Source organism: Staphylococcus sp. AC872 (assembly GCF_979255425.1).
The window spans coordinates 1-57,671 of sequence record NZ_CEEDKW010000007.1; the positions used below are offsets into that span (position 1 = coordinate 1).

General features: G+C 32.2%; 64 protein-coding genes, 2 tRNA genes, 1 pseudogene and 1 riboswitch (1 of these 68 running past the window's edge). Of the genes and pseudogenes, 6 read left to right on the forward strand and 61 right to left on the reverse strand.

All coding sequences use genetic code 11. The features are described from left to right. Positions 1-155 precede the first annotated feature (155 nt). The 18 genes from ACZ267_RS10370 to ACZ267_RS10455 form a co-directional block, all read right to left on the reverse strand. Positions 156-229 (reverse strand) — tRNA-Gly (locus ACZ267_RS10370). 23 nt (positions 230-252) lie between these two features. After that, positions 253-338 (reverse strand) — tRNA-Leu (locus ACZ267_RS10375). 275 nt (positions 339-613) lie between these two features. After that, positions 614-1,072 carry a SprT family protein gene (locus tag ACZ267_RS10380; protein WP_002466780.1) on the reverse strand — a complete coding sequence of 153 codons (459 nt, stop codon included), beginning with the start codon at positions 1,070-1,072 and terminating at the stop codon, positions 614-616. Beyond that, the gene (locus ACZ267_RS10385) at positions 1,065-3,215 is read right to left on the reverse strand and encodes a Tex family protein (protein ID WP_015364835.1); all 2,151 of its coding nucleotides are present in this window, start codon (positions 3,213-3,215) and stop codon (positions 1,065-1,067) included. Before ACZ267_RS10385 ends, ACZ267_RS10380 begins: the two co-directional genes overlap by 8 nt. Before the next feature lie 206 nt (positions 3,216-3,421). Then, on the reverse strand, positions 3,422-4,192 hold the full coding sequence (gene sigB, locus ACZ267_RS10390) for an RNA polymerase sigma factor SigB (protein ID WP_079449122.1): 771 nt from the start codon (positions 4,190-4,192) through the stop codon (positions 3,422-3,424). Beyond that, entirely contained in the window at positions 4,167-4,646 is a 480-nt protein-coding gene (rsbW, locus tag ACZ267_RS10395; protein ID WP_002466768.1) for an anti-sigma B factor RsbW, read from the reverse strand. Before rsbW ends, sigB begins: the two co-directional genes overlap by 26 nt. A gap of 1 nt (position 4,647) precedes the next feature. Further along, on the reverse strand, positions 4,648-4,974 hold the full coding sequence (locus ACZ267_RS10400; protein ID WP_002466754.1) for an anti-sigma factor antagonist: 327 nt from the start codon (positions 4,972-4,974) through the stop codon (positions 4,648-4,650). Between the two features lie 93 nt (positions 4,975-5,067). Then, the gene (locus tag ACZ267_RS10405; RefSeq protein ID WP_047210913.1) at positions 5,068-6,069 is read right to left on the reverse strand and encodes a SpoIIE family protein phosphatase; all 1,002 of its coding nucleotides are present in this window, start codon (positions 6,067-6,069) and stop codon (positions 5,068-5,070) included. 322 nt (positions 6,070-6,391) lie between these two features. Beyond that, entirely contained in the window at positions 6,392-6,754 is a 363-nt protein-coding gene (locus tag ACZ267_RS10410; RefSeq protein WP_002451625.1) for a type II toxin-antitoxin system PemK/MazF family toxin, read from the reverse strand. After that, a complete protein-coding gene (gene mazE / locus ACZ267_RS10415) occupies positions 6,751-6,921 on the reverse strand; it encodes a type II toxin-antitoxin system antitoxin MazE (protein ID WP_002451626.1) in 171 nt (56 codons plus the stop codon). The genes ACZ267_RS10410 and mazE overlap by 4 nt, the downstream gene beginning before the upstream one ends. 91 nt (positions 6,922-7,012) lie before the next feature. Next, positions 7,013-8,161, reverse strand: coding sequence for an alanine racemase (gene alr, locus ACZ267_RS10420; RefSeq protein WP_015364834.1), 1,149 nt, complete (start codon positions 8,159-8,161; stop codon positions 7,013-7,015). Positions 8,162-8,212: 51 nt separating this feature from the next. Then, positions 8,213-8,587, reverse strand: a complete 375-nt coding sequence (gene acpS / locus ACZ267_RS10425; RefSeq protein ID WP_002466788.1) for a holo-ACP synthase — start codon at positions 8,585-8,587, stop codon at positions 8,213-8,215. A 26-nt stretch (positions 8,588-8,613) separates the two neighbouring features. Beyond that, positions 8,614-9,117 carry a PH domain-containing protein gene (locus ACZ267_RS10430; RefSeq protein WP_079449123.1) on the reverse strand — a complete coding sequence of 168 codons (504 nt, stop codon included), beginning with the start codon at positions 9,115-9,117 and terminating at the stop codon, positions 8,614-8,616. Beyond that, positions 9,104-10,630 carry a PH domain-containing protein gene (locus ACZ267_RS10435; RefSeq protein WP_171991405.1) on the reverse strand — a complete coding sequence of 509 codons (1,527 nt, stop codon included), beginning with the start codon at positions 10,628-10,630 and terminating at the stop codon, positions 9,104-9,106. Before ACZ267_RS10435 ends, ACZ267_RS10430 begins: the two co-directional genes overlap by 14 nt. Further along, positions 10,623-11,096: a PH domain-containing protein gene (locus ACZ267_RS10440; protein ID WP_002466763.1), complete on the reverse strand. Its 474-nt coding sequence runs from the start codon at positions 11,094-11,096 to the stop codon at positions 10,623-10,625. Before ACZ267_RS10440 ends, ACZ267_RS10435 begins: the two co-directional genes overlap by 8 nt. Positions 11,097-11,295: 199 nt before the next feature. Continuing rightward, on the reverse strand, positions 11,296-12,825 hold the full coding sequence (locus ACZ267_RS10445) for a degradosome RNA helicase CshA (RefSeq protein ID WP_015364831.1): 1,530 nt from the start codon (positions 12,823-12,825) through the stop codon (positions 11,296-11,298). Between the two features lie 297 nt (positions 12,826-13,122). Beyond that, positions 13,123-14,484, reverse strand: a complete 1,362-nt coding sequence (locus ACZ267_RS10450; protein WP_002466757.1) for a UDP-N-acetylmuramoyl-tripeptide--D-alanyl-D-alanine ligase — start codon at positions 14,482-14,484, stop codon at positions 13,123-13,125. 15 nt (positions 14,485-14,499) lie between these two features. Continuing rightward, positions 14,500-15,570 (reverse strand): D-alanine--D-alanine ligase, encoded by a 1,071-nt coding sequence (locus tag ACZ267_RS10455; RefSeq protein WP_002466764.1) that lies wholly within the window; start codon positions 15,568-15,570, stop codon positions 14,500-14,502. Between the two features lie 357 nt (positions 15,571-15,927). On the opposite strand from ACZ267_RS10455, the gene ACZ267_RS10460 reads away from it, so the two are divergent. Then, positions 15,928-17,118 (forward strand): FtsW/RodA/SpoVE family cell cycle protein, encoded by a 1,191-nt coding sequence (locus ACZ267_RS10460; RefSeq protein WP_002466775.1) that lies wholly within the window; start codon positions 15,928-15,930, stop codon positions 17,116-17,118. A 139-nt stretch (positions 17,119-17,257) separates the two neighbouring features. Here the strand turns inward: ACZ267_RS10460 and ACZ267_RS10465 are convergent, their stop codons facing one another. From ACZ267_RS10465 to csoR, 3 genes are all read right to left on the reverse strand, one after another. Next, complete coding sequence (locus ACZ267_RS10465; protein ID WP_002466770.1) at positions 17,258-17,395, reverse strand: Lmo0850 family protein; 138 nt, start codon at positions 17,393-17,395, stop codon at positions 17,258-17,260. A 138-nt stretch (positions 17,396-17,533) separates the two neighbouring features. After that, a complete protein-coding gene (gene csoZ, locus ACZ267_RS10470; RefSeq protein ID WP_002466743.1) occupies positions 17,534-17,740 on the reverse strand; it encodes a putative copper chaperone CsoZ in 207 nt (68 codons plus the stop codon). A 10-nt stretch (positions 17,741-17,750) separates the two neighbouring features. After that, positions 17,751-18,044, reverse strand: coding sequence for a copper-sensing transcriptional repressor CsoR (gene csoR, locus ACZ267_RS10475; protein ID WP_002466760.1), 294 nt, complete (start codon positions 18,042-18,044; stop codon positions 17,751-17,753). A gap of 188 nt (positions 18,045-18,232) precedes the next feature. Here csoR and cls point away from each other — a divergent pair, with 188 nt between their 5' ends. Both cls and ACZ267_RS10485 read left to right on the forward strand, forming a co-directional pair. Beyond that, positions 18,233-19,717: a cardiolipin synthase gene (gene cls / locus ACZ267_RS10480; protein ID WP_002466786.1), complete on the forward strand. Its 1,485-nt coding sequence runs from the start codon at positions 18,233-18,235 to the stop codon at positions 19,715-19,717. 127 nt (positions 19,718-19,844) lie between these two features. After that, positions 19,845-20,489, forward strand: a complete 645-nt coding sequence (locus ACZ267_RS10485; RefSeq protein WP_079449125.1) for an HD domain-containing protein — start codon at positions 19,845-19,847, stop codon at positions 20,487-20,489. A 37-nt stretch (positions 20,490-20,526) separates the two neighbouring features. On the opposite strand, the gene yidC is transcribed toward ACZ267_RS10485, so the two are convergent. The 7 genes from yidC to ACZ267_RS10520 all read right to left on the reverse strand — a co-directional run bounded on the left by yidC (position 20,527) and on the right by ACZ267_RS10520 (position 26,278). Next, on the reverse strand, positions 20,527-21,396 hold the full coding sequence (gene yidC, locus ACZ267_RS10490; protein ID WP_002466746.1) for a membrane protein insertase YidC: 870 nt from the start codon (positions 21,394-21,396) through the stop codon (positions 20,527-20,529). An 88-nt stretch (positions 21,397-21,484) separates the two neighbouring features. After that, on the reverse strand, positions 21,485-22,126 hold the full coding sequence (gene thiE, locus ACZ267_RS10495; RefSeq protein ID WP_015364827.1) for a thiamine phosphate synthase: 642 nt from the start codon (positions 22,124-22,126) through the stop codon (positions 21,485-21,487). Further along, a complete protein-coding gene (gene thiM, locus ACZ267_RS10500; RefSeq protein ID WP_002466779.1) occupies positions 22,127-22,918 on the reverse strand; it encodes a hydroxyethylthiazole kinase in 792 nt (263 codons plus the stop codon). It lies immediately after the preceding gene. Further along, positions 22,911-23,732: a bifunctional hydroxymethylpyrimidine kinase/phosphomethylpyrimidine kinase gene (thiD, locus tag ACZ267_RS10505; protein ID WP_079449126.1), complete on the reverse strand. Its 822-nt coding sequence runs from the start codon at positions 23,730-23,732 to the stop codon at positions 22,911-22,913. The genes thiM and thiD overlap by 8 nt, the downstream gene beginning before the upstream one ends. After that, positions 23,725-24,414, reverse strand: coding sequence for a thiaminase II (gene tenA / locus ACZ267_RS10510; protein ID WP_002466756.1), 690 nt, complete (start codon positions 24,412-24,414; stop codon positions 23,725-23,727). The genes thiD and tenA overlap by 8 nt, the downstream gene beginning before the upstream one ends. Positions 24,415-24,491: 77 nt before the next feature. Beyond that, positions 24,492-24,593, reverse strand: a riboswitch (TPP riboswitch). A gap of 161 nt (positions 24,594-24,754) precedes the next feature. Next, the gene (locus ACZ267_RS10515; RefSeq protein WP_079449127.1) at positions 24,755-25,486 is read right to left on the reverse strand and encodes a transglycosylase family protein; all 732 of its coding nucleotides are present in this window, start codon (positions 25,484-25,486) and stop codon (positions 24,755-24,757) included. A 408-nt stretch (positions 25,487-25,894) separates the two neighbouring features. After that, positions 25,895-26,278, reverse strand: coding sequence for a single-stranded DNA-binding protein (locus tag ACZ267_RS10520; RefSeq protein WP_002466750.1), 384 nt, complete (start codon positions 26,276-26,278; stop codon positions 25,895-25,897). Positions 26,279-26,465: 187 nt separating this feature from the next. Here ACZ267_RS10520 and ACZ267_RS10525 point away from each other — a divergent pair, with 187 nt between their 5' ends. After that, positions 26,466-26,906 carry a YwpF-like family protein gene (locus tag ACZ267_RS10525; RefSeq protein ID WP_002466783.1) on the forward strand — a complete coding sequence of 147 codons (441 nt, stop codon included), beginning with the start codon at positions 26,466-26,468 and terminating at the stop codon, positions 26,904-26,906. A gap of 8 nt (positions 26,907-26,914) precedes the next feature. On the opposite strand, the pseudogene ACZ267_RS10530 reads toward ACZ267_RS10525, so the two are convergent. The 28 genes and pseudogenes from ACZ267_RS10530 to fdaB all read right to left on the reverse strand — a co-directional run. Beyond that, a pseudogene (locus ACZ267_RS10530) lies at positions 26,915-27,233 on the reverse strand (transposase); the annotation flags it as partial. Between the two features lie 282 nt (positions 27,234-27,515). Beyond that, positions 27,516-27,956: a 3-hydroxyacyl-ACP dehydratase FabZ gene (gene fabZ, locus ACZ267_RS10535; protein ID WP_002451649.1), complete on the reverse strand. Its 441-nt coding sequence runs from the start codon at positions 27,954-27,956 to the stop codon at positions 27,516-27,518. A gap of 43 nt (positions 27,957-27,999) precedes the next feature. After that, positions 28,000-29,265 carry a UDP-N-acetylglucosamine 1-carboxyvinyltransferase gene (gene murA / locus ACZ267_RS10540; RefSeq protein ID WP_002466773.1) on the reverse strand — a complete coding sequence of 422 codons (1,266 nt, stop codon included), beginning with the start codon at positions 29,263-29,265 and terminating at the stop codon, positions 28,000-28,002. A gap of 111 nt (positions 29,266-29,376) precedes the next feature. Then, the gene (locus tag ACZ267_RS10545) at positions 29,377-29,610 is read right to left on the reverse strand and encodes a DUF1146 family protein (protein WP_015364825.1); all 234 of its coding nucleotides are present in this window, start codon (positions 29,608-29,610) and stop codon (positions 29,377-29,379) included. A gap of 151 nt (positions 29,611-29,761) precedes the next feature. Further along, on the reverse strand, positions 29,762-30,166 hold the full coding sequence (locus ACZ267_RS10550) for a F0F1 ATP synthase subunit epsilon (protein WP_002451652.1): 405 nt from the start codon (positions 30,164-30,166) through the stop codon (positions 29,762-29,764). Positions 30,167-30,185: 19 nt separating this feature from the next. After that, entirely contained in the window at positions 30,186-31,598 is a 1,413-nt protein-coding gene (gene atpD, locus ACZ267_RS10555) for a F0F1 ATP synthase subunit beta (RefSeq protein WP_002451653.1), read from the reverse strand. A 21-nt stretch (positions 31,599-31,619) separates the two neighbouring features. After that, a complete protein-coding gene (gene atpG / locus ACZ267_RS10560; RefSeq protein ID WP_002466776.1) occupies positions 31,620-32,486 on the reverse strand; it encodes an ATP synthase F1 subunit gamma in 867 nt (288 codons plus the stop codon). Positions 32,487-32,516: 30 nt separating this feature from the next. Continuing rightward, positions 32,517-34,025 (reverse strand): F0F1 ATP synthase subunit alpha, encoded by a 1,509-nt coding sequence (gene atpA / locus ACZ267_RS10565; RefSeq protein ID WP_079449128.1) that lies wholly within the window; start codon positions 34,023-34,025, stop codon positions 32,517-32,519. A 22-nt stretch (positions 34,026-34,047) separates the two neighbouring features. Beyond that, positions 34,048-34,587, reverse strand: coding sequence for a F0F1 ATP synthase subunit delta (locus ACZ267_RS10570; protein WP_002466758.1), 540 nt, complete (start codon positions 34,585-34,587; stop codon positions 34,048-34,050). Continuing rightward, a complete protein-coding gene (locus ACZ267_RS10575) occupies positions 34,587-35,108 on the reverse strand; it encodes a F0F1 ATP synthase subunit B (RefSeq protein WP_002451657.1) in 522 nt (173 codons plus the stop codon). Before ACZ267_RS10575 ends, ACZ267_RS10570 begins: the two co-directional genes overlap by 1 nt. Before the next feature lie 95 nt (positions 35,109-35,203). Beyond that, entirely contained in the window at positions 35,204-35,416 is a 213-nt protein-coding gene (atpE, locus tag ACZ267_RS10580; RefSeq protein WP_001048816.1) for a F0F1 ATP synthase subunit C, read from the reverse strand. A gap of 40 nt (positions 35,417-35,456) precedes the next feature. Continuing rightward, positions 35,457-36,185, reverse strand: coding sequence for a F0F1 ATP synthase subunit A (gene atpB, locus ACZ267_RS10585; protein ID WP_002466772.1), 729 nt, complete (start codon positions 36,183-36,185; stop codon positions 35,457-35,459). A 25-nt stretch (positions 36,186-36,210) separates the two neighbouring features. Beyond that, positions 36,211-36,561, reverse strand: coding sequence for an ATP synthase subunit I (locus ACZ267_RS10590; protein ID WP_002466745.1), 351 nt, complete (start codon positions 36,559-36,561; stop codon positions 36,211-36,213). A gap of 161 nt (positions 36,562-36,722) precedes the next feature. After that, on the reverse strand, positions 36,723-37,844 hold the full coding sequence (wecB, locus tag ACZ267_RS10595) for a non-hydrolyzing UDP-N-acetylglucosamine 2-epimerase (RefSeq protein WP_037539794.1): 1,122 nt from the start codon (positions 37,842-37,844) through the stop codon (positions 36,723-36,725). A 40-nt stretch (positions 37,845-37,884) separates the two neighbouring features. Further along, positions 37,885-38,514 carry a uracil phosphoribosyltransferase gene (gene upp, locus ACZ267_RS10600; protein ID WP_002451661.1) on the reverse strand — a complete coding sequence of 210 codons (630 nt, stop codon included), beginning with the start codon at positions 38,512-38,514 and terminating at the stop codon, positions 37,885-37,887. 38 nt (positions 38,515-38,552) lie between these two features. Continuing rightward, on the reverse strand, positions 38,553-39,791 hold the full coding sequence (gene glyA / locus ACZ267_RS10605) for a serine hydroxymethyltransferase (protein WP_002466747.1): 1,239 nt from the start codon (positions 39,789-39,791) through the stop codon (positions 38,553-38,555). 22 nt (positions 39,792-39,813) lie between these two features. Then, on the reverse strand, positions 39,814-40,338 hold the full coding sequence (locus ACZ267_RS10610) for a TIGR01440 family protein (protein ID WP_002466769.1): 525 nt from the start codon (positions 40,336-40,338) through the stop codon (positions 39,814-39,816). A gap of 92 nt (positions 40,339-40,430) precedes the next feature. Continuing rightward, the gene (locus tag ACZ267_RS10615; RefSeq protein WP_002466767.1) at positions 40,431-40,871 is read right to left on the reverse strand and encodes a low molecular weight protein arginine phosphatase; all 441 of its coding nucleotides are present in this window, start codon (positions 40,869-40,871) and stop codon (positions 40,431-40,433) included. Further along, positions 40,868-41,911: an L-threonylcarbamoyladenylate synthase gene (locus ACZ267_RS10620; protein ID WP_002466748.1), complete on the reverse strand. Its 1,044-nt coding sequence runs from the start codon at positions 41,909-41,911 to the stop codon at positions 40,868-40,870. Before ACZ267_RS10620 ends, ACZ267_RS10615 begins: the two co-directional genes overlap by 4 nt. A gap of 166 nt (positions 41,912-42,077) precedes the next feature. Beyond that, entirely contained in the window at positions 42,078-42,914 is an 837-nt protein-coding gene (gene prmC / locus ACZ267_RS10625) for a peptide chain release factor N(5)-glutamine methyltransferase (RefSeq protein ID WP_015364823.1), read from the reverse strand. Further along, positions 42,901-43,977: a peptide chain release factor 1 gene (gene prfA / locus ACZ267_RS10630; RefSeq protein ID WP_015364822.1), complete on the reverse strand. Its 1,077-nt coding sequence runs from the start codon at positions 43,975-43,977 to the stop codon at positions 42,901-42,903. Before prfA ends, prmC begins: the two co-directional genes overlap by 14 nt. Further along, positions 43,977-44,576, reverse strand: a complete 600-nt coding sequence (locus ACZ267_RS10635; protein WP_002466778.1) for a thymidine kinase — start codon at positions 44,574-44,576, stop codon at positions 43,977-43,979. The genes prfA and ACZ267_RS10635 overlap by 1 nt, the downstream gene beginning before the upstream one ends. Positions 44,577-44,831: 255 nt before the next feature. Continuing rightward, positions 44,832-45,089, reverse strand: coding sequence for a type B 50S ribosomal protein L31 (locus ACZ267_RS10640; protein WP_002451669.1), 258 nt, complete (start codon positions 45,087-45,089; stop codon positions 44,832-44,834). Positions 45,090-45,200: 111 nt separating this feature from the next. After that, entirely contained in the window at positions 45,201-46,517 is a 1,317-nt protein-coding gene (gene rho, locus ACZ267_RS10645; protein ID WP_002466784.1) for a transcription termination factor Rho, read from the reverse strand. Between the two features lie 262 nt (positions 46,518-46,779). Next, a complete protein-coding gene (locus ACZ267_RS10650) occupies positions 46,780-48,207 on the reverse strand; it encodes an aldehyde dehydrogenase family protein (protein ID WP_463680316.1) in 1,428 nt (475 codons plus the stop codon). 276 nt (positions 48,208-48,483) lie between these two features. Continuing rightward, positions 48,484-48,822, reverse strand: coding sequence for a winged helix-turn-helix transcriptional regulator (locus tag ACZ267_RS10655; protein WP_002466765.1), 339 nt, complete (start codon positions 48,820-48,822; stop codon positions 48,484-48,486). 87 nt (positions 48,823-48,909) lie between these two features. Beyond that, on the reverse strand, positions 48,910-50,169 hold the full coding sequence (locus tag ACZ267_RS10660; protein ID WP_019236009.1) for a UDP-N-acetylglucosamine 1-carboxyvinyltransferase: 1,260 nt from the start codon (positions 50,167-50,169) through the stop codon (positions 48,910-48,912). 313 nt (positions 50,170-50,482) lie between these two features. After that, the gene (gene fdaB / locus ACZ267_RS10665) at positions 50,483-51,343 is read right to left on the reverse strand and encodes a class IIb fructose-bisphosphate aldolase FdaB (RefSeq protein WP_079449129.1); all 861 of its coding nucleotides are present in this window, start codon (positions 51,341-51,343) and stop codon (positions 50,483-50,485) included. Positions 51,344-51,561: 218 nt separating this feature from the next. On the opposite strand from fdaB, the gene ACZ267_RS10670 reads away from it, so the two are divergent. Further along, positions 51,562-52,083, forward strand: coding sequence for a DUF2529 domain-containing protein (locus ACZ267_RS10670; protein WP_002466744.1), 522 nt, complete (start codon positions 51,562-51,564; stop codon positions 52,081-52,083). A 53-nt stretch (positions 52,084-52,136) separates the two neighbouring features. Here ACZ267_RS10670 and ACZ267_RS10675 read toward each other — a convergent pair whose 3' ends face one another. From ACZ267_RS10675 to ACZ267_RS10685, 3 genes are all read right to left on the reverse strand, one after another. Then, the gene (locus tag ACZ267_RS10675; RefSeq protein WP_015364819.1) at positions 52,137-53,744 is read right to left on the reverse strand and encodes a CTP synthase; all 1,608 of its coding nucleotides are present in this window, start codon (positions 53,742-53,744) and stop codon (positions 52,137-52,139) included. Between the two features lie 330 nt (positions 53,745-54,074). Beyond that, a complete protein-coding gene (rpoE, locus tag ACZ267_RS10680) occupies positions 54,075-54,605 on the reverse strand; it encodes a DNA-directed RNA polymerase subunit delta (protein ID WP_002467228.1) in 531 nt (176 codons plus the stop codon). Between the two features lie 113 nt (positions 54,606-54,718). Next, positions 54,719-55,579, reverse strand: a complete 861-nt coding sequence (locus tag ACZ267_RS10685; protein ID WP_463680317.1) for an N-acetyltransferase family protein — start codon at positions 55,577-55,579, stop codon at positions 54,719-54,721. Positions 55,580-55,822: 243 nt separating this feature from the next. Here ACZ267_RS10685 and coaW point away from each other — a divergent pair, with 243 nt between their 5' ends. Continuing rightward, positions 55,823-56,632: a type II pantothenate kinase gene (gene coaW, locus ACZ267_RS10690; RefSeq protein ID WP_015364817.1), complete on the forward strand. Its 810-nt coding sequence runs from the start codon at positions 55,823-55,825 to the stop codon at positions 56,630-56,632. Positions 56,633-56,688: 56 nt separating this feature from the next. Here coaW and ACZ267_RS10695 read toward each other — a convergent pair whose 3' ends face one another. After that, the gene (locus ACZ267_RS10695) at positions 56,689-57,354 is read right to left on the reverse strand and encodes a DUF2750 domain-containing protein (protein ID WP_002467223.1); all 666 of its coding nucleotides are present in this window, start codon (positions 57,352-57,354) and stop codon (positions 56,689-56,691) included. Positions 57,355-57,533: 179 nt separating this feature from the next. Further along, positions 57,534-57,671: the end of an L-aspartate--L-methionine ligase LdmS gene (gene ldmS / locus ACZ267_RS10700; RefSeq protein ID WP_002467222.1), read on the reverse strand. 1,056 nt of this gene lie beyond the right edge of the window; the window shows 138 of its 1,194 coding nt (coding positions 1,057-1,194); the start codon falls outside the window, past its right edge; its stop codon occupies positions 57,534-57,536.

Genomic DNA, 57,671 nt, shown 5'->3' on the forward strand with positions numbered 1-57,671 from the left:
AGCGTTCATCCTGAGCCAGGATCAAACTCTCCATAAAAAATTATGATGTTTGATTAGCTCATAAAACTAAATTAATTATTGTAACTTTCGTTACATTATTGGAATTAACGTTGACATATTGTCATTCAGTTTTCAATGTTCATTTAATTAAATTTTGGAGCGGGTGATGGGAATCGAACCCACAACATCAGCTTGGAAGGCTGAGGTTTTGCCATTAAACTACACCCGCATATATAATTTTAAAAGTTATTTTGGTGCGGCCGAGAGGACTTGAACCTCCACGGGATTTCTCCCACTAGGCCCTCAACCTAGCGCGTCTGCCATTCCGCCACGACCGCTGGCAAAACGCATTCAAAAGTTTATCGATTTCTCAATAGCATAATAAATTGTAAATCATTTATTAAACAATGTCAATAACTTTTTTAACATGAAATTAACAAAATTAATCATCTTGTAATGTTTGCTCATTTATTAACGCAACGTTATTTATAATAAATCATCGTAAAAGTAATGTCAATACTTATATGTGATATTAATAGAGGACACTAAATAATTTTTCTTATTAGTGCCCTCATTCTAGTTCATATCCAATTTATTTTTACTGTACGATGGCTTACTTAATCTTTTTTCTATCTAACTTTAATTTACCACCACATTTACCACATCTCATGATACTTACATTCACTCTTTTTATTCTTAAATACTTCGTCTTACATTCGGTACAGATATATTCATAATTAGCACGTTCTTCATAAGAATGCGTTGGTGTGCAAAATCTTGGTGCACCAACTTTCGTACTTAAGCTTTTAAAATCTCGATCTTTATGTTTATAACCTTTACCTAAAATATGCAAATGATAATGGCAAAGTTCATGTTTTACAATATCAATAATAGCTTTTTTACCATAATGCTCATATTGCTTGGGATTAATTTCTATATCATGTGATTTAAGTAGATATCTTCCACCTGTTGTTCTTAAGCGCCTATTAAAATACGCATTATGTTTAAAGGGTATTTTAAAATACTTTAAGGAAAGATCACATACTAAACTTTGTAATTCCTGATTATTCATGTGGATTTATCATTGTCAATGATACTTTATCTTTTTGCTTATCTATGTTAAGTATCCAAACATCGACAATATCTCCTACACTTACAATGTCCATTGGGTTCTTAACGAATTTTTTAGATAGTTTTGATACATGTACAAGTCCATCTTGTTTGACACCAATATCAACAAACGCGCCAAAATCTACTACATTTCTTACAGTACCACTAAGTTTCATTCCTTCAGATAAATCCTCAATTGATAAAACATCGGATTTTAAAATTGGTGTTTCAAATTCATCACGAGGATCCCTATTTGGTGCTTTTAAAGATTTAATAATATCTTCTAATGTTGGTTTTCCTATATTTAATTGGTTAGCAATTTCATGTGTATCAATGGAATCTAATGTCTTTTTTAATGTTTCACTACCTAAATCTTCAACTTTAAGATTTAACTGGTTAAGTAATTGATATGTTACATCATAACTTTCTGGGTGAATAGATGTATTATCTAACGGTTCTGTACCATCTACAATTCTCATGAAACCAATACTTTGTTCGAATGTTTTGGCACCTAAACGTTTAACTTTAGCTATATCTTTATGATGTTTAATAGCACCATTTTCTTCTCTATATTCTATTAGATTTTGGGCAATTTGTGATGAAAGTCCTGACACATATTGTAGTAGTGAACGAGAAGCTGTATTAACATCCACGCCGACTTGGTTTACCGCTGTTTCAACAACAAATGTTAGTGCCTTTTCTAATTCTTTTTGGTTAACATCATGTTGATATTGTCCAACACCTATTGATTTTGGATCTATTTTAACTAATTCACTTAAAGGATCTTGTACCCTTCTACCAATTGAAACAGCACTTCTTTCTTCGACTTGGAAATCAGGAAATTCTGCACGTGCAATTTCTGATGCTGAATATACTGAAGCACCTGCTTCGTTTACTATGATGAATTGGACTTTAAGATTAAATTTATTAATAACATTAGCGATGAATTGTTCTGTTTCTCTACTAGCTGTCCCATTACCAATTGCAATTAATTGAACATCATAATCATTAATCATTTTTACTACTATTTTCTCAGCTGTATCTGTTTTATTTACTGGTGGATGTGGATATATCACATTCTTAGCCACGAATGTTCCATATGGATTAATAACTGCTAGTTTACAACCCGTTCTAAAAGCTGGATCTACGCCTAGTATTTGTTTTCCTTTCATTGGCGGTTGTAAAAGTAAATTTCTCAAATTCTCACTAAAAACATCTATAGCATGATTTTCAGCTTTTTCTGTTAAGTCACCTCTGATTTCACGTTCAATAGATGGCATTATTAATCTCTTAAGACTATCTTTAATTGCGTCTCTTATAATAGCTGTCGCTTCAGTTTCTCTTTTTATTTCTTGTTTTTCTATGTCTTTTTCTACTATTTCTGTATCAAATTCTATTTTTACAGATAATATTTTTTCTTTTTCTCCTCTATTAACCGCTAAAACTCTGTGATTAGCTATCTTTTTAATCGGTTCAGCATAATCATAATACATAGAGAATATTTCTTTTTCATCTTCAGCTTTTTTCTTTTTAGTAGTTACAATTTGTCCTTGTTGATATACATTTTTTAATATTCTTGAACGATATTTAGGATTATCAGAAATTTGCTCTGCAATGATGTCTTGGGCACCCTGAATGGCTTCTTCAACGCTTTTTACTTCTTCGTTAAGGTAGGTTTGTGCTTTTGTTTGAACCTTTTCGTCAAGTTCAGATTGTAATAGCCATTTAGCTAAAGGTTCTAAACCTTTTCTTTTTGCCTCTGTTGCACGTGTTTTTTTCTTTTGTTTATATGGTCTATATAAATCTTCAACACGTTGTAATTTAGTTTGCTTAAGAATATCATTTTTTAATTCATGAGTTAGCATTCCTTGTTGCTCAATACTATGAATAACTTCTTCTTTTCTTTTTTGTAAGTTAACCATATATTGATATTCATCTGAAATTTGTTTAATTTCTACTTCATCTAAACCGCCAGTTTGTTCTTTACGATATCTAGCTATGAATGGAACGGTATTTTTATCTTCTAATAGTTTCAATACTGAAGTAATTTGCTTTTCTGTAAAATTATATTTTTCGATAATTGATTTTATTAAATGATTGTCCATAGTTCTACCACACTTTTTCTTTAATTTATCTTTTTATTTTAACATAGTTGCTTTCTGTAATAATAAAATCCTGATACTTATATATGGTACTATAAGGTTAAAAAAATAAGATTACTATTTCTTTAGCAGTACATCACATAATTGTGAAACATCTAACTAAAGAAATAATAATCTAATAATTAATATTTTTATCTATTTTTTAATAACTATTGTTTAGCTGCTTCTTGCAACTTTTTAATAGCAGTTCGCTGTAATCTAGACACATGCATTTGACTTAGTCCTATACGCTCACCAGTTTCTTTCTGACTTAATCCTTCAATGAATGTACACTGAATGATTTCTTTTTCTCGGTCAGATAAGATTGGTAAAATTCTTTCTAGTATCATGCGCTTTTCTGTAAGATCATAGTTATCATCTTGTTGACCCATAATATCTAGTAACGTAACCGTAGACCCATCTTTATCCGCTTCTATTGAATGGTCTACACTTAATGCATTGTAACTTTGGCCCATTTCCATTGCTTCAAGTACTTCTTCATCTGTAACTTCCAAACGAGCAGCAATTTCACTTATTGAAGGTGAACGTTCTAATTCATTTGTAAGTTCATCACTTACCTTCTTTATGCGCGGCCCTATTTCTTTTATGCGTCTAGGTACATGAACACTCCATGTTTTATCTCTTAAATACCTTTTTATTTCACCAATTACAGTTGGTACTAGGAATGCTTCAAATTTTCGATCAAATGACAAATCAAATCTATTTATAGCACCTATTAAACCAACCATTCCCACTTGAACTAAATCTTCATGATTTGATTGACCTTTAGAATATTTATAAGCTAAAGATTCGATTAGTTTACGATAATGCCTTACTAACTTATCTTGAGCTCCACTATTTTGGTCTTCTTGGTGTTCTTTAATCCATTGGTTAATCTGTTCAGGTGATACATCATTAACTGATTTCGACTCTTTCGTCATTATTTCGCACCTGCTCTTTTTTTATATACTTAATCATACTTATTGTAACACCAGACTCTTTATAAACAGTTACTTCATCCATCAGTGACTCGATTAAGAATAACCCTAATCCACCTTCACGTAAGAAATCTATATTTTCGTTATCATTATAAGGTCCTAAATTAGATTTAGTTGTCTCATAATCAAAGCTTTCACCCTGATCTGAAATCACAATTTTAATTTTATCTTCAAAGACTTCAAAGCACAAATTAATCATACCTGTTTCAGGATTATGTTTGTATGCATGTTTAACTGCATTCGTGACTGCTTCACTTACTGCAATTTTTGAATCTTCTATATCATCGTAAGATGCACCTGCTCTAGTAAACACACCAGACAGTGTTAATCTAATTAGACTTACATATTCGGCAGAAGCTGGTAACCGCATTTCAATATAGTCTTGTTTTGATTGCATGTTACTCTACCTCCGTTCCTTCATTAACATGCATTAAATCTTTTAATCCGGTAATATCAAATAGTCTTCCAATACGGTCAGAAACGCCTAAGATATATAAATCTTTACCGTTTTGATTTAATGCTTTAAGTGTACCTACAAAAAGACCCAAACCTGTTGAGTCCATATAACTAACATTCGCTAAATTTACATGAATATCATGTGTACCTTCCTGTCTCATAGGTACTAACACTTCTTCTAATTCAGGTACTGTATAAACATCTAATTCTCCGCCAACTTTAACTTCATAATATGTATCATGTGTGACAGTTTCTATATTAAGATTCATTTGGTTACACTCCTAATTGTATTTCAAATCTACAGTTTTCTATTCAAGAATAATTATACCCAAAGTTCACATTACTTAATCATAAAATAAAATTTAATTTACTCTTTTAATAATTAAAATAGTCATATCATCTTTTTTATTAGGATTTTGTACTTTTAATATTGCTTCGTAAATAATTTGAACAATATCTTGAGGGTGCATATGTTTATATTTCTTGATTAAATTTAATAAGGTATCTTTCTTAATGAATTCGCCTTTTTTATCTCTTGCTTCTGTTACGCCATCAGTAAAGATAATCACCAAATCATCAATATAGATTGGAATTTCCTGTTGACTATATCTTGTTTGTTGGTTAACACCTAAAACACGGCCTCTTACTTCTATCTCTTGAAACTCTTCTGTCTCTGCTCTATATACATAACCTGGTTCATGACCAGCTGAACTACAATATAATAAATGGTTCATCTCTTCATATAAACCATAAAACATCGTAACAAACATATTCTGGTTGACGTTTTTTTCTACAACCCTATTGAGCCTCTTTAATCCTTCACTTGGCAATTGAGAATGTCCATATGAGTCCATTCCAAACTTTATCATGCTCATTGCTAAAGCAGCCGGTATTCCTTTTCCAATGACATCTGCAACTGCAAAACTCATAGTGCCATCATTATGGTCAATTAAGTTAAAATAGTCTCCACTCACCTTTTGTGCTGCAACTGATATCACACCAATTTGAATACTATCAAATTGAGGAATATCTGTTTTCAACATAGTTTGTTGAAGTCGAGAAGCTAAATCTATTTCTTTATCGTGGTATTGTAGTTTATTCACTAATTTTTGATAATCTCTATAACTATAACCAAAGCCTTTAACAACTTCTTGTAGTACATCTAAAGTATCAAGCGCTTCATGATCAGTAACGTCTAATGAAGATATATAATTTTTATGTATTTCAACAATATCTTCTGGCAAAATATCCTTTTTTATAACTTCATTAGTAAATTCTTCACACTTTTTTATTAATTGAGTTTTATTATTCGTGCTTAAACTTTCATCAATTAATTTTTTATAATCTTTTTTAAATTCTTCCACGATTTTGCCTCCTCAATACAACTTCAACGCTCAATTTCTAACGTTCATTCAAAATATCTTTTTTTATTAGTTAAAAACCTAAAACTTCTATACATCTAAAAAAGACTTTAGGGATGGAATACCTAAAGCCGTAAAACTTAAGACATCCTTTTATAATAAATAATACTTCGAAATAACTATCATTGCTCATAATATGTTAAAAATTCAAGGCTCAACGTGATAAATAAATCTCTTTTTATACATTTAAGCAGTTGTAATTATTATAAAGTTATTGTCTTTTATTTCATTATTTTATTTGTATTGGAATAATACATACAATTAATTATGTCTTAGAATGATTGAAATTATGTAAACCTAGACTAATGTCTAGGGCGTAATCTACTTCTTTCATTTTGTTATCAGACAAATATGTGAGTTTTTCTTTTAAACGATTTTTATCTAAAGTACGAATTTGTTCTAATAAAATAACTGAGTCCTTATCAAGTTTGTACTTTTTCTTTTCAATTTCAACATGTGTAGGTATCTTAGCTTTATTAATCCTTCCAGTGATTGCGGCAACAATAACAGTAGGACTATATTTATTACCTGTGTCATTTTGGATAATGACGACGGGTCTTACTCCCCCTTGTTCTGACCCTTGAACAGGTGATAAATCTGCTAGATAAACATCTCCTCTTCTAATCATTCATTCTTAGCGTTAGAAGTTAAATATGTTTCATTGCAATCGCACGCTTCACATTCAATAGGAAAAGCTTCGGTTGCTAGGGAGAGATTTAAATCAGCCATTTGTGCATAACCTTCTTTTAAAGATTGCTCTAAACTGTAACTTCTATTTTGATTAAAAGATAACATACAAAGAACCTCCATCTGATTCCAAAAGTTGCATTATTAAGATTTCTTAATTTAACTTAATAATAACAAATTTTGAAAACAGTGACTATACTTATTTTAATAATTCATTAGTTATCTCTGTATTATCTTCTATGTGATAAATGCGAGGTAATCGTCTTGATAAATTGCATAAAACTTCATAATTTATTGTATCTTGCTGCTTAGCTAATGCTTCAACTGATTGGTCTGTGTCCACGTGGTTATCTAATAGGATTACTTTATCTCCGACTTTTACTGTATCAGGAATTTTGACCATCGTTTGATCCATACATACTCTTCCTATTACTTCGCATTGATGACCATTCACGTTTACACATGATCCTTGCATTGAACGTAAATAACCGTCTGCATAACCAATTGGTAATACTGCTATTCTCGTTGGTTCCGTTGCAGTATAAGTACTTCCATAACTTACAGAGTCTCCAACATTTAATGTTTTAGTTTGTACAATTTCACTTACTAACTGTGCGCTTGGTTTCAAATGTACTTTTACATTTTCTTTAACATATTCTGAAGGGTAATATCCGTAAAGAGATATACCTAAACGAATTGCATTGCAGAACTGACCATCCATTAATAGAGCCCCTGCTGAATTTTGAGTGTGTATATAAGTTGGTTTTTCTACTTGTTCTACTAGTTCTTTAAATTTTTGATATTGTGTAGCCATCGAATCTCCAGGTTCGTCAGCACATGCAAAATGAGTATATACGCCTTCAAATACAAGTTGATCATATTTGCTAATAATATCTACAACCTCTTTGTATTCTTCAACATCCTTCATACCTAGTCTACCCATACCTGTATCAAGTTTTAAATGTAACCAAAGTGCTTTTTCATTTTCATCTGATATATTCTTAATTGATTCTTTTAACCATGATTTTGAAGGGACTGTCAATGCGACACGATGTTGTATAGCTTTATTAATATCTTTAGGTGGAATTACACCTAAAATTAAAATTTTAGCTTTAATGCCATGCATACGTAACTCTATTGCTTCATCTAATGTTGCCACTGCAAAAAATGAAGCACCATTTTCCATTAGGTGTTGCGCAATTCTAACACTACCTAAACCATAACCATTAGCTTTAATAACTGATATAACAGTCTTATTAGCATGCAATTTATCAAATGTTTGATAATTAGATAAAATTGCATTCAAATCTATATTTAAATACGTCGATCTATAAAATTTTTCTGACATAATGTCATTGCCTCCTTTAAAACCTAACAAAGCGAATACAAATAAGTTAGCTTACACATCATCATTATTATCTTGTTTTTCTAAAAGAACTTGACTCATCGCATAATTTTCAGTATGGGTAATACTCACATGAACTCGAAAACCACTATAGTCTATACATGGTTTCCCAAGATGATCGTTATAGCAGTTGATATCATGAAATGCAATAGTTTTCCCTAAACCAGTTCCTAGGGCTTTACTAAATGCTTCTTTAGTAGCAAATCTCCCTGCAAGATACTCAATCTTTCTTTTTTGTTGTGAAAAACCATTAAATTTAATTTGCTCTTCTTTAGATAGAATACGTTCAACAAACTTTTGCTTTTGCTTATTATAAACTTTTTCAATTCTCTCAATTTCTATTAAATCTAATCCAATTCCATATATCATAGGACGCCTCGTTATCTTTTATCATTCTATTCTTTTAATTTTACATCATTTTGATTCAGATTTTCACTATTTCGTCTTTCTTTAATTAAATGTTTGATTTCTTCGGCTTTATCTTTGTTTATAAGTAATAATTCAGAGTTGCCACCTGCTGTTGATAAAGTGACTGTAGCTAATCGAAATTTTCTCATAATAAAGCCTTCACTTATATCAATATTTTGAATTCTAAAAAACGGTATAATATTAGTATTGATAAAGACAATCCCTGTTCTCACATGTATTTCATTATTCTTTATTAAATATCTAAAATTCTTATATCTAAATGTTGGTATGATGAATAACAATGTAATACTGCATATAATTAAAAGTGTTAGACCTCCAATAGCGATTGACTTATTATCAGTTAAATGTAAAAACTTCCAATTTAAAATGAGTATGCATGTCAAAACAAGTAAAAGTATGATCAACCCTATTGAATTTGCTAAAATCATAGATTTCTTAGCATTACTATCCATGTAATTATAATTCGACACGTTGATCACCTCCGACATACCATGTTTTAAGGTTTTCTATTGACTTTTCATCTAAGAATTTTAATCCAATAGTTTGATTTGTAGCACCTTTAGAAATTAAAAAATTGAAATGACCTAAATGATTTCTTATTAAAAACGGATGCGCTTTGATTTCCATCCCTATAATTTTATCGTATTTTACATAGTATCTTTTAATAGTAAACAAATTAACTTTCTGTATAGTCAGTTCGTCATTTTCAACCTGAAATCCAGATAAACGAATATAAAGGAATGCCTTAATAATTAATGCTAAAATAATAACTCCTATTATTAAAAGTGCCCAAGTTGACCAATAATAAAACCCTATGCTACCAATTAAAATCAATATCAGCGAAGGTATTAAAAAGTGTCTATGGAATCCTCTCCAAGACATACCTTTGCGTGCAGGTTTGAAATCCATTTCTGGAATTAATGCTTTAATTATTCCATATGCCTCTTTACGTTTAATGAAAGGAATAATCATTATGTTTCCACCTATAGTAGAATCATATTCCATCTTCTCTTCAAAATCACTCGTAATCAATACATGTATAGCTGTATAACCGAATAATTTTCTTATATATGATTGATGCTCGACGACTGCTTGAATACGATCTGACGGTACTGTTAAGTTCTTTTTAGTAAACAAACCATATTGAATTTTTAACTGATGATTCTCTTGAGATAATGTATATCCAAAATATCTAATGAAATTGATAAGTGCACCTATGATATAACTCGCAACTAAAATCACTCCAATGATAATACTTACAATTAATGCGATAGCATTAGCTAAATGAGTTATTTCTTCAGTAATACTCTTCCACGGAATAATATTGGACATGCTGCCTATAATAGGTGAAATGGTTGCTATTGCTATTCCTATAGCACCACTTGTTAATGACATTAAAATTAAATCTTTAATTGACAATTTAAATACTCGACGCTTTTTTGATGACTTATCAAAAGATTCATTATTATGTAATTCATTATATTCATCAGTATTATTAAAACTATTGTTATCTATTTCAGTTTGGGAATCTGCTAATGTCACCTGGATATCTTTGATTGTTTGTTCTAATTCAATACTTTGTGATTTGGATATAGTTGATAACTCTATCCCGTCACTTGGTGTTTTAATTTGTAATTGAACACCACCTACGATTTGATTAATCATACTTTGTGATGTATCTACAGATTGAATACGACTAATATCTAACTCTTTACGTTCTTTGTTAAATATGCCCGTCGTTAATATAAAGTGGTTATTTTCGATCCAATATCTTGTTTGATAAACTTTCAATATTTGTCCAATAAATGATATTAAGAAAAATAATGACAACACTGCAGGTACAATATATTCACGAATATTTGTGAAATCAAAGTCTTTAAAGTTAAAAACTAAAAAGACAATAATAACAATAATATTTTGTTTAAAAGCTTCAATTAAGCCTGAAATATAAGAAATAGGATGTAATTTTTGCGGGCTAAACATCATATTCAGCTCCCCTCAATTGACTAAAAATTTGTTCTTCTATATATTCCGCTTCCGTTTCCGATACAAATGGTAGTTCAATAAAATGGCCAGCAGAAACAAATGAAATTTCATTAAGTTTAAACATTTTAGCTAGCGGATTGGTACTAATTTGTAAAAATTGAAGCCTTTCTACTTTAGTGATTTCTTGATGTTTGAAGAAAAAAGTAGACTTTACCTCTAAAATATTGTTATGAATTCGATAGTGTAAAAAGTAATAATTGATTAAAGGAACATAAAAGAACCTAATTAAACTTATCCCCCATAAAAGGATATATATGTATATGATAAAGTGCCACCAATTAAATTGATTCCATAAATAAAATAGAATAGTAAAAATAATAATTTCAAAAATCAAGTTAAGTCCCGAGGTTATAAAATAGTAAATCAAAGCATTTTTTGGACTTTTATGAAATGTATTATCCATTAATAAGCTCCTTTTCATTTTAGTCACATTATATCATAGACAATTTCCCTTCTAAATGCTCCTCATTACTTATTAACGCACTTTGAATCAATATTACTTTTGCGCGTTTTATAGACAAAATAAAAAAGCATACATTTAGACTGATCTAAATGCATGCTCTATCTTTAATACAAATATATATTGAGTATTGATAAATTAATTATTTTTGATGGTCAGCAAATGTGCGACCTTTCATAGTTTTGTTTGAACCTTGAGATGATTTATCTTTACGGTCAAATTTCTTGTTACCATTTTTCTTAGAAGCAAAACCTTTAGATGATCGTCTGTTTTTGTTATCAAACTTACCGCCACCGCGTTTATTATTGCCTCTTCTAGAGTTGTTGTTACCTTTTGAATTGCGACCTTTACGTGAAAGTGGTTTTTCAAAAGTTAATTGAACTTCAACTTCATCATTAGCTTCAACTAACTCTTGTAACAATGATGCAACTAACTCAACATCGTTATATTCTTCAAGTAATTCAGTTGAAATTCTTTGTAAACGAGGTTCATTGTCTTTAGACATCCAGTTTTGTACTTTTTCTTTAATATCGTCTTCACGTGCTTTCAACACTTCTTTACGATGTGGTGGTCTTAAAGCAGTCATTCTTCTATTATTAGCATCTTCGATTTGACGAATATAATCCATTTCGATTGGATTTACAAAAGTAACAGCGATACCTTCTTTACCAGCACGACCAGTACGTCCAATTCTGTGCGTATAACTTTCAGTATCTTGAGGAATATCAAAGTTATAAACATGACTTACGCCTGAGATATCTAAACCACGCGCTGCTACGTCTGTTGCTACAAGAATGTCAATTTGATCGTTTTTGAATTTTTTCAATACTTCTAAACGTTTAGCTTGCGTGATGTCACCATGTAACCCTTCAGCTTTATATCCTTTAGAAAGTAACGCGCTTGTTAATTCGTCTACACGACGTTTTGTTCGACCAAACACAATTGCTAGTTCTGGTTGATGTACGTCTAAGAAATTAGTGAAAGTGTCGAATTTTTCTAATTCTTTCACAATTGTATAGTATTCGTCGATTTGTGGATCGGACATTTCATTATTCATTGTTTTAATAATTTTTGGTGTTTTCATGAATTGTTGTACTAATGTTTGAATAGCTTTTGGCATTGTAGCTGAGAAAAGCATTGTTTGACGTTGTTCAGCTGGAATTTTATCCATGATAAATCTCATATCATCGATGAATCCCATGTTCATCATTTCATCCGCTTCGTCTAAGATAAGTGTATGAATGTCATTAGTTTTTAATGTGCGTCTATTTAAATGGTCAATTACACGTCCTGGTGTACCTACAACAATTTGTGGTCCTTTTTTCAAGGCTTTAATTTGGCGCTCTATAGGCATACCACCAAATACCGTAACAACTTGTACGTTTTGACCTTTACTAAATACTTTTAATTGCTCTGCAACTTGCATAGCTAATTCTCTAGTAGGCGCTAGAATTAACGATTGAACACCTTGTTCTCCAACAACCTTTTCAATTAAAGGTATACCAAACGCACCCGTTTTACCAGTACCTGTTTGAGCTTGTCCAAGGATGTCATGTCCTTCTAACGCATAAGGGATACTATCTTTTTGGATAGGAGTTGGCTCTTTAAACCCCATAGATTCAAGTGTTTGAACCGTTTTATCCGAAATCCCTAGTTCTTTAAAATTTTGCAAAATAATTCTCCTTTTACATGTTTATTTCTCAATATACTTTTTTGCATATATGTTCATTTATGTTTTATCAACTTCTTAATAGTACCACCTAACATTTATTATAGCAATAAAGCAGTTGGTATATCGTGATGAATCATGTCCTATAATTATGAAATTTTTCCTTTTAAACTGGTGTTTTATATAAATTGGAAGCGTTTCATAAATATATTTAATTTTTTAAATAAAAATAGTAAGACTACTATGTTATTCCCAAATATATGAGAAATTAACATGAGTCTTACTACAATGGCATAAGCATTATTTGATTAATGCATCGACTACTTCTTCTAATTTCATACCTCTTGAACCTTTGATTAATACTTTATCCTCTGGTTGAACGATCTGTGTAATATGAGATATAAGCTTATCTTTATCATTAAAATGATGTGCTTCATCAACATATTGCTTACCTGTATTGTAAATAAATGTTGCTTCACTACCAAATGTTATTAATTGATCGATTTGTTTATTCTGCAAATAAGATCCGACTTCTTCATGCATACTTTGACTATTGTCACCTAATTCAAGAACATCACCAAGTACAATAATCTTACGTCCATTCATGTTGCTTAGGGTATCTATGGCAGCTTTCATGCTTGTCGGACTTGCATTATAGGCATCATTAATTACAGTAACTTGTTGCTCAGTTTCATGACGTTCCATTCTCATTCCTGTTAATTTAACACGTTTAATATTGTGTTGAATTGTTTCATATGATAGTCCTAATTCTTGTCCTATTGCAATGGCTATAGCAGCATTTTTCATATTATGAATACCTAATATAGGTAATTCATATTGTTGCTGATGATTAATTGTAAATGCAATACCTTCTGTATCAATCTCTTCATTTACACTACAAACTAATGAATTACCTTGTTCTAAACCAATGCTAATACAATTAGCTTGTTGAATTTGTTCGACATGTGGTTTTAATAATGGCTCATCACCATCATAGATAAATGTACCATTTGGTTTTAAGCCAATTGTAATTTCTGACTTGGCTTGAGCAATGCCTTCACGAGAACCTAAATCTTGCATATGCGATTCACCAATATTAGTAATTACAGCAATGTCTGGTTCAGCAATCGTAGATAATAATTCAATTTCATGGAAACCTGACATTCCCATTTCTAAAATAGAAATATCAGTATCTTTATCTAAATCTAGTATAGTTAAAGGCATACCAATTTCATTATTATAGTTACCTTGTGTCTTTTTCACTTTAAACTCTGTGTTGAGTACACTTTCAATCATATCTTTGGTTGTTGTTTTACCATTAGAACCTGTAACAGCAATGACCTTAGGATTAACATATTTTAAATACGCTTTAGCTAAATCTTGCAATGCTTGTAACGTATCATCTACCCAAATGATAGGTCCTTCAATATTCTCGGACAGTGATACATCCTTTTGATAAAATGATGCACCTGCACCATCTTTGAGTGCTTGTTCAACGAAACGATGACCATCGACGTTTTCACCTTTAAAAGGTATAAATAACATATCTTTTTTTATCGCTCTGGAATCAATAGTGACACCTTGTATTGATCGATTAAGATATTGTTCGTCTATTTCACAATCAATCCATGCTTTAATTTGTTTTAATGTTACGTTAATCATTTCAAGCAACTCCGTTTAATCTATTTTATATTTGTTTTTCTTTTTATCTTCATGTCTTTCTTTAGCTAAATCAATTAATTTTGCAATTAAATCAGCATATGAAAGTCCCATGTTTTCCCAAAGACTTGGATACATACTAAATGATGTAAAACCTGGCATTGCATTCGTTTCGTTAATATAAATTTGATTATCTTCAGTAACAAAGAAGTCTGCACGTACTAAACCTGAACAGTCCGTCGCTTTAAATGCTTCTAATGCCATGTTTCTCAAAGTCATTTGTACGTCTTGGTCTAAATCTGCTGGGATTTGTAATTGTATTTTTCCATCTTTATATTTTGATTTATAATCATAGAATGCTACATCTTTAACGACTTCACCTGGCCATGTTGTTTCAGGATAATCATTGCCTAAAACTGCAACTTCTATTTCACGTGCGTTAACACCTTGTTCTATAACTAATTTACGGTCAAATTGGAACGCTTCTTTAATACCTGATTTTAATTCATCTTCATTATTACATTTACTAATACCTACACTTGAACCTAAGTTTGCAGGTTTAACAAAAACTGGGTAACTTAATTTATCATTAACTAATTTAAGAATGTTATTCTCATATTTTTCAAATTCACTTCTTAAAAAACTAATGTATGGTAACTGTGGTAACCCTCTATGTTCAAACAATTGTTTCATAACTAGTTTATCCATTGAACTAGATGCAGCTAAAACGCCATTCCCTACATAAGGAATGTCAAGTACTTCGAATAAACCTTGGATCGTACCATCTTCTCCATTTGGACCATGTAATAATGGGAATACAGCATCATATGATTGTCCTGAACTTCCCTTGCTTAATAATTGGGAAATTTCACCTGTTGGAATGTTATCAATTCTTAAATCCTCTGTTGATTCTATTTCATTAGTGATGTTATCTTGCTTCTTCCATTCACCATCATTTGTTATATAAATAATATCAACTTGATATTTATCTTTATCAATTGCATTTAATACGTTTTGAGCAGTTAAAATTGATACATCATGCTCTGCACTTTTTCCTCCGTAAACGATACAAATATTTTCTTTTGTCATTTCGTTTTCCTCCAATAAACGCTATGGCATAACGTCTTATCATTTTAAAATTTACTTTTAATCATATGTATTTTTAATATACAAAGTCTTCTCTGAAACTTAATATTATCATATTTGATAGGACTTTTGCATTTTATAATCTATTAATATAAAGGGCAAAGTTCTTTTACCAAACCTACTATTCAATCTAATACTCCCTTAGAAATAAAATGGTTATTGCAATTGAACTTGATATTCTAGCAAATTTCTATAAAGTCATGTAAAATCGTTATATAATTATGGATGAAAGATGAATGATTATCACTATTGATAATTCATTACCAAATATCTCATCACGTGTAGTAAAAGGAGTAAATTATGAAATATTCATCCCGTCAACAGCCTAACAAACATTGGCTACTTAAAGTAGACTGGATTTTAGTAGCAATCATTACATTGTTAGCTATATTAAGTGTTACATTAATTAGTTCTGCCATGGGTGGTGGACAATATAGCGCTAACTTTGGAATTAGACAAATATTGTACTATATACTAGGCGCAATAATGGCCATAATAATTATGTTTATTTCACCTAAAAAAATAAGAAATTATACATATTTGCTTTATGGAATTTTTTGCATATTATTATTAGGACTTTTAATATTGCCAGAAACACCTATCACACCAGTTATTAATGGTGCCAAAAGTTGGTATAGCTTTGGACCAATTAGTATCCAACCTTCCGAATTCATGAAAATTATACTTATATTAGCTTTGTCTAAAGTAGTAGCGCGACATAATCAATTTACATTTAACAAGTCATTTCAATCTGATTTGACATTATTTTTCAAAATCATAGGCGTTTCTATTATTCCAATGGCGTTAATTTTATTACAAAATGATTTAGGAACAACATTAGTTATTTGTGCAATCATTGCTGGAATTATGCTAGTGAGTGGAATTACATGGAGATTACTTGCTCCAATTTTTATTGCAGCAATCGTAATTGGTTCGTCAATTATACTTACTATTCTTTTCAAGCCATCTTTAATAGAAAACTTATTAGGTATAAAGATGTATCAAATGGGCCGAATCAATTCATGGTTGGATCCTTATTCATATAGTAGTGGAGATGGTTATCACTTAACTGAATCACTAAAGGCCATCGGTTCAGGTCAACTATTTGGTAAAGGTTATAATCATGGTGAGGTTTATATACCTGAAAACCATACCGATTTCATTTTCTCTGTTATTGGCGAAGAAATGGGGTTCATAGGATCAGTTATTCTCATTTTGTTATTTTTAATTCTAGTCTTTCATTTAATTAGATTAGCAAGTCGGATTAATGACCAATATAACAAAGTTTTTATTATAGGATATGTATCACTTATTGTTTTCCATGTTCTGCAAAATATCGGAATGACTGTTCAATTGTTACCAATTACTGGTATTCCTTTACCATTTATTAGTTATGGTGGTAGCTCATTATGGAGTTTGATGACTGGAATTGGTGTCATTTTATCTATTTATTATCATGAACCTAAAAAGTACGAAACTTTAAAAGACTAATTTGATATCATATAAAAATAGAGTCAACCCCTTCGTGGGCTGACTCTATTGCTTTACTAAAAAAGTCGCCGATTAAAATCGACGACTCATATTCAGAATTTAAGTGTACTTACTAACCAAAATCCTAAATCAAGTTCACTTATTTACATTCGTGACTGATTTGATTTGTTGTAGGTAACGTATTAATAATGTCTAAACGAGATTTAGTTTTTTTAATATTTACACCTAATGATGATAATAAATTGACCACATTTTGAATTTTCTCTGAATTCTTCACTAACAACACCTCGTTTGGTTGACTTCATAATAATCATACCCCAATTCAGCCTACTTTACTACATGATTTTTAAAATTTAATATAATCTTTACTTTTTATAACTTAAAAATATGTTCATTAAACTGAATTTGCATATGATCAATAGAGCACTTTATATCCAGCATCATAAATTTCTTTTTCAATACTATTTAAATTCGCAGGTGTCTCAAATTCAATTGTTATGTTTCCAGAATTGATATCAATATCAACTTGATATACACCTATCATTTCAGTTAAAAGATTTTTTATAGCTTCAGATTGTTCTTGTGTTTCTATTCCAGCAGTATATACAATTTTTTGTTGCACTTGATATCCCTCAATCTTTCATTAATTTTTGAAACGTAACGAGTAGTTCCTCCATTGCTTCTTCTTGATGACCTTGATTTACTTTATCTGCTATACAACTTTTCATATGTTGTTCTAATAATTTAGTAGCTACACTATTTAATGCAGAACGTGTAGCTCTAATTTGAGTTAACACATCATCGCAATAAACATCCTCTTCTATCATTCGATTAATAGCTCTAACTTGACCTTCAATTCGGTTTAATCTCGATTTTAAATTGACTTTAATTTGTTCAGAGTGATGTGCATGATCTTGTTCTGTCACTTGAGTCACCTCTTTATTGATTTCCTTATTATCCTACTTCTCTAACACCATTTAGTCAATGATAGAAAGACTTATTAATACAATCAGTATAATGATAAAAATATGACTTCATGGTACAATTATGTAGTTAAAAACTTTTGTTAAATCAATTAAATTTTAATACAAATAATATAATAAGGAGGTATTTTATGGTCGAAATATTCACAATGACTTTCGCTCATTCCAATCTAATTATCAATATTATTTTGATTGGTGCTTTTATTTTGAACTTAGCTTTCGCCTTTACTATTATTTTTATGGAAAGACGCAGTGCTAATTCAATATGGGCATGGTTATTAGTCCTTGTATTTTTACCTTTATTAGGTTTTATATTATATCTACTTTTTGGCCGTCAGATTCAAAGAGATCATATTTTCACATTGGATAAAGACGATAAAGTAGGCCTTGAAATGATTGTTGATGAACAACTTGAAGCCTTAAAAGATAAAAACTTTTCAAAAGGGAATCATCAAATTGTTAAATTTAAAGAAATGGTCCAAATGTTGTTATATAATAATGCAGCGTTTTTAACAACAGATAATGATTTAATGATATATACTGACGGTCATCAAAAATTTGATGATTTATTAGAAGATATAAAAAATGCTAAAGATTATATACATATTCAATATTATATCTTTCACAGTGATGAACTTGGCAAGACCATTTTGAAGGCTTTAGAAGATAAAGCTGAAGCTGGTATTGAAGTTAAAATGTTATATGATGACATGGGTTCAAGGGACTTAAGGAAAAAGGATTTGAAAGCATTTCGTAAAAAAGGTGGTCACGCTGAAGCCTTTTTCCCATCAAAACTACCCCTTATTAATTTACGAATGAATAATCGAAACCACCGTAAAATTGTTGTGATAGACGGTAAAATAGGATACGTGGGTGGATTTAATGTTGGTGACGAATATTTAGGTAAATCTAAAAAGTTTGGATATTGGCGTGATACGCACTTACGTGTTGAAGGAGATGCAGTGAACGCCCTTCAATTAAGATTTATCCTAGATTGGAATTCTCAATCTACTCGTGACAATATAACTTACGAAGAACGCTATTTCCCAGATGTCGACTCAGGTGGCACTATTGGAATACAAATAGCTTCTAGTGGTCCGGATGAAGAATGGGAGCAAATTAAATATGGCTATTTAAAGATGATTTCTTCTGCTAAAAAGTCGATTTATATCCAATCACCATATTTCATTCCTGATCAAGCATTTTTAGATTCTATCAAAATTGCTGCACTTGGTGGTGTAGAAGTCAATATTATGACTCCAAATATGCCTGATCATCCATTTGTTTATTGGGCAACATTAAAAAATGTCGCTTCTCTTTTAGAAGCAGGTGTCAATGTATATCAATACAATAATGGATTTTTACATTCCAAAACATTAATTATTGACGATGAAGTCGCAAGTGTTGGTACTGCCAATATGGACCATAGAAGTTTTACACTAAATTTTGAGGTTAATGCCTTTATATATGATGAAGGTATTGCTCGTTCTTTAAAACAAGCCTTCATAGAAGATATGAAAGTATCAGATCAATTAACTAAGGAAAAATATGCATCACGTAGTTTATGGATCAAATTTAAAGAAGGTATATCACAACTCTTATCTCCTATTTTATAATACTATGTATTCAACAAATAAGATTTAATCGATTGTAAAATAAAAATATATGTAATTAAAATAATATCAAACCTGAGACCAATACCTATTGTTGTCTCAGGTTTTCGTTTTGAAGGGATGAATAGAAATGAAAAATGAAGAACGCATTCAAATTGCTCTAAATTATATGAAAGAATTCCATAAAAATGACTACAGTGGTCATGATGTTGCACATGTTCAACGTGTACATGCATTAGCAAAGTATATTGCTAAGAAAGAAGGTTTTGAACATTCTTTTATTATTGAATTATCAAGTATTCTACATGATACCATTGATCCTAAATTAGTAAATGAACAACAAGCTAAAGACACCTTAATAGAATTTCTAAATAATATTGAATTATCTATAGATGATCAAAATCATGTTATACATATTATTGAGAATATAAGTTATAAGAATGGTTCTAACAACCATATTGAATTATCAACCGAAGGTCAAATTGTGAGAGATGCCGATCGTTTAGATGCCATTGGAGCTATTGGTATTGCTAGAACATTTCAATTTGCAGGTTATTTCAATGAACCAATGTGGACAGAAGCAAAGGTTCCTGATGATTTTAGCGATCATACTCTAACACAATTACCACCTTCCGCTATCAAACACTTTTATGAAAAATTATTTAAACTTAAAGATTTAATGCATACTAAAACTGCTAAGCATATTGCAACGCAACGACATGAATTTATGAAGACTTTTGTTTCCCAATTCTTAGATGAATGGCACTATATATAAGAAAAACCAGCAAATCAGTGATTTGCTGGTTCTTAAATTATTTTTTATTTTTCTTTGAAACGACTTGAGTATTTTTACCTTTTTTATTTGATGACTTGCCGTCTTGATCAAATTTTTCAAGTAATGGTTCAACTTCTTTTTTAGCAAGTTTAGAATAATACATATTAGCAAAGTGTGTTTGTACAACTAAGAATGCTGCACTGACTGACCAATATAAACCTAAAGCTGAAGCTGAACTTAATGAAATCCAAATAATCATGATTGGTGATACAATCATCATCATGTAACCCATTTGACGTTGTTCTTGTGGCATAGTTTTACTTGAAACATATGCTTGAATAAAGTAAAGCACACCTGCAATAATTGTAATCCAAATATCTGGTTTAGTTAAATTAAACCATAAAAAATGAGGGTGTACAGATAAGCCACTGACTAACTTGTCCTTAAGAACAAAGTATAATCCCATGATAATAGGCATTTGAATTAGCATTGGTAAACAACCTAGCATGCTCTTCATTGGATTCATATCATATTTTTTATAGACTTCCATTAATTCTTGGTTAGCCGCCATTTTCTCTTCTTGAGTGCGTGCACGTTTAACCTTTTCCTGAATACCATCTACTTCAGGTTTAGCAACTTTCATTTTTTCACGCATCATATGACTATTTTTATAGTTAGATAACATGAATGGAAGTAACACAAGACGAATAACAAATACTAAAATGATAATAGCTAAACCATAATCATTGTGTAAAACATCGTTACCCAACCACTGTAATAAGTGTTTCATTGGATCAACGAACGTATTATAGAAAAATCCACTACGAGCTCCAGGTTTTGAATAATCACAGCCTGCTAAAAAGACCATTAAACCTAAAAACAAAGGTAGCAACGCTTTTTTCTTCATTTTTCCACCTCTATTGTAATATTCACATAGAATTTATTCTATCATACTCATACTCTAGGATAAAACAAAAAGTGGAAAAAATTAAAGATTACTTGAAATATTTCTTGAATTCATTAACAGTGTTGTCAATATTGTTACTTCTACTTATTGCTGAAATCACTGAAATACCATCAGCCCCTGCATTAGCAATGAGTCCTACATTATCTTCAGTAATACCGCCAATGGCAACCATAGGAAATTTACCCATTTTTTGTCTTAATTGTTTAATCATGTCAGGTCCTACAGGTGCATTAGCATCACTTTTAGATGGCGTTTCAAACATTGGTCCAACTCCGATGTAATCAACATTAGTGAGATCCGATTTTTCATACTCATACAAATTACCGACACTAAGACCAATAATCTTATCTTGAAAGTCATTTGAAAAGGCTCTAACCGCTTCATCATCTTGACCAACGTGAATACCATCAGCATTAATACGCTTAGCTAGAGACACATCATCATTAACAATAAATGGTACAGAATATGTGTTACATAGCGCTTGTAACTCTTTAGCTAATTTTTCTTTATTCAATCCAGATAAAGCCTTGTCGCCTTTTTCTCTAAATTGAAACATCGTTATGCCAGCTTCTAAAGCTTGTGTAAGGATGTCTTGAATAGTTTGATTTTCTGGTATATCTTGAGTGCCACATATAAAGTAAATTTTTAATTCTGAAGCTTTAAATGACATTTATTCAACCTCTTCTTTGCTAACAAATTTTTTATAGGTTTGATAATTCAATAAATACAATTGATCTAGCAATTCAGACAAAAATGAGCCAGGACCTTTAGCATGATCTGCTTCTTCAGCAACTTCTCCAGCTATATTATAAAAACTTACTGCTTCGACAAGTGTTTCTTGTTGAGGATGCTGATTTCTAAATAAGAAACTAGCAATAATTCCACCTAATAGGCAACCAGCACCTGTGATTTTAGCAGACATTGGTGAACCGTTCGAAAGTTTAGTCACTTTGTCATCTTGAACAACAATATCTTCTTTTCCTGTGATTACAATTGCAGTTTGATATTTTTGATAAGCCTTCTTAGCAATATCTATTGCATTTAGCGAACTATCTCCATCAGTACCCTTCATTGTTGTATTGTTATCAATGAGAGTCAAGATTTCTGAAGCGTTGCCTTTAATCACTGCAACTTTAACTTCATTTAAAAAGTTTTTACAAAAATCTTTTCTGTATTGTGAAGCTCCTACTGCGACAGGATCAAAAACAATTGGTGTACCAATTTGATTTGCAATTTTACCTATCTTAATTAAATCTGCTTCATTATTATGCGTAAGTGTACCAATATTAATAAGTAATCCACTCGCAACTTGATAAAAATCTTTAGCCTCTTCTGGTGCTTCACTCATTGCCGGACTTGCACCAATACTTAATAATCCATTTGCAGTAAAATTCTTAACTACATCGTTTGTATAACATACAATTAAAGGGTTCTCATTTCTTAGCTTTTCTAAATTATTCATCATCTAAACCTACTTTCTTAAGATACGCAAAATGATTGACTGGGCCACGACCTTTACCAATCTCAGGGGTATATTTAATACTCAACGAAATAAATTTTTTTGCTTTTTCAACTGCTTCATAAATACTACGACCTTTAGCTAGTTCGGCAGCAATGACAGCTGAAAACGTACAACCTGTACCGTGTGTATGTTTAGTATCAAATCGTTCATCTTCAAATGTGTAAACGCCATCTTTTGTAAATAAAAAATCTTTAGCATTATTTAAGTCAGCAGAATGTCCACCCTTAATGACTACACCCTTGCTTCCAATTTCATTGATAAATATATCTCCTGCTTTTCGAATATTTTCTTCAGTATCAATCTTTATTCCAGTGATTTCTTCCGCTTCTGGAATATTAGGCGTAACAACATCAGCTAGTGGCAATAATGTACTTTGCAACTTTTGTTTGGTTTGATCATCCATCAACGAATCCCCACTTTTGGCTAACATGACAGGATCAATCACGTATGGAATTGTAGGATAATCTTCTAAATAATTTTTGATTAATTGCATCGTCTCCTCTGTAGCAATCATTCCTGTTTTAATTGCATGAGGAAGTTCATCATTAAATACACTATCCAATTGCTCTTTAACCCATGATGTCTCTAAATTATGAATATGGTCTACCCCCATTGTATTCTGAGCAACAATACCTGTTATAGCTGCCATTCCATAAACACCACAAGAATGGAATGACTTCAAATCAGCCATTACACCAGCACCGCCAGTTGGATCAGTACCTGCAATAGTTAAAGCAATTTTAGGTTTATTCATCTTTGTCACCTCTAAAATTCCATTTTTCATCTACGTAGGCCATATTGAAAAAGTTTCTTTCATGAATAGTACTTTGTAAGAAATTCTCCTTAATCTCTTCTTTTTCTTCTGAAGTACAATTCTCTGTTAAACGATCCATTAATTCATCAAATAAATTTACTAATGCATCCATTTCTGTACTATAAAATTCAAACCAATTAGACGTAATTGAATCTTTATTAAGTTGATTGTCCTTTATCGCTCTTTTACCAATTACCGCATATACATATGGACATGGTGCCATTGCTGCAATCGTATATGCAGCATTTTCATGTGCATAGGCATTATAGTACATATGCTTAATATAATGATCACCACTTGGTGGCCATACCTTTTCTTTAACAATCTCATGATAAGGTTCATTGATAAATGAAGCTAAAATTTCATGTGCCTCTACTTCACCTTCTAATAAAAATTCAATCTGTTCAACTAAAAATTTAACATCATCCATATTAGGCACTTTAGGAATTAATAGTGCATATAGATTAGCAAATTCTTTTAAATAAGATGCATCTGCACGTAAATATTGTCTCACCGCTTGTTTAGATAATTCACCATGTAATAAATCTTGAATGAAACCATCATTATAGATATCTTCAATAATAGGTTCTGCTGCCATTCTTAAATCTTTAGAAAAACTCATAAAATTGCCTCCTTGAAATAAAAAAACTACTTTCCAAACGTGGAAAGTAGCAAAATTAAGGCACGACCTCATACCGTTAATATGTTACACTACTTTCCTCCGTTGGTACTAACCAAATCAGGTTTTAAGGGTCTGAATTAAATTCATCTCAGCCTTCATAGGCGCCCCTAGTAGTTCTTTTTTTAATCATTTTCAATTATTACAATAGCAAATGTAACATATAAATTCAATTATTAAAAAATGTATATCAATATATCTTTTGATATACATATAACTAAATCTAACTTTTCACAAATAAAAAACACCCTATCTAAAGATAGGATGTTTAGTGAAATCTATATTATGCAGTAACCCATTGGCTTGGGCCAGCTGTATCATATAATTTTTGTGCTGCAGTGTCTTGAACATGTTCAGGAGCGCTAGAAGCTGGTTGACCTTTGTACTCAGATGGAGCTACTGAATCCCATGTAGATTGTAAGAATTGATACTTACCTGAAGCACCTGTTGATGGGTTTGTAGCGTGGATGTCGCCACCTGATTCACGTTGTGCGATTTGTTTTAAGTGATCATTAACATTTACTGATGAACCACTTGAAGCTTCATTTGAGCTTGATTCATTGTTTGAAGTAGTAGCTTCTTGTTGTGGTTGTTGAGTTTGCTCTGTTTGTGGAGCAGAAACTTGCTCAGGTTGAGCAGAGTTTGATTGTTGTTGGTTGCTAACTTCTTCTGCTGAAGTTTGGTTAGTTGATGCTGAAGCTTGTTCACTTACATCTTGTTGTGGTTGAGCTTGAGTATTTGAAGCTTCACTTGATTGACCAGATTGGTGGAAATCCCATGAGAAGTTTGAACCATCTGATTCAAAATGATAAGTGAAACCATTATAATCGAATGTATAGTTATAAGCGCCTTCTTGGATAGGGCTTTCGTTTAATGATTGATCATTTGATTGTGCTTTTTGAGCTAATTCAGCTTCATTGATATTTGCTTCACTTGCGTGTGCGTCGTGTCCAGCGTTACCTGCTACAACGCCTAATCCTACTGCTAATGATGATGCGATAATTGTCTTTTTCATTATTAAAAAATCCTCCTAAAAGTGATTTGTTTTCTTTAACTAATTTACAAATACAACTTTAACATCTATAAATACACTGCAGGTTACAGCCAAATAAAAAAGGAAGCCTTTTTTTTACGTCCTAATTACATCGTAAATTGGTGTAAATTTAAATTATAAGTCTTTTGAAAACTGCCATGACAGTTTATAAAGGTTATATACTTGTGATATGTATGTAATACAAATGAAATCTATCAGATAATTCTGACGTAAAAGTGCCTATTTTTAAGTAATATATGGTACAAAAACGACCTTTTTATTTTATTAAATTTTAAAAAGGTCGCTTGAGTATAATTGAAAGATGATAATTTATATTAAGATAGGATAAAAGTATAAATAATTGGGAGTTGTTGAATAATTAATGGCTATCTAACCTATATGAAAGCATTCATTTTGTGCTTCATTAAATTCGTTAGAGAGGATATTGGATTCTTTTGTCTTAGAGGACATAAATTTAATTGTTTCTACATATACTTCAGTTACAAAATGTGTCTGATTATCTTTTTCATACTTACGAGATCGCATTTGACCTGTAATACCCACTAAAGAACCCTGTGATGTATACATTTCGATATTCGTAGCTGTTTTACCAAAAGCTTTACAATATAGGTAATCGCATGCGATTTCATTGTTCTGATCTTTATAATTTCTTTCCGTAGCAACGCAAAATGTTGCTACTTTACTACCTTCCTCCTTTTCAAAAATTTGGGCATCCTTTGTAAGTCTGCCAACTAAAACTATTTTATTTAACATGTGTCACCTCCTCTTAAGTAATATAATAATCACATCTATTAATACCGTCAAAATGCTAATTTTTCGAAATATATAGCTATTTCCCCTTCATTTTTGATATATTTAAAGAAAATAATCAATATTTAAATCGGTTGATTAAAAATAAATCACTTTTTGTAAATATATAAATAAATGGGATGTGGACTTAATGAAGACATTTAAAGCTGTACGTTTTCAAATTGTAAGCGAGAATGGCGGTGTAACTGAATATGAACTAGAAGACGGCGTGATTATCAATAAAGAAGGTAGTGGTACAGGATGGCTTTTAGAAATTGTCATTTCTAATGAACACTATCACACATTTAAGGAGTATAAAGACAATGAACAATTGTTAGATATACGTGTTGTCATAACAAGACCTGCCAACGATCCTGCATTATTTGATGCCACTGTAAAAAGTGTAACTCAGTTTGAAAAAACAATGTCTATAGTATTCGAATGCCATATTTATACTCTTAGACAAGTCTATGCAGAAAGTTTATTAGAAGAATTAGTTAATGATGGACTAACTGGTGAAGAATTAAAGAAAACATTCAATCGTATGATGCAATCTAAACCTAAACTTAAAGATGAAAAATTCGAAAGATAAATTCAAAAGGGGTTGACTCTAAAACGGTTAATGGTTATATAAAAAGGTGTTTGATTTTGTGATAACCACATCATTCTAATGCTATCATTAAGAAGTTTCTCTATTTTACGACCAGAGAAAACAGGTTGCGTATAAGCATATAGAAGAATTTTTAACATCATTTTTGGATGATATGATGTAGCACCTCGATGGTGATTGAATTCATCGAATTCATTATCTGGGATTGTTTCAACAATTTCATTCACATATCGAGCAATCATTTGTAGGAATAAGAATTGAAGTTTCCATTGGTTGTGTAAGTTGAGACATGTTATAAACTTTATACATAAGGCACCTCGTTGATTTAGTTTATTGATATTTATTAAATTATACGAAAGGGCCTTTTTTTTTAAAGTATTTTAATGTAAAATAACATGTTAATACGTAGTATTGTTGACGAGACTCCTGAGGGAGCAGTGCCAGTCGAAGACCGAGGCTGAGACGGCACCCTAGGAAAGCGAAGTCATACAATACGAAGTATTGAATATAAAAAGAAGCACAAAGATGATTTTCAATTTCAAATCATCTTTGTGCTATTATTTTTGTGATTTATGTCCCAGGCTCTTTGTTTTACTTAGCATCTTGAATTGCAAAAGTTAATTCACAACTACATGCTAGTTGACCATCTACTGTAGCTTTAGCAGTACCTTTTCCAATAGGTCCTTTTATTTTTGTAATTTCTACTTCTAGCATAAGTGTATCACCAGGTGTTACCTGTCTTTTAAAACGACACTTATCTATACCTGCAAAAAGCGCAATTTTACCTTTATTTTCTTCACTATTTAACATAGCTACTGCACCCGTTTGCGCCAACGCTTCTGTAATTAATACACCAGGCATTACAGCATAATCTGGAAAATGCCCTTGGAAGAATGGTTCGTTACCTGAAACTTGTTTTAATCCCACACAACGCTTACCTTCTTCGTATTCTACAACTCTATCTATCAGTAAAAATGGTTGTCTGTGTGGTATGATTTGTTTGATTTGATTATAATCGAAAATTGTTTCCATGATGTTTAACCCTCCATGTTTGACCAAAAGTTAATGCTTCAAATTAATCATTAATACGTTCGATATTAGCGCCTAATGATTTTAATTTGCCATGTAAATCTACATAACCTCTATCTAAATGTTTTAATTCAGTAACTTGAGTTGTACCTTCAGCAACTAAACCAGCTAAAATAAGTGCTGCTGCTGCTCTTAAATCAGTTGCTTTTACTTGTGCACCTTGTAAATCACTCTTACCTTCAATCTTAGCGCTTCTACCTTCAACATCAATATTTGCATTCATTCTACGGAATTCTGCAACATGCATAAATCTATTTTCAAAGACTGTTTCTGTAATAACTTTATGACCATTGGCTGTTAATAATAATGCCATCATTTGAGATTGCATATCTGTAGGGAACCCAGGGTGTGGTAATGTTTTTACATCTACAGGTTTTAAATCTCCTTCAGCAGATACACGAATGCCATCTTCTTGATAATCTAATTTAACGCCCATTTCTTCAAGTTTATAAACTAAGCTAGACATATGCTCTTTGATTGCACCACGAACAAATATATCTCCACGTGTTATCGCACCTGCAATAAGTAAAGTACCTGCTTCAATTCTATCTGGAATAATTGAATGCTCTACACCTGTTAAATATTCAACACCATGGATTGTAATAGTGTCTGTACCAGCACCTGTAATTTTTCCGCCCATTTCATTTATATAATTAGCTAAATCAACAATTTCAGGTTCTTTAGCAGCATTTTCTAATACTGTTTTTCCTGATGCTAATGATGCAGCCATAATTAAGTTTTGAGTCCCGCCAACGCTTGGGAAGTCTAAATGTATTGAAGCACCTTTTAAACCATCTTTTGCATTTGCATAAATATTTCCATTTTCTAAATGTATTTCAGCTCCTAATGCCTCAAAACCTTTGATATGTTGTTCAATAGGACGACTTCCAATCGCACAACCACCTGGTAATGCAACTATCGCATGTCCTAAACGTGCTAATAAAGGTCCCATAACTAAAATACTTGCACGCATTTTACTTACATATTCATATGGGGCCTCTTCATTTAATGTTTTAGTAGCATCTACTACCACTGCATTTTCATCTTTTTTATATGTAACATCTGCATTTAATGTTGATAATACATTATTAATTGTTTCTACGTCACTTAATGCAGGTACATTAACTAATTTGCTTGTACCTTTAGAAGCTAAGAGTGAAGCTGTTAACACAGGTAAAACTGCATTTTTAGCACCTTCTACTTTGACTTCTCCTTTTAATTGGTTACCACCATTAATTACTATTTTATCCATCTTAAATCCTCCACTTAAATCTCCTAGTTATTTACATTTCCCTACTATATAAAATTTATTATTCATTATTATATTATATCCGTTTTTCAATATGAAAAAACTAAAAACGCACTATTTCATTATATATTTTAATTGAGTGGAAAACTGTAATAAGTCAATTATGAAATTACTCACACTCGTTCCCAACATTATAGCTATAAATATCATACAAATTTGAACTTGTGTAGCATAACCTTTTTTAAAAAATTGATCGAGGCGAATTGAATTCAATGCCCAATAAGCTATGCAAATACATATCACATGTAATATCAAATGTATAATTGCAAACTGTCCAAGATAATCCATAGTTAACTCCTTAGAATTGATTACTGTATAACATTGTACATGAAAAAAGTTAATAATGATACTACAATTAACTGTAAACAAAGGAAGATTTATATGTATATTAAAAGGCTTGGAAACACCATATCTGGTTTATTTCCAAGCCTTTTATCATTTATTTAAGTTCAGCCACACGTAAACGGTTATTTGCTCGTTCTAACGCTCTTTTGGCTCTATTAATGTCACTATTATCATCATCATTATCTAAATGCGATTCTGCTCTTGATTTAGCTAATTTAGCTCTTTCAACATCAATTTCAGTAGCAGTTTCAGCTGTTTGGACAATAATTGATAGTTGATGTTGTCTAACTTCTACAAACCCATCACTAACTGCTATATATTCATTTCCATTATGAAAATTTACTTTGACATAGCCAGTCTTTAATGCAGAAACGGTTGGAATGTGTCCATTCATCACACCCATTTCGCCAGCTGTAGTTTGTAAAACAGCTAGTTCTACATCATCTCGTTCATAGACAGAACCATTAGGAGTGACAATATTTAGGCTTAATGTATTCATTATCCATACCTCCTAATTATTAGACTTCAACACCCATGTCTTTAGCTTTCGCAATTACATCTTGCATGCTACCTACTAAGCGGAATGCATCTTCCGGAATATGATCATATTTACCTTCTAAGATATCTTTAAAGTCCGCTACAGTTGTTTTAACAGGAACATAAGATCCTTTTTGACCAGTGAACTGTTCAGCCACGTGGAAGTTTTGTGATAAGAAGAATTGAATTCTACGTGCACGTTCTACAGTTTGTCTATCTTCTTCAGATAATTCATCCATACCAAGAATTGCAATGATATCTTGTAATTCTCTATATTTTTGTAATGTAGATTGAACTCCACGAGCTACTTCATAATGTTCTTGACCAACAATTGATGGTTCTAAAGCTCTAGAAGTTGATGCTAATGGATCAACAGCTGGATAAATACCCATTTCAGTTAACTTACGCTCTAAGTTTGTAGTTGAGTCTAAGTGAGCGAAGGCAGTTGCTGGCGCTGGGTCAGTGTAGTCATCGGCAGGTACGAAAACTGCTTGAATAGATGTTACAGAACCTTTATTTGTAGATGTAATTCGTTCTTGTAATTGACCCATTTCAGTTGCTAATGTTGGTTGGTAACCAACGGCTGAAGGCATACGACCAAGTAATGCAGAAACTTCAGAACCAGCTTGTGTAAATCTGAAAATATTATCGATGAATAAAAGTACGTCTTGTCCTTGTTCATCACGGAAGTATTCAGCCATAGTTAAACCAGATAAAGCTACACGCATACGTGCGCCAGGTGGTTCATTCATTTGTCCAAATACCATCGCTGTTTTCTTAATTACACCACTATCACTCATTTCATAGTATAAATCATTACCTTCACGAGTACGTTCACCTACACCCGCGAATACTGAAATACCACCATGTTCTTGTGCAATATTGTTAATTAATTCTTGGATTAAAACGGTTTTACCTACTCCGGCACCACCGAATAGTCCAACTTTACCACCTTTAATGTAAGGTGCTAATAAGTCTACTACTTTAATACCTGTTTCTAAGATTTCTACTTCAGTAGATAATTCATCGAAACCTGGTGATTGTCTATGGATTGGATCACGACGTACGGAATCATCAATTTTCTCTTCCAAGTCAATTGTTTCACCTAGTACATTAAACACTCTTCCAAGCGTTTCATCGCCTACAGGTACACTAATATCTTTACCTGTGTCTTTAACATCCATGCCTCTTTGAACACCATCAGTTGAATCCATTGCAATTGTACGTACAACATCATCACCTAATTGTAGTGCAACTTCTAATGTTAAGTTTAACGTTCCATCTTCTTTTGGAACTTCAATAATAAGGGCATTATTAATATCAGGGACTTCGTTATGTTCAAAGCGAACATCAATAACAGGACCCATAACTTGAGTTACACGGCCAATTCCCATGCTTTTTTCCTCCTTTTAATTTTATTCAAGTGCTGCTGAACCACCAACAATTTCAGTGATTTGTTGCGTGATAGCTGCTTGTCTAGCTCTATTGTATTCTAATGATAAGTCATCAATAAGTTCTGTAGCATTATCAGACGCATTTTTCATTGCTGTCATACGTGATGCATGTTCACTTGCTTTAGCGTCTAAAATCGTACCGTATATTAAGCTTTCTACATATTGCGGTAAGATAACACTTAAGATAGATTCTTTATCAGGTTCAAATTCATATGTAGACATATGACCATGACCTTGACTTGAATCTTCTTGAGATAATGGAAGAACCTTTTTAGTAGTAGGTTTATTTTCTAACACACTTACATAATGACTGTAATAAATATTTAACTCATCAATATTTTCTTCACTGTATAAATCAATTGCATGTTTTGCAAGAGCTTGAATAGATTTAAATGAAGGTTGGTCTGGTAAATCAACTAGTGAACTTTCGATTTCATAACCACGTGTTTTTAGGAAATCAACACCTTGTTGACCTAATACCACAATACTATATTCACTACTATCATTATGCTTTTGTTTGATGTCAGTTACTAATCTTTTAAGTACATTAGCACTGTACGCACCAGCTAAACCTTTGTCACTTGTGATAACAAGATAACCACTACGTTTTACATCTCTTTCTTTAAGCATAGGATGGCTAGAATTTTTGTTTGATCCAGCTACAGCTGTAATAGCATCTTGCATTTTATCCATATAAGGCTTGAATTGTTTAGTATTTTTCTCCGCTCTTCGTAATTTAGAGCTTGATACCATGTTCATCGCCTTAGTAATTTGCTTCATCTTTTTGGTTGATTTTATACGTGTATCTATTTCTTTTAAAGAACCCACTATCTCACCACCTTTAATTACTATTCTTTATTATTCAGATTTACTAAAGCTTTTTTTGAATTCCGTAATTGCAGTATCAAATTTATCAGCATCTGGTAAGCCACCAGTTCCTCTGATTTCTGATAATAAATCAGTTGCATTTGAAGCTGCCCAGTGGTTTAGTTCGTCTTCAAAACGAGTAATATCTTCAACTGGGATATCATCTAGATATCCTTTAGTTAATGCAAAGATAATTAATACTTGATTTTCAACAGGAAGTGGTTTGTTTTGATCTTGTTTCAAGATTTCAACTGTACGTTTACCACGCTCTAATTTTCTAGCTGTGAATTCATCTAGATCAGAACCAAATTGAGCAAATGATTCTAATTCTCTATAAGAAGCAAGGTCTAATCTTAAAGTACCTGCAACTTTCTTCATAGCTTTAATTTGTGCTGAACCACCAACACGTGATACGGATTGTCCAGCGTTAATTGCAGGTCTTACACCTGAGAAGAATAAATCAGATTGTAAGAAAATTTGACCATCAGTAATTGAGATAACGTTTGTTGGAACGTAAGCTGAAATGTCTCCAGCTTGAGTTTCAATAATAGGTAACGCAGTAATTGAGCCGCCACCTAAGTCATCATTCAATTTAGCTGCTCTTTCAAGTAATCTACTATGTAGATAGAAAACATCACCTGGATATGCTTCACGACCTGGAGGTCTACGTAATAATAATGATAGTTCACGGTAAGCTGATGCTTGTTTAGTTAAGTCATCATACACGATTAAAACGTGCTTACCATTAAACATGAACTCTTCACCCATAGTTACACCAGCGTATGGTGCAATGTATAGTAATGGAGCTGGTTCAGCTGCAGATGCTGAAACAACGATTGTGTAATCTAAAGCGCCAGCTTGTCTTAATTTTTCAACGTTCGCTCTTACTGTTGAGTCCTTTTGTCCAATCGCAACATAGATACAAATTGTATCTTCTGTTTTTTGGTTTAAAATTGTATCAATTGCGATAGTTGTTTTACCAGTTTGACGGTCACCGATGATTAACTCACGTTGACCACGACCAATAGGTACTAACGCGTCAATTGCTTTGATACCAGTTTGTAAAGGTTCATCAACTGATTTACGATCCATAACACCAGTTGCTTTCTTTTCCACTGGTCTAGTTTTAGTAGCATTGATAGGACCTTGTCCATCAATTGGTTGACCTAATGGATTTACTACACGACCAATAAGTTCTTCACCTACTGGTACTTCCATAATACGTCCTGTACGTTTAACTTCGTCCCCTTCACTAATATCAGTGTATGGTCCTAAGATAACCACACCAACATTAGATTCTTCAAGGTTTTGTGCTAAACCAAGCACGCCGTTTTGGAATTCTACTAGCTCACCAGCCATAACGTCATTTAGTCCGTGAATTAATGCGATACCATCACCAATTTGTAATACTGTACCAACATCTGTAACGGACATTTCTGACTCATAATTCTCAATTTGTGAGCGAAGTAATGCACTGATTTCTTCAGCTTTTATGGCCATCTATGTCACTCCTCTTTATTAATTAGTTAGCTCTTTTAAATTTACGTTGTAATTGAACAAGATCATTTTTGACACTGCCATCCATAACAGTCGTGCCGACCTTAACTCTAAAACCACCAATTAAGTCTTGATTAATTTTAGTATTTACAATTACTTTAGATAAGTTTGTTTGTTCTTTAACTAGTTCAACGATTTTAGAAATTTCATCATCGTTTAAATCATAAGTTGATTCTATTAATGCGAAATCTTGATTATTGTGTTGATTATACTGAGATTGAAAAGCTTTAAATACATCTTCAATGTATGAAATATGACGATTTTCAGCCAATACTTTTAACATATTAACGATATATTGATTAGCGCCACCATAAACATTTTCTACAAAACTTTGACGTTTTTGTAATGTTAATTTTGGATTACTATCAATAGCTTTTAAGTCTTTAATATAATCGAATGAGGAATGACTAATTACTTCCAATTCCTCATAAATATTATCTAATTGATTTGTATCTGCAGAAACATCGAATAATGCCTTTGCGTATTTATCAGCGACTTTTGCCATTATTTATCGCCTGCCTCTTTTAGATACTTTTCAACTAATTCTTTTTGATCTTGCTCTGAAATTTCTTTTCTAAGAACTTTAGAAGCAATAAGTACAGATAGTTCTGATACTTGATTATTAATATCTGCAATTGCACGTTCTTTTTGACTATTAATTTCACTTTGAGCTGTTTCAATCATGCCGTTAGCTCTTACATTAGCTTCATGAATGATTTCTTCATGTTGTTTTCGAGCTTGAACTTTCGCATCTTCTAGAATTCTTTGAACTTCATCTTGAGTTTCTTTAAGTGTCTGTTTATTTTCTTCTTCAAGTTTTTGTGCATTTAATTTAGCTTGTTCAGCATCGTCGATATCTTTGTTAATATCACGTTCACGTTTGTCCATTACTTCTTTTAATGGACCCCAAGCAAACTTTTTCAATAACGCTAATAGGATAATAAAAGTAACGATTTGTACAATTACAGTACCCCACTCAACGCCTGAAGCTGCACCAATAACGAACATATTAGCTGTTGCAGTCACGGGATCATGACACTCCTTTCGTCAAAATAATCATTAAGCTATAAAAAATAAAACGAACGGCGAGAGTCTAATAGACTTCGCCTTAAATAAATGTCTTATCCAGCAAATGTCATGAATGCAATTACAACACCGATGATAGGTAAAGCCTCAACTAAACCAACACCAATGAACATAATACCCATTAATTGACCACGAGCTTCTGGTTGACGTGCTACACCTTCTACTGTTCTAGATACGATAAGACCGTTACCGATACCTGCACCTAATGCTGATAAACCAATTGCGATTGCCGCTGCGATTAAATTCATAATAAATTTTCCTCCTAAGATTGTATATAATTTTTAAAATTTAGTGTCCATCTGCCACTTTATGTGACATGTAAACCATTGAAAGCATAATGAAGATATATGCTTGGATTGAACCTACAAAGATTGAGAATCCTTGCCAAACAATTAAACCTGGAATACCAATAATCCAACCCCAAGCTGGTTGATTTGTTACAAGTCCAGCTAATAGGCTAAGTAGTAACTCACCTGCAAAGATATTACCATATAAACGTAGTCCAAGTGTTAAGGTTGAAGTGAATTCTTCAAAGACGTTTATAATTGCAAGTGGCCAAAAAGGTTGAACGTATCCTTTAAAATAATTCTTCGTACCACGCATTTTAATTCCATAAAAATGTGTTAAAAGAATTACTGTAGTAGACAATGTCAATGTAACTGTTGCATCAGCTGTTGGTGATTTCCACCATAAATAGTGGTCTTTAGTTACAATTGAGAATGGTAAACCTAGCATATTTGCAATAAAGATGTATAAAATTAAAGTCACTGCTAAGAAGTGAAAATGTCCACCTTTTTTCCATGCCATATTACCTTCAATGATTCCTCTAACAAAGTCAAAAATCCATTCAATGAAGTTTTGTTTGCCAGTTGGTCGTTTCTTCAGATTACGTGTGCAAATAATAGCTAATAGAAAAACGATAACTGCAGTAATTAGCACCATCATTACACTTGCCATGTTAAAAACAAGGTCAAAGCCGAAAACATCCCAACTTACTATCGGATGTTTATGATCCATATTCTCACCTCTTTCGTATTGAATTTTACTCCCTATTAAGTAGAGGGCGACATATGATTACAATATAAGAAATCATTAGCCCTATTAACACCCCAATGATATTGATGTAATCTTTAAAGAAAAACCAAATTGAACACACAACTATAGCAACTAAATATCTCCACATGTTGCCTGTAGATATATGATTAGAATCTGCTTTCTGTGCGTGGAATAAATAACTCTCAAAGATGTATGTATTAATTAAAGATCCACATGTACCAATAATCAATCCAAGTAAAAATGGATGGGGTGAAAAGAGATACAATATACCTAATAATATCAATAAATAAAGATAATATTGTATATATTGTTTGAAAATGATGTAGAAACGACCCATTTGTTTGCCTCCGAGTGTCTTATACAATCATGTAAACCGTTCCACTCATACAATCTAAATGATAATATAGTGGCCACAACGGTGTCAATTCTATTCAAATTGTTGTTAAATTTTAAGGCAAAATTGTCACAAATTAGCCACATTTAAACGGAATACATTTTTTATTGATTAAAATCTTTTGGTTTTTCATTTGTTAAATTAAAATAATACTTAATATGATTCACTATTCTTTCTGAAGATTTACCATCTCCGTATGGATTTTTAGCATTGCACATACGTTGGTAGGCTTGTTGATCTTCTAATAAGTGTTTAGTTTCTTTATAAACATTATCTAATGAAGTACCAACTACTTTTAAAGTGCCCGCATCAACGCCTTCAGGTCTCTCAGTATTGTCTCTTAATACTAATACTGGTTTGTGTAATGAAGGTGCCTCTTCTTGGATACCACCAGAATCTGTAAGAATTAAATATGCTTGTTTAGCAAAATTATGAAAATCTAACACATCTAATGGTTCAATGAGTTCTATTCTTTCATGATTCCCTAAAATTTTCTGAGCGATACCTCTAACTGTAGGATTCATATGCACTGGATATACAACAACTAATGATTCATCTTCGTCAGCAAGTTTTCGGACAGCTTTAAAGATATTTTCCATTGGCTCTCCAAGGTTCTCTCTACGATGAGCAGTTAATAACAAAATTTTCTTGTTTTTGTGCTTTTCAAGTATCTCAGATTGATAATCCTCATTAACTGTATAATTCAAAGCGTCAATTGCAGTATTACCTGTCACTACAACCGAAGACTTTTTCTTACCTTCATCCAACAGATGCTTTTGAGCATTTGAGGTAGGTGCAAAATGAATATCAGATAGTACACCTACCATTTGTCTATTCATTTCCTCAGGATAAGGTGAATATTTGTCAAAACTTCTCAAACCTGCTTCTACATGACCAATCGGTACTTGATTATAAAATGCCGCTAAACTTCCTGAAAATGTAGTTGCTGTATCTCCATGAACTAATACCATATCAGGGTTAATACGTTTGATTATTGACTCTAACTCCATCATAGCTTTAGATGTAATTTCTGAAAGTGTTTGACCCTCTTTCATGATATTTAAGTCATAATCAGGTTGTATATCAAATGTGTTTAATACAGAATCTAACATTTCTCTATGTTGTGCTGTAACGACTACACATACTTCTAATTGGTTATCATTTTCTATTGCTTTGACTAGCGGCGCCATCTTGATAGCTTCCGGCCTAGTCCCAAAGATTGTCATAATTTTTTTCTTCAAACGTATCTATCTCCGTTTTCATTTTCTATTTAGTGCCGAATAATCTATCTCCCGCGTCACCTAAACCTGGTGTGATATAAGCTTTATCATTAAGTTTCTCATCTAAAGCAGCAATATAAATATCAACATCATCATGTGCTTCTTTCATTTTTTCTACACCTTCAGGCGCTGCAATTAAGCACATAAAACGAATATTTTTGGCACCTTTATTTTTTAATGACGTGATAGCCTCAATCGCCGAAGCTCCTGTTGCTAACATAGGATCAACAACAATAATTTCACGCTCATCAATATCTTGAGGCATTTTAGAGAAGTATTCTACCGCTTCAAGTGTTTCTGGATCTCTATAAAGTCCAATATGTCCTACTCTAGCTGCCGGAACTAAACTTAAAATACCTTCTGTCATACCTAATCCAGCTCTTAATATAGGTACAATTGCTAATTTTTTACCCGCTAAACGTTTAGCTGTCATTTTAGTTACAGGTGTTTCAATTTCGACATCTTGTAACTCTAGATCTCTTGTTACTTCGTAAGCCATAAGCATACCAACTTCATCAACAAGTTCTCTAAATTCCTTTGTGCCAGTATGAGCCTCGCGAATATAACTTAATTTGTGTTGAATTAATGGGTGATCAAATACATGTACTTTACTCATTTTTCATTTCCTCCAATATTTCTAAAAATTCCTTAATATTATTGATATAAAGGATATTTTTCAGTTAACGCTAAAACACGTGATTTTGCTTCATTTAACTTAGTTTCATCCTCATGATTTTTTAATGCTAAGCTAATGATTTTTGCAACCTCTTCAAATGCTGTTTCATCAAAACCACGTGTAGTGGCTGCTGGTGTTCCTAATCTAATACCACTTGTCACAAAAGGTTTCTCTTGATCAAATGGAATAGTATTTTTATTACAAGTGATACCAACTTTATCAAGTGTTTCTTCTGCTACTTTACCTGTGATATTCACAGAACCTTTAACATCAACAGCTATAAGATGATTATCAGTTCCACCTGATACAATTCTAAAACCTTCTTTAGATAATGCTTCTGCCAATGCTTTTGCATTTTTAATTACTTGATTTTGATATACTTTGAAATCATTGTGTAACGCTTCACCGAAAGCAACTGCTTTTGCAGCAATCACATGCTCAAGTGGTCCGCCTTGGATTCCTGGGAACATTGTTTTATCAATTGCCTTTTTGTATTCTTCTTTACAAAGAATCATCCCACCACGTGGTCCACGTAAAGTTTTATGTGTTGTTGTCGTAACAAAGTCAGCATATTCGACAGGATTTTGATGTAAACCTGCTGCTACTAACCCTGCAATGTGTGCCATATCAACCATTAATTTAGCGCCTACTTCATCAGCGATTTCTTTGAATTTTTTAAAATCAATTTGTCGTGAATAAGCAGATGCCCCTGCAACGATTAATTTAGGTTTATGTTCAATGGCTAACTTACGTACTTCATCATAATTAATAAGTTCTGTATCTTTATCTACGCCATATTCAACAAAATGATATGATTTACCACTAAAATTCACTGGAGATCCATGAGTTAAATGACCACCATGGCTTAAATTCATACCTAAAACTGTATCTCCATAGTCTAACGCTACTAAATATACAGCCATGTTTGCCTGAGATCCTGAATGTGGCTGCACATTTACATGCTCAGCACCGAATAATGCTTTGGCACGATCAATGGCAACTGATTCAGTTACATCAACAAACTCACAACCACCATAATAACGACGACCTGGATAGCCCTCTGCATATTTATTAGTTAGTACTGAACCTTGTGCTTCCATAACAGCTTCAGAAACAAAGTTTTCTGATGCAATTAACTCAATATTATTATTTTGTCGATTAAACTCTTGCTCAATGGCTTCAAAAATTACTTTATCTTGCTTTTCGATGTAAGACATATAAACCCCTTCTTTCAACTAATTAATTATATTTTGCACGTTCGCCACCAATTTTCTTAGGTCTAGATGTCGCAATGGTAACGATTGCTTCCCCAACTTGCTTTACACTTGTTCTAACCGGTACGCAAACATGTTGAATATGCATACCTATTAATGTTTGACCTATATCTATACCTTTAGGCACGGTGATATGTTCAACAACGATTGGGTCTTCCATATGTTGATATGCATAAGTTGCTAAACTGCCACCTGCATGAACATCTGGAACAACAGTAACTTCTTCCATTGTCAGTGGATTAAAATCGGATCTTTCAATGGTGATTGCTCTATTGATATGTTCACATCCTTGAAATGCAAACGAAACACCTGTTTGTAATTTAATTTCATTTAAATCATTAAATATCGATTCAGCTACTTCCATTGATCCTACTGAACCGATGTGTTCACCTAGCACTTCAGAAGTTGAACAACCAATCAAACATATTTCACCTTCATTAAAAAATGACATCGCTTTTAATTCTTCTAACAACATTGAAAAATCTTGCATTTAAAACCCACCCCCTTAAAATATAAAAAAGGAACATAGCAAACTTGCTATACTCCCTTATTATAACGTATTTAAAGCGTAACATATACTAATTATATATAATTCTCTTGCAGATCTTTTGGATTAATTTTACTAATTAAGTCATAAATTTGTTTATAAGTTTTCAAATAAATTTGTTTATCCCCACCATATGGATCATTAACTTCTGATGTGTCACCTACAAATTCACTTAAAGTAAATATATTTAAAGTTGTACCATATTGCGATTTTAAAATGTCTTTATGTGATTGTGACATGGTTAAAATCAGATTTGCTTCGATATCTTTTTCAGAAAACGACTGTGTTAATGATGGATGTGGTAATCCATGTTCTTGTATGATTTCTTGTGACAATTTTGAGACTGGTTGATGATCTAAAGCAAATATACCTCTTGATTCTACTGTAATATTTTCTTTATTAAATAAAGCTTTAGCTATACTTTCAGCCATTGGACTTCGGCAGGTATTGCCTGTACAAACAAACATCACTTTCATAAAGACGCCTCTTTCACAATTTTATTTCCAGCAGCTTTCAACATACGATTCATAATTGCCTCAGATTGATCACTTTCATCAAATCCATAAATATATGCTTGAATAATATCTACACGTTGATCGATTTCATGCAAAATGCTATATAGTAAATGATTCGCTTGTTTGATATCAGCTTCATTATCACATAATTTGATATATGTGGCTTCTTTAGGTAGAAAATGCGACAAACTATCAGGCACAACGAACGCTACCTGTTCCCATTTTTTGTTATCTAGAATTTTTTTATTTAATTCTTTTAAAATGGTTACTGGAGTATCTGGCGAATAATGCTTATATTTCATTCCAGGTGCGATAGGTTGAGAAGCTTCATTATAATTTGATGACTCTATGCAGTTAGGAATTACGTTTTCAAGCATCATCTTAGTTATTGAACCTGGACGTGCAATTCTAAAAGGGTATTGTGTACAATCCAATACTGTACTTTCCAAACCTTCTTCGCTCTGATCACCATTAATAATTCCGTCAATTCTACCATTCAAATCTTGGTATACATGTTCAAACGTTGTCGGAGATGGTCTACCACTAATATTTGCACTTGGTGCCGCAATTGGTTTATCAATCTGTTGTAAAACACCTCTACCAATGGGATGACTTGGCATTCGCACTGCAATCGAATTCAAACCACCAGTTACTTTCGGACATAGATACCCCGACTTTAGAGGTAATATAAATGAAATTGGTCCTGGCCAAAATGTTTCCATTAATTGTTGTACTCTGGGCTCTACTTTATCGATAAAATCATTCATCTGTGACATATCGTGAATATGAACAATTAATGGATTATCAGATGGTCTGCCTTTTGCTTCGTAAATTTGACTAACAGCTTCTTGATTAGTAGCGTCTGCACCTAACCCGTATACTGTTTCGGTTGGTAATGCAACTAAACCACCGTTTAATACTGTGTCTTTAATTTCCAATACGTCTGTACTTTGTTGAATATCATTTCTGTATGATCTTAAATCCCAAATTTTTGTCTCCACTTTTTATTTCCACCTCTCTTCCTTGACTTAACATAAAAAAGGCGGGATAGCTTTTCATCTTTCAATATACAATTGAAAGTAAGCCCATTCCCACCCCACAACTATGTTAAATACATTTAAGAATTTAATAATTAAAAGTAATCCATTTATTTAAATGAGCGTGACTTTACCATTTAATTTCTAAAATTCTATCTAGTTGGTTAATATCTTGATAAATTGAGACTCCCTTATCTGGATACATGTTATTGACCATGTCTTTTAAAGTCTGACCTTGATTATATCCAATTTCAAACACCACATGTGCACCTGGTAAGAGCACCTTTGGTAAATCATTTAGAATCGATTGATAAATAGCATAACCTTCACTTTTAGCAAATAATGCTTGATGTGGTTCATAGTCTACGACTGTTTTGGCCATATCTTTGACTTCTTTGACATCAATATATGGCGGATTAGATATTAAACCATTTAATTTAATATTTCGTTCAATCAAAGGTTTTAATGCATTACCTTGAATGAAATCAATGTTTTCTCCGTGTTGTTCTGCGTTTAATCGTGCCACATCTAATGCATCTTCATACAAATCGGTAGCTATTACGCTTAAAGTAGGCTTTAACTTTTTTAATGTAATGCCTAACACACCACTGCCTGTCCCTATATCTGCTATAGCATCGCCATCGTTACATAGATTTAAAAAATGTAGCATCACTTCTTCAGTTTCAGGTCTAGGAATGAGGCATCGATCAGATACTGTAAATCGGTATCCATAAAAAGATTGAAATCCCACAATATATTGGATAGGCTCCCCAGATAGCATTCTTTGTAAATTTAAACCGAGTTTGGCTTTGTCAGCGACTGACATTTCATCATTCATATGAATAAGGTAGTCCGTACGTGACCAATTAAATGTATCAAGTAATAACCACTCAGCTCGTGTTTGTTCATAGCCTTTCTCTTTTGCTAATGAAATCGCATTTGCTAAGTAATCCTTATAACTCACCATTGTTTAATTCTTTCAATTTGTCTGTTTGTTCAGATAATGTTAGAGCATCGATAATTTCATCTAAATTGCCTTCCATAATCTGACTAAGTTTTTGTAATGTTAAACCAATTCTATGATCAGTTACACGACTTTGAGGATAGTTATACGTTCTAATTCTCTCTGAACGATCACCTGTACCTACTGCTGATTTACGTTGTGATGCATATTTTTGTTGTTCTTCTTGCAATTTCATATCATAAAGTCTTGCTTTTAATACTTTCATCGCTTTTTCGCGGTTTTGTATTTGAGACTTTTCTGATGAAGTAGCAATGACACCTGTTGGTAAGTGGGTAATACGTACAGCTGAGTCGGTTGTATTAACGTGCTGACCACCTGCACCACTTGAACGATACGTATCAATTTTTAAGTCTTCATTTCTAATTTCAATTTCTACATCTTCGACTTCTGGTAAAACTGCTACTGTAGCTGTAGAGGTATGAATACGACCACCAGATTCAGTTTCAGGAACACGTTGAACACGATGTGCACCATTTTCAAATTTAAGTTTGCTGTAAGCACCATTACCTGATACTGAGAAACTGATTTCTTTATAGCCTCCGTGGTCACTTTCAGATGCTTCAACAATTTCTGTTTTAAAATGATGAGCTTCAGCATACTTAGAGTACATTCTCATTAAATCTCCTGCAAAAATTGCCGCTTCATCGCCACCAGCTGCCGCACGAATCTCAACGATAACATCTTTTTCATCATTAGGATCTTTAGGAATAAGCAATAATTTTAATTGTTCTTCCATTTCAGGAAGTTCATTTTTTAAACTTGAACTTTCTTCTTTTAACATTTCAATTTCTTCTTTATCAGAAGTTTCATTTAGCATTTCTTCAATATCTGCTAATTCTTCTTTTTTACTTTTATAGCTTCTATAAACATCTACAGTTTTTTGCAATTCTGCCTGTTCTTTTGAATATTTACGTAATTTATCTGAATCGTTTACGACATCTGGATCGCTTAACATTTCATTTAATTGTTCATATCTTTCCTCTACAATTTCTAATTGGTCAAACACTACATTTCCTCCTTCTCATTTTCACTTGGCGCTACAATATGATGCGCTCTACATCTTGGTTCATAACTTTCATTAGCACCTACTAAAATAATAGGATCATCTGCTTTAGCCGGTTGACCATCGATAAGTCTTTGTGTTCGACTTGAAGGCCCTCCACATACCGCACATACAGCTTGCAATTTTGTAACATGCTCACTTAAAGCCAATAATTTAGGCATTGGCTCAAACGGTTCGCCTTTAAAGTCCATATCTAATCCAGCCACAATGACACGATGACCTTGATCAGCAAGTTGTTGTATGATACTTACAATATTTTCATCAAAAAATTGAACTTCATCAATGCCGATAACATCTGCATGAGATAAGTCATGATTTAAAATTTCTCTAGCTGTTGAAATATTTATAGCTTCAATTGCATTGCCATTATGTGAAACTACCTTTTCTTTATGATAGCGATCATCAATTGCTGGTTTAAAAACAATAACTTTCTGTTTAGCATAAATCCCTCGTCTAAGTCGACGTATAAGTTCCTCTGATTTACCACTAAACATACTTCCGGTAATACATTCTATCCATCCGGAATGATAAGTTTCATACATTAAGCGTTCCACCCTTTTTCAAAACATAATCGCTTAATTATATCATATTTTAAAATATCATAAATGCTATTTTTGCAATCTATTCTATTATACAATAATAACTCGAAAAAGTTAGTTACAGTATTTTCCCTTAGCTAATCTCATTTCTAAATTACTTCCATCTATATTAATTATCAAGTTTATCTCTAAATAGACTATAATAAAAAAAACTGCCTACATAACCATTGACATGGTGTAGACAGTCTAAACTTAAAATTAGTTGTTGTTTGATTTGAGACCAAACTTTTTGTTGAAGCGTTCCACACGACCATCCGCAGCAGCGAATTTTTGACGTCCTGTATAGAAAGGATGTGAATCAGAAGAAATATCTAAACGAATAACTGGGTATTCATTACCATCTTCCCACTCCATAGTTTCTGATGATGTTTTAGTAGAACCACTTAAGAATTTAAAGTTTGTAGTAGTATCTAAAAAGATAACTTTATGATACTCAGGATGAATTCCTTGTTTCATTGTTTTCAGCTCCTTTGCCCTGAACCATCTGGAACAGAGTTATTTGTGAGTTTTTACCCAATACTTGGTAATTATAATAGTAATTAATGTAAAACGCAACCCTTTGAAAAATTAAATAATAGGTTTACCTGTTTTTGTGCTTTCTTCTGCCGATTTTTGTAGTTGTTCAAAGAAATCTTTATTATTTTTTGAACGTTTTAACTTACGAATAAATCTCTCGGTAAAATCAGTAGAATCCGTGAAGAGATTACGAAGTTGCCATAATGTATCTAATTCAGCCTTACTAATTAGCAATTCTTCTTTACGTGTAGAACTTCGGCCTATGTCTATAGCTGGGAAGATACGTCGTTCAGATAATTTACGATCTAAATGAAGCTCCATATTACCAGTACCTTTGAATTCTTCATAAATCATATCGTCCATTCTTGACCCTGTATCTACTAAGGCTGTAGCTAAAATAGTTAAACTGCCACCCGCTTCGATATTTCGAGCTGCACCGAAAAAGGCTTTTGGTTTATGAAGAGATGCTGGATCAAGACCACCAGAAAGTGTACGGCCGCTAGGTGGAATGACTAAGTTATATGCTCGAGCTAATCGAGTGATTGAGTCCATTAATATAATGACATCTTCGCCTATTTCCACAAGACGTTTAGCTCTCTCTAATAATAGTTCTGCAACTTTTACGTGATGTTGTGGTGGTTCATCAAAAGTTGAATGCACAACTTCAGCTGATTCTACTGAACGTTCAATATCAGTTACCTCTTCAGGTCTCTCACCAACTAACAAGACAAATAATTTAGCTTCTGGTTTATTGGTAATAATTGCATTAGCAATTTCTTTAAGTAATGAGGTTTTACCTGCCTTAGGTGGCGCTACAATGAGCCCACGTTGTCCTAAACCAATAGGTGTTACTAAATCCATGATACGTGTTGAATAATTTCTTGGTTCAGTTTCTAGTAAAATTCGTTCTTCTGGATACAAAGGTGTCAACGCTTGGAAGTGAGGACGTTTTTTTACTTCTTCAGCATTTTGATCGTTAACAAAGTCCACTTGTAGTAATCCATAATATTTCTCATTATCTTTCGGTTTACGAACTTTACCTGTTACTTTATCGCCTCTTTTTATTTCAAAACGGCGAATTTGACTTGCTGAAATATAGATGTCTTTTTCACCCTTAGAATAATTGACAGTTCTTAAGAAACCATAACCATCGGGTTGGATATCATCTAAAATACCCTCCATGTAATAATTGCCATCTTTCTCCATTTGAGCTTCCATGATAGCTAATACAAGTTCTTTCTTATTCAATTTACTATAATTAGTTAATTTTAAAGATTTAGCTTTCTGAGTGAGTTCTTTAGTAGTGTTATTTTTGTATAGTTCGTGGAAAGATTCATATTGAGGAGAAGTTCGTTCTCGTTCAGGCATAGACTTGCACCCATTTCCTTATTTTTTATGTTAAAAAGATTTTGAAAGAACAATGACGGATATTTAATAGCAATTGCTAAAAATGCAAATTAAAGTATTTCTCTCGTCTTTATTCTTCATTACCTTCTAAATACTAGAATAACTATAGCAAATTTTTAATTTAAATACAAAACGAATTTTGTATTTAACGTATTAAAAACAATGCACGTTACGCCATGACGTAACGTGCATTAATAAAAATTTAACAACAATATTGATTTAATTATTTAAAATAACCTGCAATTGATTTTACTTCTAAGAATTCTTCAATTCCGTAGTCGCCCCATTCACGACCTAATCCAGATTGTTTATAACCACCAAATGGTAAATCTGGTTTACGTCCAGCTTCATTAATTTCAACTGTTCCAGCTTCAATTGAACGTGCCACTTTGTGTAATGTGTCTTTATCATTACCAATGACATAACCAGCTAGACCATATTTCGTATCATTTGCTATTTTAATTGCTTCGTCTACATCATTATAAGTGATCACTGACATAACAGGACCAAAAATTTCTTCTTGAGCAATAGTCATATGATTATCAACGTTAATGAAAATAGTAGGACGAGCAAAATATCCTTTTTCTAGACCTTCAGGTTTACCAGGACCTCCGTAAAATAATTCTGCACCTTCTTCAATACCTTTATCAATATATGATTGAACTTGGTCAAATTGTTTCTTACTAATAATCGGTCCAACTTGTGTACCTTCTTCTCTAGGATCACCGACTTTAACAGAACTAAATTGTGCTTTCACAGCTTTTAAGAAGTCTTCTTTAATACTATTTGGTACTAATACACGTGTACCTGCAGTACATACTTGTCCAGTATTATTGACAACTTTACCTGTTGTTGCTTTAGCTGCCTCTTCAATATCAACATCATCTAAAACGATATAAGGTGATTTACCACCAAGTTCTAGTGACACTTTTTTGAAGTCTTTAGCTGCTTTTTCCATAATTTTTGAACCTGTAGGGCCTGAACCTGTAAATGACATCATTCTAACTTTAGGATGTTCACTTAACGGATTACCTACACCTTCACCGTCACCATTTACAAGGTTAAATACACCTTTAGGCACGCCTACTTTATCAAAGATTTCAGCTAATATAACAGCAGCAAATGGTGTTTCTTCTGATGGTTTTAATACAACAGTACTCCCTGCCGCAAATGCTGCAGCTAATTTAAGTGATGTTTGGTTAGTTGGGAAATTCCATGGTGTAACTAATCCTGCTACACCGATAGCTTCTTTAACAACTAAATCGTCACCACGTTGTTCTTCAAATTCAAAACTGTCTAAAGCATCTCTAGCTTCAGTGAAATGATTAAGTCCCATTTGATAATGGACTTTTTCAGAAATTGATAATGGCGCACCAAGTTCATCAGTGATTGCTTGTACGATATCTTCTTTTCTATTTTCATATTCCTTAACGATTTTATCTAATAAATCTCTTCTATATTCAACCGAACTATGACGGAAATCTAAATAAACATTATCTGCAGCTTCAACTGCTTTATTCACATCTTCTTCGTTACCTTTAGCCACTGAACCAATGACTTCTTCAGTTGCAGGGTTAATTACTTCTATTGTTTCACCACTAGCACTATCAACCCATTCACCATTAATATATTGTTTAGTGAAATGTCTCATTAAACTTCACTCCTTAGATTTGTTATACAACTATTCTAACCATATTGTTACAAAGTTAAACATATTTGCTCATCGATTCAATTGCGCTTAATCGTTTTTAATATAGAATTTATTACACCTAAATCAAATTAAATTAATCTGTAAAGTAAGTTAGAAAAAGAGTGAAGCAATCATTATATTGCCTCACTCTTATAATATATCCCTCTTTTTTAAATTAATAATAGGGATCTTGTCATGATCTAGAAATAAAAACAATTCTAAGTATAACTGCCTGAATTATTTTACAGTTTCTGCTTCTGATTCTAGATTAATGTTATTTTGTGCCCATTCTTCAATTGGTTTTAAAGATTCAGCCAATGAACTTCCTTTTTCTGTCAATTCATAAATAATGGTTACTGGACTAGTGGATACGATTCTTTTTTCAACCAATCCCCAGTCTCCTAATTCAGTCAGTTTAATACTTAGTGCACGAGGCGTGATTGTTTTCAAGTCTCTTTTCAAATCGGAAAAATGTGCAGATTGGTCTTCGCATCTAGATAAATAGTTGATGATTAAACCGTTCCAACTGCGTCCTAATATTTTAAAAGTTTCTTCTAAATAAGGACATACTTCCATAATACTCACCTCTCACTCAAATATCTTAATACTAATGCACTAAAATCTGTGCTTATAATTTTAAGTATATTTATTATACCACATTTTTTAAACTGTTTCAGTCCAAATTTCTGCACCAAGTGCTTTTAAATGTTCAACAATTTGAGTATACCCACGATAAATGTGTTTAACATTGTATATCGTTGTAACACCTTCCGCGATTAAACCAGCTACAATCAAGCATGCACCAGCTCTTAAATCACTTGCATAAACTTCTGCACCATTAAGTGTTGATGGTTTAATCGTTGCTGTGCCATTATCTTTATTAATATTAGCTCCCATTTGTTGCAGTTCTTCTACGTGCTTAAATCTTTCAGGATAAATTGTATCTGTAACAAACGATGGACCATTTGCCATAAATAATAGTGGTGTAATCGGTTGTTGAAGATCTGTTGCAAATCCGGGATATACAAGCGTTTTGATATCAACACTATGATACGGTTCGCTCTTTCTAATAATCGCTTTTTCATCGCTTAATTCAATATCGACACCTAATTCTTTTAATTTAGCTGTTAATGCTTCAACATGTCTTGGTACTATATTATTAATTACGACTTCTTCTCCAGCAGCAGCCGCCATACACATGTATGATCCCGCTTCAATACGGTCTGGTATCACTTGATATTCTGTACCATGTAATGTATCTACGCCAGTAATTTTAATTGTCGTTGTACCTGCACCTTTAATTTGTGCACCCATACTAATAAGGAAATTAGCCACATCTACGACTTCAGGTTCTTTTGCTGCATTTTCAATAACTGTTTGACCTTCAGCATGTACTGCAGCCAACATAATATTAATTGTAGCACCAACACTCACCATATCTAAAAAGATATTAGCTCCTTTTAATTGTTTAGCTTCAATTTTCATTGACGTGTCACTAGATTCATCGATTTCTGCCCCTAGTGCTTTAAATCCTTTAATATGTTGATCTATTGGACGTGGCCCTAACGGACAACCACCAGGAAGTCCAATAACACACTTTTTAAATCTCCCTAGCATTGCTCCCATCATATAATATGAGGCTCTTAAAGATTCAACTTTATTATTTGGTAGTGGTGCATTTTCAATTTGAGTTGTATCAACATCTAATTTAGTACCATCTAATTTTGTTTTAATATTTAAATCTTCTAATAAGCTAACAAGTGTTTCTACATCAGAGATTTGTGGCAACCCATCCAAATTTACATGTCCCTGGGCTAATAATGTAGCAGGAATAATTGCTACAGCACTATTTTTAGCACCACTAATATTCACTTCTCCTTTAAGTGTCTTTCCACCTCTAATTTTGATTACCTCTTGAGCCATATCTTTTTCTCCTTTGTTTCCTTCATTTGTTAAAAATTTACATTATTAGCATTATAAAATAATTTTACTTTGTTTGTAAAATAGTTCATGAATACATAGCTATTTCAACATTATTTTATATCATATCAGTTTGAAATTACGAATTTAAAGTCTGTATTCTCTACTTTAAATTGTGTTGATTTGTATATGCTAACAATTCCACATTTCTATTTAGTAAGCTTAAAACTTATGCAATTTTATAAATTTCGTAATCATTATAGCATAAAAATAAGCCATTAAACCTAGGTTTAATGGCTTATTAAAAGATATTTAATTATTTAGCACGGTTTGAAGTACCGAATTCTTTAATTTTACCTTTAACTGTTGCTTTAATTGCTTCACGAGCAGGTCCTAAATATTTACGTGGATCGTAAACTTCAGAATCATTGTTTAATACATCGCGAACAGCTTTAGCTGAAGCAATTTGGTTTTCAGTGTTAACATTAATTTTAGCAGTACCGTAAGGAATCGCTTTTTGAATGTCTTTAGTTGGGATACCAGTACCACCATGTAATACTAATGGTAAACCAGTTGAAGCACCAATTTCTTCCATTTCTTTGAAACCTAATTTAGGTTCACCTTTATAAGGACCATGTACTGAACCTAATGCAGGTGCTAAAGTATCGATACCAGTTTTTTCAACTAGTTCTTGACACTCTTTAGGATCTGCATAGATGACACCGTCAGCTACTACATCGTCTTCTTGACCACCAACTGTACCTAATTCAGCTTCTACTGAAACGCCTCTTTCATGAGCATATTCAACTACTTTAGAAGTAATTTCCACATTTTCTTCAAATGGACTATGAGAAGCGTCAATCATTACTGAAGTGAATCCAGCATCAATTGCTTCTTTACATTTTTCAAAGCTTGAACCATGGTCTAAATGGATTGCTACTGGTACTGTGATGTTTAAGTCATGCATTAATCCTTCAACCATTTTAACTACTGTATAGAATCCGCTCATGTAACGAGCAGCTCCTTCAGAAACACCTAAAATAACTGGTGCATTCTCTTCTTGAGAAGCTTCTAAAATAGCTTGAGTAAATTCTAAGTTATTTAAGTTGTATTGACCAATCGCATAACCATTTTCTTTTGCATCGATTAACATTTCTTTCATTGAAACTAAAGGCATTATAGTTCCTCCTTGAGTGCTTGAGCACGTATTTTTTCAAACTCATTATAACAAAATTACTACTTAAATGCATTCGAATAGATGATTTAAAATTTACAATTTTCACAATCCTTACCACTACTAGATTTGGAAACGTATCCAATTATAATTAGTTTTAATCATTGCATTCAATCATGGGTTTATTTACAATATTTTAATGAATAGAATGGAGGAAAATTATGTCAAAAATACTTAATACGCAATTAATTGGTATCTTCGATAGAATAGAAAAACAAGCATTAGATGTACAAATGGGTGCACAATGTTTAATTCAAGCTATTGGTGGAGAAGGCCATGTTTATGTTAAAGGATATGACGATTTAAAATTTTATGAAGACTTTATTTTAAATAGTCATGAAAAATTAAAATCGAGCTTACCACTATCAGATTTAAATAACTTTGAAGAACTAGATACAACAGATCGCGTATTTTTATTTTCACCTACATATAATGAAGACGTCGAATGTGACGTGAAACAATTAATTGAAACAGATGTCGACTTTGTACTTGTATGCAATCATCCTAAACGAGATGATTTCCCTGAACATTTAATGCATTTTATCAACTTGTCTACACCTAGACCGATCGTATACACTGAAGATTACGATAAGATAGTACAACCTCACCCTATTGCTTTTAACTATATTTATTATGATATTTATACACAAATGGTTGAAATGACACGTGATTTAGAATTATAAAATGATAAAGCCTATGGGTATGAACTAATTCATATCCATAGGCTTTATTAATATTATTTTTGTTGATGTTTTAAAGCTGCTTCAACAAATGCTTTAAAAATAGGTTGCGGTCTATTTGGTCTAGATAAAAACTCTGGATGGAATTGACATGCAATAAAGAAATCTTTTTCTGGAATCTCTACCATCTCAATTAATCTTCCATCTGGACTTGTTCCAGAGAATACCATTCCATTAGCTTCTAATTGCTCTCTATAATCATTGTTAAATTCATATCTATGACGATGTCTTTCTTCAATATTATTTTCATTATAAATAGAATGTGCTAAAGTACCATCTTTAATTGTACAAGGATATAATCCTAATCTTAAAGTACCACCTAAATCTTCAATATCTTTTTGTTCAGGTAATAAGTCAATAATTGGATGTGGTGTGCTAGGATCTAATTCAGCTGAATGTGCACCTTCTAAACCTAAAACATTACGTGCAAATTCCACTGTAGCTAATTGCATTCCTAAACAAATACCAAAGTACGGAACATTATTTTCACGTGCATATTTAATTGATGAAATTTTACCTTCGCTAGCACGGAAACCAAATCCACCTGGTACTAGAATACCATCTACATCAGATAGGTAACTTTCGACATTTTCATCTGTTACTAAACTTGAATCTATCCATTTAACAACAACATCTTTTTTGAATGGATAACCTGCATGTTTAAGTGATTCTACCACAGATAAATATGCGTCTTGTAGGCTTACATATTTACCAACTAAACCAATGGTAATCTTACCATCTAAACTATTTACAGTATCTAGTAAATGCTGCCATTCATCTAATTGCGTTTCATATTTAGCGTTTAATTGTAGACGTTTAATAACAATGTCGTCCATTTCTTGTTTACTCAATTGTAGTGGAATCTCATATAATGAATCAGCGTCACGACATTCGATAACACTTTCTTTATTAATATCGCAGAATAAAGCAATTTTATCTTTTAAGTCTTGTGTCATTTCATATTCAGTACGAACAACAATTAGGTCTGGTTGGATACCTAATCCACGTAATTCTTTAACGCTATGTTGCGTTGGTTTAGTTTTCATTTCGCCTGCTGCTTTGATATATGGTAATAGTGTACAGTGAACATACATTACATTTTCTCTACCTAAATCACTTCTAATTTGTCGAATTGCTTCTAAGAATGGTAAAGACTCAATATCCCCTGTTGTACCACCAATTTCAGTAATAACAACATCAGCATTAGTACTTTCTCCAGCTAATAACAAGCGCTCTTTAATTTCATTAGTGATGTGTGGAATTACTTGTACTGTTCCACCTAAATAATCACCACGACGCTCTTTTTTCAAGACGTGTGAGTATACTTTACCTGCAGTTACGTTTGAATACTTATTTAAATTGATATCGATAAAACGTTCATAGTGTCCTAAATCTAAATCCGTTTCAGCCCCATCATCAGTTACAAAAACTTCACCATGTTGATAAGGACTCATTGTTCCTGGATCGACATTTAAATATGGATCAAATTTCTGAATCGTAACTTCAAGACCTCTATCTTTTAATAATCTTCCTAAAGATGCAGCAGTAATCCCTTTACCTAATGATGAAACTACGCCACCTGTTACAAATATAAACTTTGTCATGATTTGACCTCCTGAATTTTATTAGAGTTTGCATATTATTTACTTAAAATCAAAAGCATTTACTATAAATTAAGTATGTATTTAATTAGAAAGGAACAATGTGTTTAATACATTCACATATGCTTTATGTCACAATGTATTTAGTCATTACTTTTAAATAATATTCATTCTACAACATTAAACATTACATTGGAATCTTATTTTATTAAAATAAAAAAACGCTCCCTCTCACATATTTGTAAGGGGAGCGTATAATATTTATACACGTGTCCTATTTAAAGGAGCCCAAATAAAATTCTATCATTTTTATACTAAAAGTCAATTAGAAATTTAGCTTTGATATTCTTCTTCCTCTTCTTCATCATCAAAGTCATCATCGTCATCTTCATCTTCTTCGTCAATAACGATATCAGTTTCATTAATTTCATCTTCGACTTGTTCATCTTCAGGATCATTTAATGTTTCTTGATCGTCTGTAACTGCTGGAATATCATCATCGTCATCCGCTTCATCTTCACCTAATAATTTAAGGTTTTTATCTTCTTCATCATCGTCATCAAGAATATCAAATTTTTGAATAGTTGGTGCAATTTTTTCTTCAATATCATCTACTGAATACCAATCACGAATCCCCCATTGGTTTTCGCCGATATTTAAGAAACGACCATCAGTATTTAAATCTGTATAGAATTGAACAACACGATTTTCAATTTCATCGTATTCGTAATTACCTAAGGCTTTGAATTCATCAATAATATCATATAAATTCATTGTTTCGCCTTTTTCATTTAGAAGTGTGTAAGCCATATCGATAAATGATTTTTCATCTACCATTTCTTTTGTGTAATCTTTAATTTTCATTATAAAATACTTCCTTTCAAAGGATTTTTATCTTAAACTAGTAGGTCAAATTTCGTTAATTAATAGTAACAAAAATAAATTATAAATGACAATGGGCGTTTACGCAATCTCTGTTAATAATTTATATATTTTTCAAATAGAATGTAATCCTCTGCTTCTTCTACTTCTACAAAGTTACTATTAATACACAGTGGACTTAATTCGTTATTTTCTCCATACAATGTAATGGATAATACTTTAATATTATCAAAGTTTTTACGTATATAGGTCGGTAATTGTCTTAATGCACTTTCTGCTATACCTTCATTTCGATGCGTTTTATTAACTTCAATTCCAGAAATGCGCATTCTATCTTCAATCTGTTCAATACCTATAAAACCTACTTTTTCTCCATCTTTAAGTAAGTTAATTAAATGAATATTAGCTTCTTCTGAAGATTCGTTTTCAACGAGTTTCAATGAAGACACATGTTTAGAATCTAAATCTAGATAATACAACCTTTCTTTACCAATTGGTCCTTCTTCTTTTGTAGCTGTATGCATAAAACCTGCACGTTCATACACATTCCAAGCTGCTTGATTCTCAGCATCAACAACTAAAAACAAATGGTTAAAGTCTGGGAACAACGCTTGTACATATTGAGGTAAATACATCATCATTTTAGTACCGTAGCCATGTCCTTGATAACGTTCATTAACTGACAATGATCGTACATAAACGACATTTTCAGGTGTATCATAACCTTCATGTTGATAATATTGATGTAATACGAAGAACCCCACTACTTCTCCATCCTTATTCTTTGCAATATTAGCAACACGATTTTCGTCATTCAGCGCTTCTTCTAAAACCGTTTTAGGTAATGAAGAATATATTTGTTGTCTCTCACTTAATTCAAAATTTAATATATCTTCACGATATTGTTCTTCAAACACTTGAATCGTTATATCTTCAAATTGCTTTTTTATATTCATAAGTTAATCCCCTATCTTTAATTACTCACTTATTATATATTACTTTACCCTATTGTAATATGAATTCTCATAAAATTTAAAATATCTACCAAATTAAATGTATACAAAGTACTCTTTTAGAATTGTAATTGAATTGCATTGTTTGATGGTTTTATTTTTTTAAAATAAAATAAACTCTTGTATTTCCCTTAATTTATTATACTATTATGGGTGATGGATTTTTGATTTGAGGTGAATGCGGAAATGAAAATTGGAATCGATGCTGGTGGAACTTTAATTAAAATCGTTCAAGAATTCGAAGATAAACGTGAATATCACACCGAACTTACCATTAATATTGATAAAGTGATACAGTGGTTAAACCACATTGAATTCGAAAGTTTAAGTTTGACTGGTGGACAAGCAAGTATAATAGCTGAACAACTAACAAAACCCACTCAAAATTTTGTTGAGTTTGATGCTGCTTCAAAAGGACTAGGTATTTTACTTAAAGAACAAGGTCATGATATTAATCAATATATTTTTGCTAATGTAGGTACAGGTACTTCACTACATTATTTTGATGGTCATCAGCAACAACGTGTTGGAGGTATCGGTACTGGTGGCGGTATGATTCAGGGTCTTGGATACTTATTAAGTCAAATTTCAGATTATAAACAATTAACAGATTTGGCTCAAAAAGGCGACAGAGATACGATTGATTTAAAAGTCAAACATATTTATAAAGATTGCGAACCTCCTATTCCGGGTGATTTAACAGCAGCAAACTTTGGGAATGTATTACATCATATGAATGAAGACTTTTCAATAGAGAATAAACTAGCCTCTGTAGTGGGCGTTGTGGGAGAAGTCATTACAACAATGTCTATCACAGTTGCTCGTGAACATCAAACGGATAATGTTGTTTACATAGGTTCTTCATTCAACAATAATCCGTTATTACGTAAAGTAATTGAAGATTATACTGTATTAAGAGGATTCAATCCATTTTACATTGAACATGGAGCCTTTTCTGGGGCAATTGGTGCAATACATCTGAATGATCATAATTAAACAAAAAAAGGAGGTCGAGACAAATACTTAATGTCTCAACCTCTTTTTCTATTTTATTAAAAAGTTGTTTCGTTAGATAATTTTTGGGCTGATACTATTGTTCCGATAACACCTGGTTTTAAGTCTATTCCAACGCCTTTATCATCATCACGTAATTTATCTAACCATTCGCCAAAAACACTGGCTTCAATTTCAATTAAATCACATTCTTCAAAGTCTTCGTCTTTTACTTTTTGAGCTCTTTTTTTTAAGCTCCACACCGGCATAATTTGTGGTTTGTCTTCTCTTCCATCATCTATTAAAATAAAATTTTTTTCATTCTTATTAGTTAACCCATATACATGATCATATTTCGCTACATCTCTAACAAATTCTTTCACTCTGATTTTATCCAATTCTGACATCAATTCTCTAGTGACATCATAGATATTGACAAGTTCACCTTCATTATTGTTTGTCGTATTGATCATTACCTTATCCGTTTCATCAAATAATTCTTCTAAATCATATGCGACAAAGCGATCTAAATCTAATTGTATTACTTTATCGTAATTGATGTCGTTTTCATCTAAATATTGCTTCGCAGTGTCTGTATCTGTCCATACAGCTACATAGGACTGTTCATTTTTCATTAAACGTACTATTTTTTTATTTTTTGAAGCAAAATAAATATACTCATTTATTAACATTTCTTTGAAAAACGATTCCTCTTTGTAAGACATTTTACACCCTCGATTCATAGATATTCTTTTATTCCTTACTTAAAATATTAAAATACTCATTAATGTTAGTCAATAAGGTAAGAATGGTATACTTGACGCTCACTTTTTTCATTTTTCCTTTTTTAAAAAAACTCTTAAAACTTAAGCCTATCACTTAAATTTCAAGAGTTTTCACAATATTATTTAGCTTTTAATTCTTCTAAAAATGCTTTCTCCAATTTTTGAATCGATGCTTTGTCTTTACCATGCCAAATACATCCGAATCTAGAGCTCACCTTATTTTTACCATACCAATCACCATCATAATAAGATAAAGG

Coding starts and splice junctions, on each gene's coding strand:
- ACZ267_RS10380 (WP_002466780.1), bottom strand. CDS start 1,072: ATGAATAATCAGGAATTACAAAGTTTAGTATGTGATCTTTCCTTAAAG.
- ACZ267_RS10385 (WP_015364835.1), bottom strand. CDS start 3,215: ATGGACAATCATTTAATAAAATCAATTATCGAAAAATATAATTTTACA.
- sigB (WP_079449122.1), bottom strand. CDS start 4,192: ATGACGAAAGAGTCGAAATCAGTTAATGATGTATCACCTGAACAGATT.
- rsbW (WP_002466768.1), bottom strand. CDS start 4,646: ATGCAATCAAAACAAGACTATATTGAAATGCGGTTACCAGCTTCTGCC.
- ACZ267_RS10400 (WP_002466754.1), bottom strand. CDS start 4,974: ATGAATCTTAATATAGAAACTGTCACACATGATACATATTATGAAGTT.
- ACZ267_RS10410 (WP_002451625.1), bottom strand. CDS start 6,754: ATGATTAGAAGAGGAGATGTTTATCTAGCAGATTTATCACCTGTTCAA.
- mazE (WP_002451626.1), bottom strand. CDS start 6,921: ATGTTATCTTTTAATCAAAATAGAAGTTACAGTTTAGAGCAATCTTTA.
- alr (WP_015364834.1), bottom strand. CDS start 8,161: ATGTCAGAAAAATTTTATAGATCGACGTATTTAAATATAGATTTGAAT.
- acpS (WP_002466788.1), bottom strand. CDS start 8,587: ATGATATATGGAATTGGATTAGATTTAATAGAAATTGAGAGAATTGAA.
- ACZ267_RS10435 (WP_171991405.1), bottom strand. CDS start 10,630: ATGTTTAGCCCGCAAAAATTACATCCTATTTCTTATATTTCAGGCTTA.
- ACZ267_RS10440 (WP_002466763.1), bottom strand. CDS start 11,096: ATGGATAATACATTTCATAAAAGTCCAAAAAATGCTTTGATTTACTAT.
- ACZ267_RS10450 (WP_002466757.1), bottom strand. CDS start 14,484: ATGATTAACGTAACATTAAAACAAATTAAAGCATGGATTGATTGTGAA.
- ACZ267_RS10455 (WP_002466764.1), bottom strand. CDS start 15,570: ATGACAAAAGAAAATATTTGTATCGTTTACGGAGGAAAAAGTGCAGAG.
- ACZ267_RS10460 (WP_002466775.1), top strand. CDS start 15,928: ATGAAATATTCATCCCGTCAACAGCCTAACAAACATTGGCTACTTAAA.
- cls (WP_002466786.1), top strand. CDS start 18,233: ATGGTCGAAATATTCACAATGACTTTCGCTCATTCCAATCTAATTATC.
- ACZ267_RS10485 (WP_079449125.1), top strand. CDS start 19,845: ATGAAAAATGAAGAACGCATTCAAATTGCTCTAAATTATATGAAAGAA.
- yidC (WP_002466746.1), bottom strand. CDS start 21,396: ATGAAGAAAAAAGCGTTGCTACCTTTGTTTTTAGGTTTAATGGTCTTT.
- thiE (WP_015364827.1), bottom strand. CDS start 22,126: ATGTCATTTAAAGCTTCAGAATTAAAAATTTACTTTATATGTGGCACT.
- thiM (WP_002466779.1), bottom strand. CDS start 22,918: ATGAATAATTTAGAAAAGCTAAGAAATGAGAACCCTTTAATTGTATGT.
- thiD (WP_079449126.1), bottom strand. CDS start 23,732: ATGAATAAACCTAAAATTGCTTTAACTATTGCAGGTACTGATCCAACT.
- tenA (WP_002466756.1), bottom strand. CDS start 24,414: ATGAGTTTTTCTAAAGATTTAAGAATGGCAGCAGAACCTATTATTGAA.
- ACZ267_RS10515 (WP_079449127.1), bottom strand. CDS start 25,486: ATGAAAAAGACAATTATCGCATCATCATTAGCAGTAGGATTAGGCGTT.
- ACZ267_RS10520 (WP_002466750.1), bottom strand. CDS start 26,278: ATGTTAAATAAAATAGTTTTAGTTGGCAGACTTACAAAGGATGCCCAA.
- ACZ267_RS10525 (WP_002466783.1), top strand. CDS start 26,466: ATGAAGACATTTAAAGCTGTACGTTTTCAAATTGTAAGCGAGAATGGC.
- fabZ (WP_002451649.1), bottom strand. CDS start 27,956: ATGGAAACAATTTTCGATTATAATCAAATCAAACAAATCATACCACAC.
- murA (WP_002466773.1), bottom strand. CDS start 29,265: ATGGATAAAATAGTAATTAATGGTGGTAACCAATTAAAAGGAGAAGTC.
- ACZ267_RS10545 (WP_015364825.1), bottom strand. CDS start 29,610: ATGGATTATCTTGGACAGTTTGCAATTATACATTTGATATTACATGTG.
- ACZ267_RS10550 (WP_002451652.1), bottom strand. CDS start 30,166: ATGAATACATTAAGCCTAAATATTGTCACTCCTAATGGTTCTGTCTAT.
- atpD (WP_002451653.1), bottom strand. CDS start 31,598: ATGGGAATTGGCCGTGTAACTCAAGTTATGGGTCCTGTTATTGATGTT.
- atpA (WP_079449128.1), bottom strand. CDS start 34,025: ATGGCCATAAAAGCTGAAGAAATCAGTGCATTACTTCGCTCACAAATT.
- ACZ267_RS10570 (WP_002466758.1), bottom strand. CDS start 34,587: ATGGCAAAAGTCGCTGATAAATACGCAAAGGCATTATTCGATGTTTCT.
- atpE (WP_001048816.1), bottom strand. CDS start 35,416: ATGAATTTAATCGCAGCGGCAATCGCAATTGGTTTATCAGCATTAGGT.
- atpB (WP_002466772.1), bottom strand. CDS start 36,185: ATGGATCATAAACATCCGATAGTAAGTTGGGATGTTTTCGGCTTTGAC.
- ACZ267_RS10590 (WP_002466745.1), bottom strand. CDS start 36,561: ATGGGTCGTTTCTACATCATTTTCAAACAATATATACAATATTATCTT.
- wecB (WP_037539794.1), bottom strand. CDS start 37,844: ATGACAATCTTTGGGACTAGGCCGGAAGCTATCAAGATGGCGCCGCTA.
- upp (WP_002451661.1), bottom strand. CDS start 38,514: ATGAGTAAAGTACATGTATTTGATCACCCATTAATTCAACACAAATTA.
- glyA (WP_002466747.1), bottom strand. CDS start 39,791: ATGTCTTACATCGAAAAGCAAGATAAAGTAATTTTTGAAGCCATTGAG.
- ACZ267_RS10610 (WP_002466769.1), bottom strand. CDS start 40,338: ATGCAAGATTTTTCAATGTTGTTAGAAGAATTAAAAGCGATGTCATTT.
- ACZ267_RS10615 (WP_002466767.1), bottom strand. CDS start 40,871: ATGAAAGTGATGTTTGTTTGTACAGGCAATACCTGCCGAAGTCCAATG.
- prmC (WP_015364823.1), bottom strand. CDS start 42,914: ATGGTGAGTTATAAGGATTACTTAGCAAATGCGATTTCATTAGCAAAA.
- ACZ267_RS10635 (WP_002466778.1), bottom strand. CDS start 44,576: ATGTATGAAACTTATCATTCCGGATGGATAGAATGTATTACCGGAAGT.
- ACZ267_RS10640 (WP_002451669.1), bottom strand. CDS start 45,089: ATGAAACAAGGAATTCATCCTGAGTATCATAAAGTTATCTTTTTAGAT.
- rho (WP_002466784.1), bottom strand. CDS start 46,517: ATGCCTGAACGAGAACGAACTTCTCCTCAATATGAATCTTTCCACGAA.
- ACZ267_RS10650 (WP_463680316.1), bottom strand. CDS start 48,207: ATGAGACATTTCACTAAACAATATATTAATGGTGAATGGGTTGATAGT.
- ACZ267_RS10655 (WP_002466765.1), bottom strand. CDS start 48,822: ATGGAAGTATGTCCTTATTTAGAAGAAACTTTTAAAATATTAGGACGC.
- ACZ267_RS10660 (WP_019236009.1), bottom strand. CDS start 50,169: ATGGCTCAAGAGGTAATCAAAATTAGAGGTGGAAAGACACTTAAAGGA.
- fdaB (WP_079449129.1), bottom strand. CDS start 51,343: ATGCCTTTAGTTTCAATGAAAGAAATGTTAATCGATGCAAAAGAAAAT.
- ACZ267_RS10670 (WP_002466744.1), top strand. CDS start 51,562: ATGTCAAAAATACTTAATACGCAATTAATTGGTATCTTCGATAGAATA.
- ACZ267_RS10675 (WP_015364819.1), bottom strand. CDS start 53,744: ATGACAAAGTTTATATTTGTAACAGGTGGCGTAGTTTCATCATTAGGT.
- rpoE (WP_002467228.1), bottom strand. CDS start 54,605: ATGAAAATTAAAGATTACACAAAAGAAATGGTAGATGAAAAATCATTT.
- ACZ267_RS10685 (WP_463680317.1), bottom strand. CDS start 55,579: ATGAATATAAAAAAGCAATTTGAAGATATAACGATTCAAGTGTTTGAA.
- coaW (WP_015364817.1), top strand. CDS start 55,823: ATGAAAATTGGAATCGATGCTGGTGGAACTTTAATTAAAATCGTTCAA.
- ACZ267_RS10695 (WP_002467223.1), bottom strand. CDS start 57,354: ATGTCTTACAAAGAGGAATCGTTTTTCAAAGAAATGTTAATAAATGAG.